The 57671-nt window shown below is 44.1% G+C and carries 54 protein-coding genes and 5 tRNA genes (1 of these 59 running past the window's edge); 26 read left to right on the top strand and 33 right to left on the bottom strand.

The features are described 5' to 3' along the window. A protein-coding gene (locus ACYVGZ_RS07245) for a SulP family inorganic anion transporter (RefSeq protein WP_460753275.1) crosses the window boundary here: on the top strand, window positions 1-286 show its end. The gene continues 1439 nt to the left of window position 1, outside the view; 286 of the gene's 1725 nt are visible here — the last part of the coding sequence; the start codon falls outside the window, past its left edge; it ends in the stop codon at window positions 284-286. A 26-nt stretch (window positions 287-312) separates the two neighbouring features. Here the strand turns inward: ACYVGZ_RS07245 and ACYVGZ_RS07240 are convergent, their stop codons facing one another. From ACYVGZ_RS07240 to ihfB, 5 genes are all read right to left on the bottom strand, one after another. Continuing rightward, the gene (locus ACYVGZ_RS07240; protein ID WP_460753272.1) at window positions 313-609 is read right to left on the bottom strand and encodes a ComEA family DNA-binding protein; all 297 of its coding nucleotides are present in this window, start codon (window positions 607-609) and stop codon (window positions 313-315) included. Window positions 610-764: 155 nt separating this feature from the next. Next, window positions 765-1469, bottom strand: coding sequence for an orotidine-5'-phosphate decarboxylase (gene pyrF / locus ACYVGZ_RS07235; RefSeq protein ID WP_460753270.1), 705 nt, complete (start codon window positions 1467-1469; stop codon window positions 765-767). A 45-nt stretch (window positions 1470-1514) separates the two neighbouring features. After that, window positions 1515-2699, bottom strand: coding sequence for a lipopolysaccharide assembly protein LapB (gene lapB, locus ACYVGZ_RS07230; RefSeq protein ID WP_460753267.1), 1185 nt, complete (start codon window positions 2697-2699; stop codon window positions 1515-1517). A gap of 5 nt (window positions 2700-2704) precedes the next feature. After that, entirely contained in the window at window positions 2705-3028 is a 324-nt protein-coding gene (locus tag ACYVGZ_RS07225) for a lipopolysaccharide assembly protein LapA domain-containing protein (RefSeq protein WP_460753264.1), read from the bottom strand. A gap of 74 nt (window positions 3029-3102) precedes the next feature. Then, complete coding sequence (gene ihfB / locus ACYVGZ_RS07220; protein WP_460753262.1) at window positions 3103-3417, bottom strand: integration host factor subunit beta; 315 nt, start codon at window positions 3415-3417, stop codon at window positions 3103-3105. A 196-nt stretch (window positions 3418-3613) separates the two neighbouring features. On the opposite strand from ihfB, the gene ppa reads away from it, so the two are divergent. Beyond that, window positions 3614-4144: an inorganic diphosphatase gene (ppa, locus tag ACYVGZ_RS07215; protein WP_460753259.1), complete on the top strand. Its 531-nt coding sequence runs from the start codon at window positions 3614-3616 to the stop codon at window positions 4142-4144. 76 nt (window positions 4145-4220) lie between these two features. Here ppa and trxB read toward each other — a convergent pair whose 3' ends face one another. After that, window positions 4221-5174 (bottom strand): thioredoxin-disulfide reductase, encoded by a 954-nt coding sequence (gene trxB, locus ACYVGZ_RS07210; protein WP_460753257.1) that lies wholly within the window; start codon window positions 5172-5174, stop codon window positions 4221-4223. Window positions 5175-5331: 157 nt separating this feature from the next. Beyond that, the gene (locus tag ACYVGZ_RS07205; RefSeq protein ID WP_460753254.1) at window positions 5332-6081 is read right to left on the bottom strand and encodes a HesA/MoeB/ThiF family protein; all 750 of its coding nucleotides are present in this window, start codon (window positions 6079-6081) and stop codon (window positions 5332-5334) included. 86 nt (window positions 6082-6167) lie between these two features. On the opposite strand from ACYVGZ_RS07205, the gene ACYVGZ_RS07200 reads away from it, so the two are divergent. Then, window positions 6168-7466 (top strand): inosine/guanosine kinase, encoded by a 1299-nt coding sequence (locus ACYVGZ_RS07200; RefSeq protein ID WP_460753251.1) that lies wholly within the window; start codon window positions 6168-6170, stop codon window positions 7464-7466. 60 nt (window positions 7467-7526) lie between these two features. On the opposite strand, the gene ACYVGZ_RS07195 is transcribed toward ACYVGZ_RS07200, so the two are convergent. The 7 genes from ACYVGZ_RS07195 to ACYVGZ_RS07165 all read right to left on the bottom strand — a co-directional run bounded on the left by ACYVGZ_RS07195 (window position 7527) and on the right by ACYVGZ_RS07165 (window position 19275). Continuing rightward, window positions 7527-8033: a chemotaxis protein CheW gene (locus ACYVGZ_RS07195; protein WP_460753249.1), complete on the bottom strand. Its 507-nt coding sequence runs from the start codon at window positions 8031-8033 to the stop codon at window positions 7527-7529. Window positions 8034-8126: 93 nt separating this feature from the next. Continuing rightward, window positions 8127-8996 carry a Tim44 domain-containing protein gene (locus ACYVGZ_RS07190; protein ID WP_460753246.1) on the bottom strand — a complete coding sequence of 290 codons (870 nt, stop codon included), beginning with the start codon at window positions 8994-8996 and terminating at the stop codon, window positions 8127-8129. Between the two features lie 16 nt (window positions 8997-9012). Next, window positions 9013-10017, bottom strand: coding sequence for a tryptophan--tRNA ligase (locus ACYVGZ_RS07185; RefSeq protein ID WP_460753243.1), 1005 nt, complete (start codon window positions 10015-10017; stop codon window positions 9013-9015). A gap of 170 nt (window positions 10018-10187) precedes the next feature. Next, complete coding sequence (recD, locus tag ACYVGZ_RS07180; protein ID WP_460753239.1) at window positions 10188-12104, bottom strand: exodeoxyribonuclease V subunit alpha; 1917 nt, start codon at window positions 12102-12104, stop codon at window positions 10188-10190. Further along, a complete protein-coding gene (gene recB, locus ACYVGZ_RS07175; protein WP_460753236.1) occupies window positions 12091-15747 on the bottom strand; it encodes an exodeoxyribonuclease V subunit beta in 3657 nt (1218 codons plus the stop codon). Before recB ends, recD begins: the two co-directional genes overlap by 14 nt. Then, window positions 15737-19099, bottom strand: a complete 3363-nt coding sequence (gene recC / locus ACYVGZ_RS07170) for an exodeoxyribonuclease V subunit gamma (RefSeq protein WP_460753233.1) — start codon at window positions 19097-19099, stop codon at window positions 15737-15739. The genes recB and recC overlap by 11 nt, the downstream gene beginning before the upstream one ends. Window positions 19100-19199: 100 nt before the next feature. Beyond that, a tRNA-Ala gene (locus ACYVGZ_RS07165) sits at window positions 19200-19275 on the bottom strand. Window positions 19276-19442: 167 nt separating this feature from the next. On the opposite strand from ACYVGZ_RS07165, the gene ACYVGZ_RS07160 reads away from it, so the two are divergent. Together ACYVGZ_RS07160 and ACYVGZ_RS07155 are read left to right on the top strand one after the other, a co-directional pair. Next, on the top strand, window positions 19443-20669 hold the full coding sequence (locus ACYVGZ_RS07160; protein ID WP_460753230.1) for an EAL and HDOD domain-containing protein: 1227 nt from the start codon (window positions 19443-19445) through the stop codon (window positions 20667-20669). A gap of 71 nt (window positions 20670-20740) precedes the next feature. Next, window positions 20741-20825 (top strand) — tRNA-Leu (locus ACYVGZ_RS07155). Window positions 20826-20916: 91 nt separating this feature from the next. Here ACYVGZ_RS07155 and ACYVGZ_RS07150 read toward each other — a convergent pair. Then, a complete protein-coding gene (locus ACYVGZ_RS07150; protein WP_460753227.1) occupies window positions 20917-21348 on the bottom strand; it encodes an acyl-CoA thioesterase in 432 nt (143 codons plus the stop codon). 186 nt (window positions 21349-21534) lie between these two features. Between ACYVGZ_RS07150 and ACYVGZ_RS07145 the strand changes: the two genes are divergently transcribed. The 4 genes from ACYVGZ_RS07145 to pdxR all read left to right on the top strand — a co-directional run bounded on the left by ACYVGZ_RS07145 (window position 21535) and on the right by pdxR (window position 26959). Continuing rightward, a complete protein-coding gene (locus ACYVGZ_RS07145) occupies window positions 21535-22293 on the top strand; it encodes a TSUP family transporter (protein WP_460753224.1) in 759 nt (252 codons plus the stop codon). Further along, complete coding sequence (safD, locus tag ACYVGZ_RS07140; RefSeq protein WP_460753221.1) at window positions 22290-23660, top strand: sulfoacetaldehyde dehydrogenase SafD; 1371 nt, start codon at window positions 22290-22292, stop codon at window positions 23658-23660. The genes ACYVGZ_RS07145 and safD overlap by 4 nt, the downstream gene beginning before the upstream one ends. A 304-nt stretch (window positions 23661-23964) precedes the next feature. Then, window positions 23965-25353, top strand: coding sequence for an aminotransferase family protein (locus ACYVGZ_RS07135; RefSeq protein ID WP_460753218.1), 1389 nt, complete (start codon window positions 23965-23967; stop codon window positions 25351-25353). Between the two features lie 127 nt (window positions 25354-25480). Beyond that, window positions 25481-26959: a MocR-like pyridoxine biosynthesis transcription factor PdxR gene (gene pdxR, locus ACYVGZ_RS07130; RefSeq protein WP_460753215.1), complete on the top strand. Its 1479-nt coding sequence runs from the start codon at window positions 25481-25483 to the stop codon at window positions 26957-26959. 198 nt (window positions 26960-27157) lie between these two features. Here pdxR and ACYVGZ_RS07125 read toward each other — a convergent pair. The 8 genes from ACYVGZ_RS07125 to ACYVGZ_RS07090 form a co-directional block, all read right to left on the bottom strand. After that, a tRNA-Leu gene (locus ACYVGZ_RS07125) sits at window positions 27158-27244 on the bottom strand. Between the two features lie 12 nt (window positions 27245-27256). After that, window positions 27257-27330: transfer RNA gene (locus ACYVGZ_RS07120), tRNA-Cys, on the bottom strand. A gap of 24 nt (window positions 27331-27354) precedes the next feature. Next, a tRNA-Gly gene (locus ACYVGZ_RS07115) sits at window positions 27355-27429 on the bottom strand. A gap of 96 nt (window positions 27430-27525) precedes the next feature. Then, window positions 27526-28086, bottom strand: a complete 561-nt coding sequence (pgsA, locus tag ACYVGZ_RS07110; protein ID WP_460753212.1) for a CDP-diacylglycerol--glycerol-3-phosphate 3-phosphatidyltransferase — start codon at window positions 28084-28086, stop codon at window positions 27526-27528. A 43-nt stretch (window positions 28087-28129) separates the two neighbouring features. After that, window positions 28130-29953, bottom strand: coding sequence for an excinuclease ABC subunit UvrC (gene uvrC, locus ACYVGZ_RS07105; protein WP_460753209.1), 1824 nt, complete (start codon window positions 29951-29953; stop codon window positions 28130-28132). 13 nt (window positions 29954-29966) lie between these two features. Further along, window positions 29967-30608 carry a response regulator gene (locus tag ACYVGZ_RS07100; RefSeq protein ID WP_460753207.1) on the bottom strand — a complete coding sequence of 214 codons (642 nt, stop codon included), beginning with the start codon at window positions 30606-30608 and terminating at the stop codon, window positions 29967-29969. Between the two features lie 81 nt (window positions 30609-30689). Further along, window positions 30690-31448, bottom strand: coding sequence for a replication protein P (locus ACYVGZ_RS07095; protein WP_460753204.1), 759 nt, complete (start codon window positions 31446-31448; stop codon window positions 30690-30692). Continuing rightward, on the bottom strand, window positions 31414-32217 hold the full coding sequence (locus ACYVGZ_RS07090; protein WP_460753201.1) for a DnaT-like ssDNA-binding domain-containing protein: 804 nt from the start codon (window positions 32215-32217) through the stop codon (window positions 31414-31416). Before ACYVGZ_RS07090 ends, ACYVGZ_RS07095 begins: the two co-directional genes overlap by 35 nt. Window positions 32218-32442: 225 nt before the next feature. Here ACYVGZ_RS07090 and hpf point away from each other — a divergent pair, with 225 nt between their 5' ends. From hpf to ACYVGZ_RS07060, 6 genes are all read left to right on the top strand, one after another. After that, window positions 32443-32757 (top strand): ribosome hibernation-promoting factor, HPF/YfiA family, encoded by a 315-nt coding sequence (hpf, locus tag ACYVGZ_RS07085; RefSeq protein WP_460753199.1) that lies wholly within the window; start codon window positions 32443-32445, stop codon window positions 32755-32757. A 212-nt stretch (window positions 32758-32969) separates the two neighbouring features. After that, a complete protein-coding gene (locus tag ACYVGZ_RS07080) occupies window positions 32970-33626 on the top strand; it encodes a Bax inhibitor-1/YccA family protein (RefSeq protein WP_460753196.1) in 657 nt (218 codons plus the stop codon). 93 nt (window positions 33627-33719) lie between these two features. After that, on the top strand, window positions 33720-34112 hold the full coding sequence (tusD, locus tag ACYVGZ_RS07075; RefSeq protein ID WP_460753194.1) for a sulfurtransferase complex subunit TusD: 393 nt from the start codon (window positions 33720-33722) through the stop codon (window positions 34110-34112). A 4-nt stretch (window positions 34113-34116) separates the two neighbouring features. Continuing rightward, on the top strand, window positions 34117-34461 hold the full coding sequence (locus ACYVGZ_RS07070) for a DsrE family protein (RefSeq protein WP_460753190.1): 345 nt from the start codon (window positions 34117-34119) through the stop codon (window positions 34459-34461). Between the two features lies 1 nt (window position 34462). Next, window positions 34463-34747, top strand: coding sequence for a sulfurtransferase complex subunit TusB (tusB, locus tag ACYVGZ_RS07065; protein WP_460753187.1), 285 nt, complete (start codon window positions 34463-34465; stop codon window positions 34745-34747). Between the two features lie 5 nt (window positions 34748-34752). Beyond that, a complete protein-coding gene (locus tag ACYVGZ_RS07060; protein ID WP_460753184.1) occupies window positions 34753-35076 on the top strand; it encodes a TusE/DsrC/DsvC family sulfur relay protein in 324 nt (107 codons plus the stop codon). Between the two features lie 45 nt (window positions 35077-35121). Here ACYVGZ_RS07060 and cobA read toward each other — a convergent pair whose 3' ends face one another. From cobA to ACYVGZ_RS07025, 7 genes are all read right to left on the bottom strand, one after another. Further along, entirely contained in the window at window positions 35122-35865 is a 744-nt protein-coding gene (cobA, locus tag ACYVGZ_RS07055; RefSeq protein ID WP_460753182.1) for a uroporphyrinogen-III C-methyltransferase, read from the bottom strand. A 54-nt stretch (window positions 35866-35919) separates the two neighbouring features. Further along, window positions 35920-37221: a serine--tRNA ligase gene (serS, locus tag ACYVGZ_RS07050; RefSeq protein ID WP_460753179.1), complete on the bottom strand. Its 1302-nt coding sequence runs from the start codon at window positions 37219-37221 to the stop codon at window positions 35920-35922. Between the two features lie 61 nt (window positions 37222-37282). Then, entirely contained in the window at window positions 37283-37654 is a 372-nt protein-coding gene (gene crcB / locus ACYVGZ_RS07045) for a fluoride efflux transporter CrcB (RefSeq protein ID WP_460753177.1), read from the bottom strand. Further along, the gene (locus ACYVGZ_RS07040) at window positions 37651-39006 is read right to left on the bottom strand and encodes a replication-associated recombination protein A (RefSeq protein WP_460753174.1); all 1356 of its coding nucleotides are present in this window, start codon (window positions 39004-39006) and stop codon (window positions 37651-37653) included. Before ACYVGZ_RS07040 ends, crcB begins: the two co-directional genes overlap by 4 nt. After that, window positions 39006-39617, bottom strand: a complete 612-nt coding sequence (lolA, locus tag ACYVGZ_RS07035; protein WP_460753172.1) for an outer membrane lipoprotein chaperone LolA — start codon at window positions 39615-39617, stop codon at window positions 39006-39008. The genes ACYVGZ_RS07040 and lolA overlap by 1 nt, the downstream gene beginning before the upstream one ends. Window positions 39618-39646: 29 nt before the next feature. After that, a complete protein-coding gene (locus ACYVGZ_RS07030) occupies window positions 39647-42382 on the bottom strand; it encodes a DNA translocase FtsK (RefSeq protein ID WP_460753169.1) in 2736 nt (911 codons plus the stop codon). Between the two features lie 132 nt (window positions 42383-42514). After that, window positions 42515-43375, bottom strand: coding sequence for a hypothetical protein (locus ACYVGZ_RS07025; RefSeq protein ID WP_460753166.1), 861 nt, complete (start codon window positions 43373-43375; stop codon window positions 42515-42517). Between the two features lie 517 nt (window positions 43376-43892). On the opposite strand from ACYVGZ_RS07025, the gene aat reads away from it, so the two are divergent. Together aat and infA are read left to right on the top strand one after the other, a co-directional pair. Continuing rightward, complete coding sequence (aat, locus tag ACYVGZ_RS07020) at window positions 43893-44633, top strand: leucyl/phenylalanyl-tRNA--protein transferase (protein WP_460753164.1); 741 nt, start codon at window positions 43893-43895, stop codon at window positions 44631-44633. 195 nt (window positions 44634-44828) lie between these two features. Beyond that, window positions 44829-45047, top strand: coding sequence for a translation initiation factor IF-1 (gene infA / locus ACYVGZ_RS07015; protein ID WP_012070936.1), 219 nt, complete (start codon window positions 44829-44831; stop codon window positions 45045-45047). 91 nt (window positions 45048-45138) lie between these two features. On the opposite strand, the gene clpA is transcribed toward infA, so the two are convergent. Further along, window positions 45139-47397, bottom strand: coding sequence for an ATP-dependent Clp protease ATP-binding subunit ClpA (gene clpA, locus ACYVGZ_RS07010; protein WP_460753160.1), 2259 nt, complete (start codon window positions 47395-47397; stop codon window positions 45139-45141). A 20-nt stretch (window positions 47398-47417) separates the two neighbouring features. After that, window positions 47418-47765, bottom strand: a complete 348-nt coding sequence (clpS, locus tag ACYVGZ_RS07005; protein WP_460753157.1) for an ATP-dependent Clp protease adapter ClpS — start codon at window positions 47763-47765, stop codon at window positions 47418-47420. 280 nt (window positions 47766-48045) lie between these two features. Between clpS and ACYVGZ_RS07000 the strand changes: the two genes are divergently transcribed. The 9 genes from ACYVGZ_RS07000 (at window position 48046) to ACYVGZ_RS06960 (ending at window position 56984) form a co-directional block, all read left to right on the top strand. Continuing rightward, entirely contained in the window at window positions 48046-48273 is a 228-nt protein-coding gene (locus ACYVGZ_RS07000; RefSeq protein WP_460753155.1) for a cold shock domain-containing protein, read from the top strand. Between the two features lie 82 nt (window positions 48274-48355). Further along, on the top strand, window positions 48356-49069 hold the full coding sequence (locus ACYVGZ_RS06995; protein ID WP_460753152.1) for a pseudouridine synthase: 714 nt from the start codon (window positions 48356-48358) through the stop codon (window positions 49067-49069). After that, complete coding sequence (locus ACYVGZ_RS06990; protein WP_460753149.1) at window positions 49002-49406, top strand: NUDIX domain-containing protein; 405 nt, start codon at window positions 49002-49004, stop codon at window positions 49404-49406. Before ACYVGZ_RS06995 ends, ACYVGZ_RS06990 begins: the two co-directional genes overlap by 68 nt. Before the next feature lie 70 nt (window positions 49407-49476). Beyond that, window positions 49477-50598: a tRNA 2-thiouridine(34) synthase MnmA gene (gene mnmA, locus ACYVGZ_RS06985; protein ID WP_460753146.1), complete on the top strand. Its 1122-nt coding sequence runs from the start codon at window positions 49477-49479 to the stop codon at window positions 50596-50598. Window positions 50599-50613: 15 nt separating this feature from the next. Then, window positions 50614-51240 carry a high frequency lysogenization protein HflD gene (hflD, locus tag ACYVGZ_RS06980; protein WP_460753143.1) on the top strand — a complete coding sequence of 209 codons (627 nt, stop codon included), beginning with the start codon at window positions 50614-50616 and terminating at the stop codon, window positions 51238-51240. 306 nt (window positions 51241-51546) lie between these two features. Next, the gene (locus ACYVGZ_RS06975) at window positions 51547-53766 is read left to right on the top strand and encodes an NADP-dependent isocitrate dehydrogenase (RefSeq protein WP_460753141.1); all 2220 of its coding nucleotides are present in this window, start codon (window positions 51547-51549) and stop codon (window positions 53764-53766) included. A 147-nt stretch (window positions 53767-53913) separates the two neighbouring features. Further along, complete coding sequence (gene purB / locus ACYVGZ_RS06970; RefSeq protein ID WP_460753138.1) at window positions 53914-55287, top strand: adenylosuccinate lyase; 1374 nt, start codon at window positions 53914-53916, stop codon at window positions 55285-55287. 75 nt (window positions 55288-55362) lie between these two features. Then, window positions 55363-56559, top strand: coding sequence for a JmjC domain-containing protein (locus ACYVGZ_RS06965; RefSeq protein WP_460753135.1), 1197 nt, complete (start codon window positions 55363-55365; stop codon window positions 56557-56559). Between the two features lie 8 nt (window positions 56560-56567). Continuing rightward, window positions 56568-56984 carry a GNAT family N-acetyltransferase gene (locus ACYVGZ_RS06960; RefSeq protein WP_460753132.1) on the top strand — a complete coding sequence of 139 codons (417 nt, stop codon included), beginning with the start codon at window positions 56568-56570 and terminating at the stop codon, window positions 56982-56984. 46 nt (window positions 56985-57030) lie between these two features. Here the strand turns inward: ACYVGZ_RS06960 and ACYVGZ_RS06955 are convergent, their stop codons facing one another. Continuing rightward, window positions 57031-57651: an FKBP-type peptidyl-prolyl cis-trans isomerase gene (locus ACYVGZ_RS06955; RefSeq protein ID WP_460753743.1), complete on the bottom strand. Its 621-nt coding sequence runs from the start codon at window positions 57649-57651 to the stop codon at window positions 57031-57033. Between the last annotated feature and the right edge of the window lie 20 nt (window positions 57652-57671).

Raw genomic sequence — 57671 nt, 5'->3', positions numbered from 1 at the left:
ATTTGAAGAGAGGCTTCAGTATTTGGTCGCAGAAAATAGAGAGCTTAAACATCTGGTTCTCATGTGTACCGCTGTGAATATGATTGATGCCAGTGCCCTGCAAAGCTTAGAAAAAATCATAGAAAGGCTAAAAGATTCTGGAGTAAAGTTGCACCTTTCTGAAGTAAAAGGCCCTGTAATGGACCGCCTGCGAAGCTCAACCTTACTTGAGCAGCTAACTGGGCAGGTTTTCATTTCTCAGCACCAAGCGATGCAAGAGCTTAATCATGAAAAAGCCGATCATTAAGATCGGCTTTTGAGTCTGCTAAAAAGCTATTCTTGTAACACTCGAATCACAGTTTGATTACGTTCAATCAAGGCCGCGCCAATCCCTTTTACTTTTGCCAAATCATTAATACTCGTAAAAGGCCCATTCTCAGACCGGTAAGCCACTATAGCTTGCGCTTTTTTATCACCTACTCCATTCATAACTGCAGCCAACTCTTGCGCACTTGCACCGTTAATATCAAGAGGAGTAGCCGCGAGCAAGCTAACAGGAGACAAACACAAACCAATGAGCAATAAGACCCGAGAAACACCAAGACGAGAAACACGTTTTAAATTCATCATACTAATTCCTTATAGTTGAGCTGGCTTCCAGCCATAAAAAAACCGCTTCGAACAATGCTTTTTTACTCGAAACGGTTTTAGATTAGTTGCCAGCCAACGGCTCTTCAAGGCCACGAATATAATAAATTGTAGCTTTTGTAAAACTTGGTAGAGGCTTAAATCTGCACACCAAGATCTTGATTTGCTTGGCTCAATACCGCAATAGGGTCTGCTGCTTGGGTAATAGGTCGCCCCATAACCAGGTAATGACTCCCTGCGGCCATCGCTTGAGCTGGCGTCATAATGCGCTTTTGATCACCTTGCTCTGCACCAACGGGGCGAATTCCAGGAGTCACAAGAACAAAGTCCTTACCTAATTCTTCTGATAAAACGCTAGATTCTTGCGCCGAACACACTACGCCATCCATACCCGAAGACTGTGCTAATTTAGCAAGGCGTTTTACCTGCTGTTCAGGAGTCAGCTCAATGCCCAGTTCTAATAAGTCACTCTGGTCCATACTCGTTAATACCGTGACTGCAATCAGCAAGGTATTATGATCGAGCTGCTGCAAAGCATTGGCTGAGGCTTCCATCATACGACGACCGCCACTTGCATGTACGTTCACCATCCACACCCCAGCTTTTGCTGCCACCGAAACGGCATTGGCGACAGTGTTCGGAATATCATGAAACTTCAGGTCCAGAAAAATATCGAAACCCAATTTATGTAATTCGTCCAGAATGACAGGACCTGCCGTTGTAAACAGCTCTTTACCCACCTTAACACGACATTGCTTAGGGTCTAAGCGTTTTGCCATTGCCAAGGATTGATCCAAGGTAGGGAAGTCTAAGGCAACCACAATGGGGGATTGGCAACTCATTCAGTATCCTCTTATTCGAACAGTTAACTCTATAGGCCACACTGGCTATTCGCCTTCTAAACCATGAATCGGCTTGACTACTCCCCAAGTCTTACAACTTGGGCATTGCCAATGTAATTGGTGGCCAGAAAAACCACATTGGCGACAGCGGTACTTATGCTTCACTTCAACCAGTTGATTGATTAACTCATATAAAACCACAAGGTGTGGCTGGTCGAATTCGTCTTTTGACACATCAGAAAGCTGCAGATGTATTAGTTCTTTGAAACCTTTAATGGTTGGATGGATTCTTAGCTGTTCAACTAGAAACATTTCAGCGTAATCCCGATCCGTTTCCATATAGTGCTCAACCAAAGCGGCAATTAACGCTGCCGTTGGTTTTTTCTGGTTTTGTTCTTGCAAGAATTTAATATAGCCACTGCCAGCCCATACCTTTTGATAGTTGTCTTTTAACTTAGGTATGATCACGGAAATAAACTCTGCATCTTGTTCCGCTGCATGCTTGAGCTCTTTAATGGCATCCCGGTAGCGCTTTTGTTCGTTCAATACATCCGCAGCGCCAATACTGGCACGAACACAACTAGGGTCCACATCAAGGGCTGATTTAAAGTGTTGGTATGCAAACTTTAGTTGATCTTTCTTTAATGCTTCATCCGCCATTTCACAATGAAAATGAGCCAGACGCTTCACTTCTTTTTTACTCGTAGACTCTTTAAGCAATTCTGGGCCAATTTGAATGGCCTTATCCCAGCTTTGCTCAAACTCATACAAATCAATTAATAGCGTTAGGATTTTCGGGTAAAACTCACTTTTGCGGGAGGTCGAAGCCATGTTTAACAACAAGCGACCAGCACGATCTAATAGTCCGGCAGACATAAAGTCACTGGCCAACTCAAGTTGCACCATGCGAGTTTCTCGTTGTGAAATTTCCGGTCTTGCTAAGAGGCTTTGGTGGATATTAATGGCTTTTTGAATTTCACCCTTTTTGCGAAACAGGTTTCCCAAGGTCAGGTGTATATCAAAGGTGTCGGAATTCACTTCAAGGGAGTCGACAAAGGCGTCAATGGCTTCGGAATGCTGATCGTTTAAAAGGTGATTTAACCCTTTAAAGTAATTAGCAGGCACACTTTTCTTTTCCGCTTTTTGAGGTTTGGTCGGGTTTTTTCTGCCCATCGCCCAGCCGACAAATAGCGCAACAAAAAGGACAACAAATAGACCGACTTCCGCCAACTCTATTACTCCTTCCTGACCGACAACTCTTTAGTCAGAGAGTCCTTGCGCAAGGTTTCTAATTCAATGAAAGCTTTGTCGTATTTTCGTGTGAGTACGCGGATCTGACGCTCCGATCTTAGGTAGGTAATCGAACTGATCATAAAGGCAGCCAATGCGCCAAAGAAGAAAGCCAAAATGACATATAGGGCGATGCTAAGTTCAGGTGCCTGCCAAAAAACAAGGTCAAGATGAATCAGTTGTGGGTTACGTATTGCAAAGAAAATTCCCACAACAAGAAAGAAAATGATCAGTATGGTGAGAACTAGCCTTTTTAACCATTTAAGCATAATACAGCCTACCAACATTAGAATGCAGACATTATGCCGTGATAGCGCAAAAATTTCGAGGCATAAGATGTAAATTAGTTCAGTTCATTTGGCTTATCTTCACCATTCACTAATTCACGAAGCTCTTTACCAGGTTTAAAGTGGGGTACATATTTAGCATTCAATTCTACTGACTCACCCGTTTTAGGATTGCGCCCCATTCTTGGTGCACGGTAGTGCAACGAAAAACTGCCGAATCCACGAATTTCAATACGCTCGCCATTGGCCAAAGAGTCAGACATATGCTCCAACATGGCCTTGATGGAAAGCTCCACATCTTTCACTGGCAAGTGCGATTGCTGATCAATTAACAGCTCTATCAGCTCTGATTTGGTCATTTTTGCCCTCACGACTATATTTTGATCACTTCTTAAGACTAGCTAAATTCAGAAAGAAAGCAATAACTTATGATCAGTTTAGGGTAATTTTAGCCTTTTTAATGGCAAAAAATAGTGAAAATTCACCCTTGATGAGTTTCCTCGCTAGCATCAACCCAAGCTTGCTTTTATAATATCGCCAATATTTAACACATTGGAAGAGATAACAATGAGCTATAGCAAGATACCAGCGGGTAAAGACGCACCTAACGACATTAACGTCATCATCGAAATTCCAGCAGAAGCAAACCCTGTCAAATACGAAATTGATAAAGACATGGATGCCTTGATTGTTGACCGTTTCATGACGGCCCCAATGTTCTACCCTGCTAACTATGGTTATGTAAATAATACCTTGGCTGACGACGGCGACCCAGTTGACGTACTTGTCATCACTCCATACCCTGTTGTACCGGGTTCTGTTATTCGTTGCCGCCCAGTTGGCGTTCTAAACATGTCTGATGAAGCAGGTATGGACGCAAAATTGGTTGCTGTACCTCATGAAAAATTGAGCAAAGAATACGGTCACATTCAAGATGTGAACGACATTCCACAACTTTTGCGTGATCAGATCGAGCATTTCTTCGAAAACTACAAAGCCCTAGAAAAAGGCAAGTGGGTAAAAGTTGAAGGTTGGGCGAACGCTGAGGAAGCTAAAAAAGCAATTGTTGAAGGCGTTGAAGCATACAACGCTCAATAATTACGGCGCTTTTCATAGACATAAAAAAATCGATCCTAGGATCGATTTTTTTATGTCTGCAATTTGCAAGAAGCGGTCACTCTAAAGAGTCTAAATAACGCTCAGCATCCAGTGCGGCCATACAGCCCGTTCCGGCAGAAGTGATAGCTTGACGATAAATATGATCACTCACATCACCCGCAGCAAACACACCTTCGATACTGGTTTGAGTTGCATTGCCTTCTGAACCAGACTGTACTTTTAAGTAACCGTCTTTCATCTCCAATTGGCCAGCAAAAATGTCCGTATTTGGTTTGTGACCAATGGCAACAAACAAACCTGCAATGGAAAGGTCTTTTTTCTCACCCGTCTGGTTGTTTTTGATACGAATGCCGTTTACACCGCCATCATCACCTAACACTTCGTCCAACTCAGAATACCATTCAATGTTAACGTTGCCGTTTTCAGCCTTGTCTAACAGTTTGTCTGCTAGAATTTTCTCTGAGCGGAACTTATCGCGACGATGAATCACGGTAACGGTTTTAGCAATGTTAGATAAATATAGAGCCTCTTCCACGGCAGTATTACCACCACCAATCACAGCAACATCTTGGTTTCTGTAGAAGAATCCATCACAGGTTGCACAGGCAGATACACCCTGCCCCATATACTTACTTTCACTTTCCAAACCAAGGTATTGAGCACTCGCCCCTGTTGAAATAATCAAGGCATCACAAGTGTAAACGCCACTATCACCTTCTAAGCGAAATGGACGATTTTCTAGGTCAACTTTATTAACATGGTCAAAAATAATTTCTGTTTCAAAACGTTCTGCATGTTTACGCATACGGTCCATCAGCTCAGGACCTTGAACACCTTGATCATCACCAGGCCAGTTGTCTACTTCGGTGGTTGTGGTTAGCTGACCACCCATTTGCATACCTGTGATCATGACAGGTTTTAAGTTTGCTCGTGCGGCATATACAGCTGCGGTGTAGCCAGCCGGGCCAGATCCCAAGATCATCAGTTTAGCGTGTTTAACATCGCTCATAAATTACTCCAAAAAGATATACTCTGCTGGCCATCACCAACCAGATTGAAATTTGACAAAGATTCTAACGGAAAAAGCCGTAAACCCTTAGCGAAAATTATTAATAACTAAAATAGGGGTTATCTATTGCCTTTCAAGCCAAATAATCAAATTACTCCTAAGCTTTATGACTACATACGGAACAATTTGGCTCAGCTGATATACCAAGTTGACGCCATTGCCCTGTAAAGCCATCAAATAAGCGCAATATGGCATGCTTAACTTCGCCACATTGACTGGCAATTTTTAAAGCATCTAAAGCTTGTAATACCCCTAAAGTCCCCACTACCGGACCAATTACACCACTTTGGTTGCAACTGAGCTGTTGATCGGACAGGTCAGGGTACAAACATTCGTAGCAAGTGGTAAGGGTTTGATCATAACGAAAGCTGATTAACTGACCTTCCCAGCGAATCGCCGCAGCACTCACCAACGCTGTTTTCTGTTGATAACAAGCTCGATTTATCATTTGCCGAGTGGTGAAGTTATCTGTGCAATCAAGCACTAGGGTGGCCTTATCAACCAGCTCATCTATGTCATCATAGGTTAAGCGCTGTTCGCGAATAAGCACCTCGCAATGAGGGTTCTTTTTCAGCAACTGTTGTTGTGCAGCCTGTACTTTACTCATCCCCAGCTGAGCCTCGTCATAAAGCACCTGCCGGGGTAAGTTGCTCACCTCCACTTGATCATCGTCTATTAGAAGCAACTGACCCACACCAGCACTTGCTAAGTAGGTGGCTGCGATGTTGCCCAAGCCCCCCATTCCAACAATTAAAATACGAGCTTGTGCCAAATTAACTTGGCCTTGCACATCAAAATTAGACAGCAAGAGCTGTCTACTGTATCTGTCTAGTTCTAATTCTGTCATTTTTATCCTAGATGGGCTGGCAAACCTAACGGTCACGCGGATAGTTTGTTAAAATCCCACCCTTAAAATTTTATATGGGTTAGAAGATGAAATTTCCAGGCAGACGCAAACTTAAACATTACTTTCCTGTTTCTCAAGAGAAACCTGCCTTACCTACCTCAGAGGTGCGTCCTGATAAAGACACCTACATAGTGGGATTAGATGAAACTATTGTCGATGTTGTGGCAAATGTAAGCAATGAATTTCTAGAAAAGTATAAAATCCAGAAAGGCTTATCTAACCTAGTTGATACCCAAACTGCCACTGATATTTACCAGCAACTGACCGCTCAAGGCTGTATTTCCGACCATTTTGCTGGCGGCACCATAGGCAATACCATTCATAACTACTCTGTATTGGCTGATGACAAATCCGTTTTACTTGGCGTAATGTCTTCCAACATTGCTCTTGGGTCACCCGCTTATCACTATATTTGTGACACCAGTAGTAAGGTAGACATGAACCATTTACAAGGAGTGCCTGGCGACATTGGTCGCGGTATCACCCTTATTACGCCAGATGGAGAGCGAACCTTTGCAATTGCACCTGGTGATATGGACGACCTAGACAGCAAGCATATTCCGGAGAATATTATTGCAGGAGCCGCGGCACTGGTGACTTGCGCTTACCCTTTACGCCATCAAGATAAGCCAATAAAAGAGGCCATGCTCAAAGCTCTTGAATTAGCCACTAAACACCAAGTCCCTACTATCTTAACCCTTGGCACTCAGCACCTTGTGGAAGAAAATCGTGAAGAATTGCTGGATATCATCAAACGCGATGTCAATATTCTCGCTATGAACGAGCTTGAAGCGCAAGCCTTAACAGGGTTTGAAGACCCTTTACAAGCCGCTGATGCAGTCTTAGAAATGGTTGATGTCGTGCTACTCACTGCTGGCCCAGAGGGTTTGTACCTTTGTGGTTATACAGATGATAGTGTTAAACGAGAGACCTCAAACCCAATCAAGTCAGGTAGCCTAGCAGACTTTAACCGTTGGGAATTTAGCCGCCCAATGCTCAAGGCATCATGTCGCCAGCCACTTAAAGTATTTTCACATATAGACCCTTACATGGGGGGACCAGAGAAAATACGCAACACCAATGGCGCAGGAGACGGCGCCCTTTCAGCCTTGCTACATGACATTTCAGCCAATCATTTTCACAAAGAGGTTGTGCCAAATTCCAGTAAGCATATCGAGCACTTTTTAGCCTATTCTTCTTTTTCGCAGATTTGTAAATATTCAAATCGTGTGAGTTATGAGATTCTGGCTCAAAATGCATCTCGTCTTTCCAAGGGATTGCCAGAAAAAGAAGACAGCCTAGAAGAAAGCTACTGGGAAAGGTAAGCATAAAAAAAGCGCCTAATTTATAATAGTTAGGCGCTTTTTTTTTGATTCGCTACAAGGTTACATGGCTTCTAAACCAAGGACCTCATTTGGTTCAAACATTCGATTAAGTTCCAGCAAGATAACCAGTTCGTCTTCTTTTTGGTAAACCCCTTGAATGAACATTAAGGCTTCATCATTACCCACACTTGGACTTTGCTCTATTTCGCCTTGATACAGGTAGAAAACTTCTTGAACAGCATCGACCAACAAACCAATCTGTTCTCCATCATGTTCAACAATGATAATACGGGTATCGTCCGAGATAGTGCACTCAGGTAAACTAAAGCGCACTCTAGTATCCACTACAGTCACCACATTACCGCGCAGATTCACAATTCCTAAAACGTATGAAGGCGCACCAGGAACAGGGGCGATTTCACTGTATCTTAGTACTTCTTTAATTTGCATCACGTTGATACCGTAGGTTTCATCGATCAGCTTAAAGGTTAAATATTGTAGCAATTCGCCTTTCTTACTTTCAGCAACTGCCTTGCTTGATTCATTTATCGTCGCTAATTCAGACATAGCCTGTATCCACCTTAGAGAGGTTGCTCAATTAATTCCCCATCTTCATTATAGTAGTGAAATCAAGATGGGGATGCGAGCTTAATTAAAAAGTTAATTCAGGTCTTGCTGAATACCTACAATGATCCAGTTAGCATTCGGCTCTGACATGCTTTTCTCAAGGTGCCAGACTTCGTTCGTTTCAGAGGTTTGATCACCTTCTTTAATCCAACCAGAGAATTGCAAAGAAATAGAAGCTGTTGAACCAACAAACTCACCACGAACCAACTCAGCCATTAGCGAAACCACTTCAGTACGTGGTTTGTTGTCGCCGTATGAAGCGCGTTCTTTTACTAGCATGTTGTATAGTTCAGGGCTTACGTAATCGAGTATTTCATCGAAGTTGTTGTCGTCCCATGCTTTTTGCAATGTCACATAGTGGTTTTTCGCTTCAGCCACAAAAGCTTGCTCGTTAAAACCTGGAGGTAGTTGGATCTCAGGCTGTCCACCAAAACCAGACATACCGGCCATTGGTGACGCTTGCACTTGATCTCTAGTGGATTCAGGCATTTCACGGAACATGCCTTGAGTGCCCGCTTGAGCTTGAGCAGCACGGCGTTTCGGTGCCAAGAAGAACTTATAAATCAAGAAGCCAATCAAAGCGAATAATAGAATATCACCAAAAGAAATTCCGTCGAATGCGCCACTACCTAGTAAGGCAGCAAACAAGCCACCAGCCAAAAGACCACCTAGTAGTCCTCCGCCTAAGCCGCCAAGTAAACCGCTTTTCTTGGTTGTGCCGTTAGTCGCACTGTTGGTTGCTTTATTGGATGTTGGGCTGGCACTTTTTGGTTTTGCAATAGAAAAGCTTTTACCAAAGCTTTTGCCACCACCAAACTTCTTGGCATGTATTTCTGCACTATAGCCACCCGCACCAAGTGCTAGGAAAAATGCCATCATTAGGGCAAATACGTTTGTTTTCACAGTTTCTCTCCGATGATTAAAAATTCACAAGGCCAACCGCTTCACGCAGTTTGCCAATAAATTCGCGAGTATGCGCACGAGCTTTCACAGCACCAGCTTGTAATATCTCTTCAACATAAGCTGGATTAGCCATGAGAGCATGATATTTCTCTCTAGGCTCTGCCAATTGACCGTTAATTAAGGCAAATAGTTCCTTTTTAGCTTCACCCCAAGCAATACCGTCTAAGAATTTTTGACGCATTTCTTCTGTTTGCTCAGCGCTAGCAAACGCCTTGTAAATATCAAACACGGTTGAGTCGTTAGGGTCTTTTGGCTCACCAGGCTCTAACAGGTTTGTCTTAATCTTGTTAATGCCTTTTTGAAGTTTCTTCTCAGTTTCAAACAATGGAATCGTATTGTTGTAACTTTTACTCATTTTGCGGCCGTCAAGCCCTTTCAAGATAGAGCCTTCGTCGCCGACTACGGCTTCAGGCAGTACAAAATGCTCACCATACAAATGGTTAAAACGACCCGCGATATCTCGCGCCATTTCAATGTGCTGAATTTGGTCACGGCCAACTGGCACCTTCTGAGCATTAAATGCCAAAATATCTGCAGCCATTAATACGGGGTAACAAAATAGCCCCATGGTAATGCCAAAATCAGAATCTTGTTGGTTCGCAGTATTGTCATCTACCGCCCCTTTATAAGCGTGGGCACGGTTCATTAAACCTTTTGCGGTGACACAGGTAAGCAGCCAGCTTAATTCGGTAATTTCTGGAATGTCTGATTGACGGTAAAAAGTCGTTTTGTCCGTATCTAAGCCACAAGCTAGCCAGGTTGCAGCGATCTCCAAACGGGACTGTTTAACTCGCTCAGGGTCCTGACATTTAATAAGGGCATGATAGTCTGCCATAAAGAAGAAAGATTCAGCATCAGCTTGCTGACTTGCTTCAATTGCTGGGCGAATTGCGCCAGCATAGTTCCCCAAATGCGGAGTGCCTGATGTAGTGATACCGGTTAGAACGATCTCTTTCGCCATTTGTACTTCTCTTTTCCTACTTATTACACAATGAAATGGTGTGCCTACACTAACATAAAAAAATGCCAGTCAGTATCGATTCAACACCTTCATTTACACTTTAAAACGACACAATAAAAACCCTGTAATAACAGCGTTAACTTTCTTATATGGTGATGTTTATAGATTAATCAAGCACCATTAGGCCAAAGGACTTGTGCCAAGCCAGACGACCTTTGCACGCGGTTTTGGCAGGCTTGCTGAATAATGTCTTGACGGCCCCACAAGGTAAAGTGATGTTTCGCTCGGGTCACCCCGGTGTAAATCAACTCTTTTGTTAATACCGCTGAAGGTTGATTTGGCAAAACTAGGGCCACTTTGGAAAACTCAGAACCTTGAGATTTATGCACTGTCATCGCGAACACTGTTTCATAGGCGCTCAAGCGACTTGGTAATAGCCCTTGATATGTGCCATCTGACATTTGAAACCAAACTCTCAAACGTTGCTGGTCATCTGCGAAACACAAACCTATATCACCGTTAAACAGACCAATGTTTTTATCATTTCGTGTCAACATCACGGCTTTCCCCGGATACCAGGTATGCAAGTCTTGAATTTTACCTTGCTGATAAAAATGCTGTTCTAGCTGAGTATTAATTCTTTCCACACCAAACTCACCTTGGCGCACGGCAGTGAGAATTTGGTATTCGGCAAAAGCCTGATGACACTCTTCTACAGAAGCCAAGGCGCGCACTACATTCCAATAGTCGTCATAGCCCTTTGCTAACTCTGCGATATTGGCTTTTGTTTGATCCTCTTTTACAGGCTGCCATGTAACGTCTTTAGCACCACTTGATAATGAGACCATAACGCCTTGCACGTCCCCTTGGTTCATCGCTTTCGCTAACTGGCCAATACCACTGTCAGAAGCAAATCGGTAACTCACTCTTAGTAAGGTAAGCAAACGGCTGATGCTTGGCGCATGGGGGTTAGCAAACTGTGCGACTCCTTCTCCACTCAAGGTTTCCAAAAAGTTCGCCCATTCAGGCCCATAGTAACTAGTGTCTATGCCATGGGTAATGTCGCCAAGAATACTGCCTGCCTCTACCGAGGCGAGCTGGTCCTTGTCTCCCAAAAAGATCAAACGACCATGAGGTGGTAACGCAGCAATCAGCTTTGCCATCATTGGCAGGTCCACCATAGAAACCTCATCGACTAACAGCACATCAATATGTAAAGGGTTATTATGATCGTGTATAAATCGGCTACGCCCAAAGCGACTGCCAAGCAACCTATGCAAGGTGCTGGCTTGCTCTGGGATCATAGCTTTAACTTGATCACTCACCTTAAGTTTGGCTTTAGCTTGTGTTATCGACTCTGTTAGTCGCGCTGCCGCTTTGCCTGTAGGAGCCGCTAAAGCGATACGAATGGGTTGTTGGGCCTGCATCACCAATAACGCCAACAGTTTGGTTACCGTGGTCGTTTTCCCGGTACCTGGCCCGCCACTGATGACAGAAAACGCCAAGCTAGCAGCATTTGCCACCGCTACCTTTTGCCAGTCAACTCCTGTCTCAGAAGGCCCATCAAACAGCATTTGCAGTGCCGCTTTGTCTACAGGATAAGAGGGAGCGCTTAATTTGTTGGTCAGATAATTCAGAACGATTTGTTCGTAACTGTAATAGCGAAATAGGTACAAACGTGAATCCGCTAACACCATAGGCGTTTCTAAAAGTGCCCCACTACTGCTTACTAAAGAGCTATTCGTGAGTTCAGCTTGCCACTGGGACACACCATTGACCCCTGAAGCACGCAAGACTTGTTGTAATGTTTGAGCGGGTAGATACTCCGCTCCAGAACGCCAGACCTGTTCTAAATCCAAACAAATATGCCCATCTCCTAAGGCTCGGCTCAATAAGGCTCCTGCCACTAACACACTCGCACTTTTTTCTTGGCAATGGGCTGCAAGTTGTTCTATCCATTGCTGATCAATGGCGCGTAATATGCCTAATTCTTGCCAAGCAGAGAGCCCGTGTTCTGTAAAACTCAACTCCGCCTTAGCCTCAGGGTTCATCATCACCAGCGCGTTTTCTTGCTTAGAAAAGTCCATACTGCACCACCTCTTCTGCTGCTGGGGTTTCTTTGCCGCTGAACAGCTCGTCTAAAGCTTCAACATGTTGCCGACTTAAACGAGTCTGGAAAATACCACTAGACTCTCCTTGGGTCATGCCTCTTAAGAACAAATAGAAAACACCACCGATGTGTTTATCGTAGTCATAATCCGGTAGTCGTTGTTTTAATAACCGGTGCAATGCCAAGGTATACAGCTGATATTGCAAGTCGTACCTATGCTCTGCGATCGCTTGGGCTAAGGATTCCGTTTGATAGTCGCCAAATTGATGACCTAAAAAATTCGACTTATAGTCCAGCACATAATATTTCCCCTGCCACTCAAATAATAAATCAATAAAGCCTTTTAACATGCCTTTTAGAGCACGCTCTTCAATCTTCGGTGCGTATTTAGACACCTTGTCATAGCGGCGTGCAATACTGTCCAGTTGCAATGCATTCATGCTGGCTACCGGTATAAAGAACTCCAACTCTTTTCGACAAGCTGCAGGCGAGAGATCCACTAAACTCATGCTGGGCATTAATTCTGTTGTGAGCATATCTGGCAACCACTCATTTAATACAGATTGCCATTCTGCAAAACCTTGCTGCTGGTAATATTCGCTTAATTTGACCTGATGTTGTGCTTTTAGAAGCTCTTTAAAGCTGTTTTCTTCTGGGGGTAGGTCTAAGGCTTTGCCTTCTAATGTGTCGTGCAAGAAAGTGCCTGGGGCAGCCCCTTTAGGAAAATGAAAACGGTCTTCATGTTCTACTCCGGCTTGCTCTGACGTTTCTTCATCCGCAGAGCTTGCCTCATTTCCTAACACTAAAGCTTCATCATTCCCTGGCCTAGCTTGATCGTTTTCATGACTCTCAACAACCAAAGACGAGTAACTGCCTAGCCACCAATCACGTTCTATTTTTCCATTGAAAGCTCTAGCCGCCGCCTCAACTTCAGCCTCTTTTTGCATTTTAAATCTTGGTAAATCTGGCGCCTGTTCTGGCATAAGAACAAGCTCAATTTCACCTTCTTGCCCGTGCTGAGATAAGCGCTGCAAACTGGCTTTTAAATCACCAAATTCCAGTGTTTCTCCTTCTGCCACTAGAGAACCCAACCCACTGGCATGCACTTCAGAAATCGCGCCTCTTGATTTGGTCGCCTTACTGCCCACTTCCATCATGCCAATATAACAAGCCTCTTTGGAACGAGTTAATGCCACATAGGACAAACGAATATCAGAAGCAAACGCTTCTTCCTTGTGAGCCTCTAGTTCTTCGTCTGTCGGGTCTGGGGAAATCAACAATGCTTTTTCAGCGTCATGATACAAGGCAAAATCCGCTTTTGACTTTCTAACTTCAAGAGGAAAAGGCAAATACACGATGGGATACTCTAATCCCTTACTTTTGTGCACAGTGACAATCCGAACCAGCTCTGCATCGGTTTCTAAACGAATTTTTTGATCATCACTGTCACCGTTAGGGGTTTGTATAGAGAGTTTTAAGTAACGTACAACCCCTTCTTTTGACTCCAACTCAAGTGATTTTTGCTGTAGCTTTTCACACAGGTGTAAAAAGTCTGTTAAGCGGCGTTGACCATTGGTATGGCGGAGCATTTTAGGCGCTAACTGCACATCTTGCATAAAAGCACGTAGCATCGGCAGTAAACCTTGTTGCTCCCATAATGTGAAATACCCTTGGAACGCTTGTACCCAGTATTCATAAACCAGATCATCGTGATTTAGAGTATCCAACTCAACTAGACTCCAATCCAAGAGCTTAGTCGCTAACGCAGTGCGTAAACTGGCTTCTTCACCATGAGCTAAGATAGCCTGCAAAACAATAAGCAGTTCGGCGGCTTCTGCGGTGGCGAAAACTGAGCCTTTATCACTCAGATACACACTGGCAATGCCTCGCTCGCGCAGTACATCTTTAATCAAACTGGCTTGCTGAAAGTTAGTCACTAGGATGGCAATGTCTTTTGGCCGCACACCTTGACCGTCGATTTCGGCAAGTTGCTGTTGTCCATCCAGTAGTAATTGGTGCAGATGAGCCCCACAGTGTTGAGCCATTTGTTGGCGGTAATCCTTGCTCGTCACGGGCTCTACACTGTCTGCATACAAAAACTGCATGGCTGCTTGTGTTTCTTGGTGGCGCTGGAAGCCGCCTGCAATACCTCTATCCTGCACCTTAACAAAAGGGATACCTGTGACTCGAAAAGGCTCGGCCTGGCCTGCAAATAAATTATTCACAGCGCGAATCATATTCGCTGAGGAGCGATAGTTCGTCGCCAACGAATAAAGGCTATCCACATCTTGCTTTGCCGCCAGATAAGTATATATATCCGCCCCGCGAAAGGCATAAATGGCTTGTTTGGGGTCGCCAATCATAATCAAGCCGAAGGCTTTTTGCTGGGCTGTCGCTGGAGCATACACAGTGGAGAAGATACGATACTGAACGGCATCGGTATCCTGAAACTCATCTATCATGGCAACAGGGTAAAGCTGGCGAATACGTTGTGCCAACTGACCGTCTTGATCCTGTTTTAACGCCACATCTAGGGAAGTAAGAAGGTCTGTAAAAGTTAAAGACTGGGTACTGCGCTTCCAACGCTGCATACGTTCTTGTACTTGCTGCCATACTTGCACCAACAAAACCGCTTTTAATACGCCTGGTGTGGGAAACGCTTCTTTGAGTCGTTGCACTTTTAAGAAAAAATCGTGGTTGGGTGACGCACCACCCTTACGCAGCCGAGTAGTATGTTCACTGGCGTCAAATTTAGTAAGCGCCGCCACCAATCCGGGTTTGTCCGATTGCGCCCACTGAGTCATTTCAGCAATATGTTTTTCGTAGTTATTTGGCCAAAAATTACGTTTAATGCCACTTTGATTTAACGCTTCAACAATGTCGTGCTGGTCGCTGAGCCAAGCCGATTTTACCGCTTGCACTTGTTTGCTGGCCTTTTCTAATTCGGCTTTCCAGTCTAGGTCTTTCCTTACCACCTTGGCATCTGGCTGCTGGTTAAACAGATACAAATCTCTTAACAATGCATCAGGGGATACCCAAATCGGCTTAATAAACTCAGCCTGTAGGTCATTTAATGGATAAAATTCACAGCGCCAGACATCTTTTACGGCCATTGTTAAGGGCAGCATTTCATCCGTTTCAATGGTTTGCTGAAACAACATTCTACTTTCAAAAGCGTTTTGGCTTAACATACGCTGGCAAAAACCATGAATGGTGAAAATAGCCGCTTCATCCATTTGTTTTTCTGCATACAAAAGTTTTTCAATGGCTTGGGCTTTATCTCGCTCATCCATTTGAGCCATCCAATTCGCTAAGAAATCATCTTCTGTTATTGCTTGCATTAAAGCCTTACGAGCCACGCGTATACGTTGTCTAATACGGGCTTTTAGCTCTGCTGTTGCTGCTTCGGTAAAGGTTACGACGAGAATTTGGTCAACCGTGAGCGGCTTGTCTATATCTCCAGTTGCCCTAGTTGGCACCAGCAAACGCAAATAAAGGTTAGCAATAGTATAGGTTTTGCCTGTGCCAGCACTGGCCTCTATTAAGCGCTTACCAAAGAGAGGAAAAGTTTGGGCATCAAGCAATACCGATGTTAATTTATCGTCCATGTCATTTGTCATCGACTTTCTCCAAGTGCTGGAACAATGGTCTCCAAATAAGCTGACACCAAGTCTCAAACGTATCTTGATAGTCTTCCAAGTTAGGAAAGAAGCGTTGCCAGAAGGGGTCTTCTGCTTCACAAGCTTTATTAAACTTAGGCGTTTTATAGTGATTTAACGCTTCTTCCCATGCTGTGGTTTCTTCGTCTTCTTCGGCCCCTTTGGCAAAATGATCACACCACACTTGTGCTGAATCACATGGCAACGGAATTGGCATATCCCGACCAGCGCGGTACATGTGAAGCATGTTAGCCAACAGCTTTCTTGCCTCTTGCTCGGAAATAATGACAAACTGGCGTTCATCTAGCTTGAAAGTCTTGGGATCAAGATTAACGATGTAATGGTTCTTAGGGGTGCCTTGAGCACACAAGGCTAAGTGTTCAATCCACAGCTCTAAAAGTTGGTTTTGAGTCACGCGCCCCACTCGGTAAGAGACTCTGTTGACCTTACTAGGCAGCTCTAACCAAGACTGCAAGTGTACCCCTTCAATTTCAAGGTTTACTTCAATGGGGTCCAGTGTTTCAAACATAAAAGACTCAAGAGCGGATACTAACGCCTTCGCCACCTTTTTATTGGCTTCAAGCTCTAAGCGCCCAAAAGCACCGTAGGGCAAGTCCCCTTGTAACGCTAACCGCTGTAAAAAAACGTCTTCGTTCTTATCTAGCATTGCGCTTAAAAGATTGTTCGATAAATGAAAAGCCGACAAGCCGTCTATCGCAAAAGGCTCGTCTTCTTGCTCCTCTTCTTCATAACGAGTAAAAAAGGCTTTAAACCTATGTTGGGCGAAGTAACGTGCAGGATGCCTTAAAAAGCGCGCTAGTTCTTCCAACGACAAACTTTCTATTGATTGCTCCAAAGAAGGTAAGGGTTCTATATTTGGCTGAGACTCTTTTTCGCCTCGCTCATTTAAAACGGGCAACCACTGTTCGTTGAAACTAAACAGTCGGCTTTGCCTAATGCCATCATAGTAAGCTCTATTAAATGGCTGCAATGGGTGCTCTACAGTGATTGCCTGTAATAATGCTTGTTGGGCTTGCTCTGGCGGCAAGTTTGCGTGTTTTTCAAATACGCAACTTTGCGATGCATATTCAAGCAGCTCATTCACTAGAATAGAGGGATTCTTTTCGCCATTGTCTTGAATGTTTTTCCCAACGTAACTCAAGTAAAAGCATTCTCGAGCCGACATAAGCGCTTCAAGGAAAAGGTATTTGTCATCCTCTCGGCGACTACGATCGCCACTACGGTAATCGCCCACCATGAGATCAAATCCCATCGGCATAACATTACGAGGGTAATCGCCTTCATTTAACCCAAGCACGCAAATCACTTTAAAGGGAACAGAGCGCATGGGCATTAGACTACAGAAATTGACTTTGCCCGCTAAAAAACGCTGGCTACCTTGGCTTTCTTGCAACATAGGAGCCAGCATTTGGCGAACTACCGAGTGCTCTATTGGGTCATCAAAATAAGCTTGTCCCCATTGCTGAGCAAGCACCTCTAGTTGATCTTTGAGTAAGGTTAAAAAGCCATCTGCCAATTGTTGATCAAAGAAGGTTTTAGCAAGCTCATGGAGTGTCTTGAGCCAATCACTCGGCACCTGTTGCTGCAATAGATGTTTTTGAGTCTTCTCAATTTGAGCTAAAAACTGGGCCAGTTTTCCTGCAATACTGGCGTCTAATCCTTCTACATCACCGTAGCTTAGCGTGTCTTGCCAAATATAATCGTGCCCCATTGCATAGCCAAGTAGCATACGGCGCATACCATTAAGCCAAGTATGGGCATGTTGAGCAGGAAGTTCGTGCAGCTTAGCGGTTTGTTCGGACAGCCCCCAGCGGATACCGACTTCCACGGACCACTGCCGGATTCGCTCAAGCTCATCTGGGGTAAGTTCGAACCGAGCCAATACCGCTGGCACTTCAAGTACACTAATGAGCTCAGACAGTGAAAAGCGACTCTCGGCCATCGCCATTAGATATAAATAGGCATCGACTAGCGGATCTTCCATGCCACCAGATTGATCAATCAATGCAAAAGGAATGTGTTTATTACCTTGCGCTTGTGAAAAAACCGCTCGGATAAACGGGCTATAAGCGTTCACATCAGGAAGCATAACAATCACATCTTTAGGGGTAAGATCTGCCTTAGAATGAAATAAATCTAATAGTTGATCATGTAATACTTCCACTTCACGCAGTGGGCTATGACAAATGTGCAAACGCAGGCTTTGATCATGATTTCTGATAACGTGACGATAGCTAGCATCTGCTAAATGAGCCGTTCGCTCTTCATTGCTACCATGATTTTCAAGTGACAGTACATCTTGCTGAATCGTACTCAAGAGCGAATTTTCAGAGCCTTGGTTACAATAGTCATCAAACACTTCTACTTCACTGTCTGCCACTTCTTGTAGCTGGCAAATGTAGTCTCTACCCAATCGCCCCCAACTTGCTAACAGTGGGTTGGCATCTAAATGCAACTTATCAATATCTAAACCCGGTTTCTCAGATTGTCGTTTTATGATTCGTCCAAGATAATGCTTGTCGACCACATCCCCCCAATAAAAACGACAAGGGTTTTGTAAGAACAAATGCACATCTATCCACCCTGAACTGGCTAATACTCGAAGGGATTCAAGGGTGTTTGGAGGCAATGAAGACACGCCAAAAATAAAAATACGTTCCGGCAATGCCGCAGGTTTAGATTTAGAACGAGTTGCCTCTTGCAAGGCCTCGATCAAGTTCCCTCTATGATAAAGAGAACCACCCCGCTCGCTCACATCGGCCACTAAATCTTGCCATAAGATCGCTTGCCAGGGTTGTTGTTCAAACAAGGCTTGCAAGCGCGGGTCATCAACTTGCCCTGACTCCCAAGCCTGAATCCAATCTGGGCGATAAACTAAATACTGATCATATATATCTGCGATGGCACTGCACAGTTGAAAGCGGCGCATTTGGCTATCGTCATTGGCCAAGTACCAACGCAGCGGTGCAAATTCCTCTTGCCCAAGCCTAGCATTAAGCAAACGCATTAATCGCCACACCATAAACGGCTTGTTGAACTCACTTTGGGAGGGTATGTCTTCTAGGGTTTGCGAAAATGTTCGCCACACAAAACTAGAAGGCAAAGGAAAATCCAGCCCTGCTGCAATACTATGAGACTGGGCCACAAACATCTTGAGCCATTGGGCCATACCAGGTGTTTGTACCAATATGTATTCATTATCAAAAGGATTACTAGGAGGGGAAAGCGCTAAGGCTTTAGCCAGTAGCGTCGCTAAGTCCTCTAGACGATTACCGGTATAAAGTTGAAACATTGACAAATCCCATTTGCGAAACAACACAAAAAAACTGATTAGCTATGTGTCTAGCCTAACCTTGGGAATGCAAAAATAGAAGAGGGAAATCAAGAATTTATGGTGGAGCTATGCGGGATCGAACCGCAGACCTCTTGCATGCCATGCAAGCGCTCTCCCAGCTGAGCTATAGCCCCATAAACTGAACGCCGTGCATTTTAGGGAGCTAAAAAGTTGCTGTCAATACTTACGCCCCCTCCAAGTTACTAAAATTAACATTTTAATTTACAAACCTACCTTCATACCCTAGTCTAAATCCTAGTATTTGATATATTCGAGCGACATTAGAAAGAATAAAAAATGCATGACTAGCCTACCAAATTTGTACGATGATTTAATGATGGCCCAACAGCCCATACTGACACACAGTAAGGAAGTGTACGGTTATGAGCTATTGTTTCGCTCTAAAAACGAAATCAGTGCGGATGAATTTGATGGCAATCTGGCCACCAGCCGTGTTCTGGTAAACCTCTGTATTGGTATTAGCCAAATTGAGTCATTACAGGGCAAGCCGTTTTTTATTAACATGACCACCGACTTGTTATTAGACGACACCTTTATTCCTGTTGACCCTAAAACCATTTGCATTGAAATCTTAGAAGACCAAGAACTGTCTCCTGAATTCATTCAAGCAGTAAAAGAATGGCATGATGCTGGTTATCTATTCGCTCTTGATGATTATCAATTCACCGATGAGTACAAAGCATTATTACCTTGGATCTCCATCATTAAAGTGGATGTACTTGCCACAAACCCCATTCGTTATAAAGATCAGTTAAATGAACTCAAAGCAATGGGCATGACTTTACTTGCCGAAAAAGTCGAAAATCAAACCATGTTTGATTTGTGCGAAAAAATGGGCTTTGAGCTTTTTCAGGGGTACTTTCTACAGCGCCCCCAATTGATTAAAGGCAAAACCATAGACTCGGAAACCCAAGGCGCCTTATCTCTTGTTAATGCGCTGCAAGACGAAGAGATCTCCATTGATATTATCAGCGATATGGTGGCCGGCAACCCAACTTTGTCTTTTCAGTTATTACGTATTTTAAACAGCCCTATATGTGGCCTTGGCAAGCAAGTGGAATCTATTAAAGAGGCGGTTGTTTTTATTGGTTTAGCGCAATTAAAACGCTGGGCCCTATTGATTACGTTAACGTCTTCTTCTGATCAACCGCTATCTCTATTTAAGCTGTTGTTAACCCGCGGGCATTGCTGTCGATTGCTTGCTATGGAACAAGCGCCTGAATTACAAGAAACCGCTTTCATGGCCGGTTTATTATCAGGTATTGATGCCATTTTAGGTGTGGATAAACAAACCGCTTTTCAACAGATAGCTTTATCAGATGAAATAAAAGAGGCTATTTTACACGGAAAAGGCCAGCTAGGAGACTTATTAAAGCTCACTTTAAGCTGCGAAGAGCAAAAGTGGTCGAGGCTAAAAAAATTAGACTCCAAAACACTGAACACCCTTAACAATGCCTTTTTAGAAGCCATGATACGGGCTGATGAGGTCATTGCCAGTATTCAATAATTTGTATCTTTTTCATCTAAACAATTGACAGCTAAGTAAAAATACATAGAATACTCATCACCTTTTTCAGGGCCAGTGTGGTGGAATTGGTAGACACGACGGATTCAAAATCCGTTGCCGAAAGGCGTGGCGGTTCGAGTCCGCCTACTGGTACCATATAATCAAATAAAACTTTATTGATATTTGAAGGTTTATTTATCTCGATCAATCCTCATCTTTCTTTTAGGTATCTCACTTGACCTAATAATTAGTCACATTCCAAACTGTGGTTCACGTAGTCTGGTAGGTCTTCTTCTTTAGGGATTGGTGTTGAGCGGCCTTCTTCATCAATGGCAACAAATTTAAACATAGCTTCTGTTACTTTCTCTCTATGGCCTATACGGCCACGGCGCACCCAAGCTTCAACACGAATGTTCATGGAAGTACGGCCCACTGAATCAACACTTGTATACACCCCCAAAATATCCCCTACTTTGACAGGTTTAATAAAACTCATGCTATCAATCGCAACGGTAACCACACGAGCTTGAGCCCTTTGACCTGCGCAAATACCTGCCGCAATGTCCATTTGCGATACCACCCAACCACCAAAAATATCACCCGCTGGGTTAGTGTCGCTTGGCATGGCAACGGTTCTTGTAGTTAATCTGACTTTATTTTTGTCCTGCAACTGTGACATTCGCTCTCTCCTAAGGCATGTTTGACACGGCACTCCCCCATATTAAACACCATGCCTGCTGGATAAAAAACCATTCAATGTTAATAAGCAAAACCCACTGGACTATAAAACATTCCGAACTGGATCTATTTCACTCTTCTAGATTTTTCTACTCTGGTACTACTTTCAATTTATTAGGCGAGCAACGTGGACATTATTGAACTCTCGAACAGCAGTATTTTTTGGTTATCAGCTGCCATCGCTTTGGCTTCTATGATCACCTCAATTACTGGCATGGCGGGTGGCGTTTTAATGTTTGCAGCGATGAGTGTTTACCTCCCCGTTCGGCCACTTGTAGCGATTCATGGCACGGTTCAAGTGTTTAACAATGCGGCTCGAAGCTGGTTTTTGCGCTCTCATATCCGCTGGGCGATGTGTCTGCCATTTGGATTAGGTGCCATAGTTGGTGCAACACTCACAACCCTTTTCATTGTCCAGTACATTGGAGAATTTTTTCCGTTACTCATTTTGCTGTGCTTAATACTTTATATTTTATTTAAACCAAAGCACATGCCCGAGTTAAAAATCCAGGATAAAGATTTTTTCTGGGTTGGCATCGCCACAGGCAGTTTAGGCATTATTGCGGGCGCTATAGATCCACTGTTGGCGGTTTTCTTTATTCGCAAAGACCTTTCAAAAGAAGAAGTGGTTTGCAATAAATCCTTAATGCAGCTGTTTGCCCATTTAACCAAGATCCCCGCTTACTTATTCATTGGTTTCTCATTCATAGATAACGCTTGGCTGATTGCTATTTTAAGCCTAGCGGCTGTTCTAGGAGCCCGACTCGGTGTCGTAGTTCTTAGCTATATCAATACGAAAATCTTCTTTACGCTTATGAAGTTAGCACTCTTTATTGCTGCCGGGCGTATTCTCTTTCAACTCATTCAAATGGGAGCACAGACATGAGCCAAACCTATACTTTAACGAACCCGTTTAATAACGAAGACATTGGCACTTATGAATTCACTTCATGGGCAACCATTGAGGAAAAACTGGCGACCCTAAAAGCTGGACAAAAAATACAAGCCAAAACAGCCGCTTTTGAACGTGCCAATGTACTCTTAAAGCTTTCTGAGCTTTTAAAAGAGCATTCTGAAGAGTTTGCCCAGTTAATCACCAAAGAAACCGGCAAAACCATCTCAGACTCTCGAGTAGAGATGATGCGCGCCATCAATGCGACCATTGCCTGTAGTGAAGAGGCGCGACAGATTTCAGGGGAAGCATTAGATTCAGATGCTTACGCGAATATGGGTAAAAAAATGGGGATTGTTTGCTGGCGACCTCTTGGCACCATTTTTTGCATTACTCCGTTTAACTTTCCCATCAATATCGCCATTCATAAAATTGGCCCTGCTTATGCGGCTGGTAATTCGGTGTTATTTAAACCCAGTCCACAAAATACCGAGTCGTCGTTACTGTTAGTAAAACTTTGCTATGAGGCAGGTTTTAGTAAAGAGATATTGCAGTACTGCATGCCAGAATTAAAAGATTTAGACCAACTTAATGCCCACCCAAGTGTCAATGCCATTAATTTCACAGGTGGCACTGCGGCTGCCAATGCCATTGCTGCGGCAGCGGGCTATAAAAAATTGCTACTCGAACTCGGAGGCAACGACCCGCTCATTATAATGGATGATGCCGATATTCAAGCTGCGGTCAAAGCAGCCATTAACCAACGCTTTGCCACAGCAGGACAACGCTGTACCGCTGCAAAACGCTTATTCGTTCATGAAGCAGTCTACGAGGCGTTCCGTGATTTGCTAGTCGCTGAAAGCCAAAAATTGATTGTGGGTGATCCAACCAAAGAAGACACCTTCATTGGCCCAGTCATTCATCAAGGCGCAGCAAACCAAATTCGTGAATTTATTGAAGACGCCATCAATAAAGGAGCCACAGTTACCATGGGGAACCAATATGATGGAGCGTTTGTTTACCCAACCATCTTAGAGAACGTTTCCCCCGACTGCGAGCTCATGGCAGAAGAAGCCTTTGGGCCTGTGATGCCGCTATATAAATTTAGCAATGTAGACGACATTGTTCCTATCATTAACAACACGGCTTATGGCCTACAAGGCGGGATCTTCACCAACAATTTAGCCCTAGTGAAACGTTTGTTTGAAGAACTCGATGTGGGCACATTAGCAACCAACGACGGCCCAGGCTTTAGAACGGAACACTTCCCATTTGGTGGCGTGAAAGAAAGTGGTTTAGGCCGTGAAGGCATTAAATACGCCATTCGAGAAATGAGTTTTACCAAAACACTTGTACTATAGTATTCATTTTATAAAACCAATTTGCAGTTAAATTTACCTATCTTTTAGGCCCCATGACTCCCTCCCGATCATGGGGCCTTTTTTTATTCTTATGTCCTTAATTGCATGAATTAATTCGCTTTTTCATTCTTAGTGGACTGGCCTCATGGAGGTTCTGTATCTGGTTCTAACTGCATCATTAGGTTAGGAGTAATTTAAATAACAGAAATTGATATTCCCACCTTAATTATGAACTTATTCGATAACGAAAGTCATTCACAAGGATGTTGGGACCCCTTTCAGCGCTAAATAAAACGAGGTAACTATGACCAGCTACAGTGTAAATGACTTTGACTCTCTTGATGTTGTGAGCAACGACAGAAATCACGTATGGCATCATTTAACAAACCACAAAGGATTAGAAAATGCCGACCCAATGGTCATTGTTAAGGGTGAAGGTATGCGCGTTTGGGACGCCAAAGGCAATGAGTACCTGGACGCCGTGTCTGGCGCCGTTTGGACAGTAAATATTGGCTATGGCCGCACCGAAGTTGCCGACGCTGTCCGCGATCAATTAGTGCAGATGAACTTTTTTGGCCACTCAGCGGGTAATGTTCCTGCCGCACAATTCTCCAAACGCTTAATTGAAAAAATGCCAGGCCTAAGCCGCGTGTATTTTTCTAACTCAGGGTCAGAAGCAAACGAAAAAGCCTTTAAAATTGTTCGTCAAATCGCTCATCAAAAATACGGTGGAAAGAAAACCAAAATTCTATATCGTGAACGCGATTACCACGGCACCACCATTGCAGCACTGAGTGCGACTGGTCAGCATGAGCGCCGAGATCAATACGGCCCCTTTGTACCAGACTTCATTGAAGTACCTCATTGCTGCGAATATCGAGCCCAAGAAGGTGCTGATGTTAAAAACTATGGTGTGTGGGCAGCCAACCAGATTGAAAAAGTCATTCTGCAAGAAGGGCCAGAAACCGTTGGCGCTCTGTGTCTTGAACCCATTACTGCTGGTGGCGGAGTGATTGAAGCACCAGAAGGCTATTGGCCTCGGGTTCAAGAAATTTGTAAGCAGTACGACATTCTACTGCATATTGATGAAGTGGTGTGTGGCCTTGGTCGCACTGGCAAATGGTTTGGTTACCAACATTACGGAGTTCAACCTGATATTGTTACTATGGCAAAAGGGGTTGCATCGGGCTACGCGGCGATTTCTTGCACGGTAACAACAGAAGAAGTATTCAACGCTTTTAAAGCAGAAAGCGACCCTAGAATGGGCTATTTTCGTGATATTTCGACTTTCGGTGGCTGTACTGCGGGCCCTGCAGCGGCTCTTGTCAATATGCAAATCATTGAAGACGAGCAGCTACTTGATAATGTAACCACTCAAGGGGAATACTTATTAACTCGCTTGCAAGAACTCATGGACAAGTACCCGATTATAGGTGATGTTCGTGGTAAAGGTTTATTTGCAGGGTTTGAATTAGTGAAAGACCGCCTCACTAAAGAACCGGTCGATGAAAGCGTGATTTTATCTTTAGCGGGGCACTGTATGGCTAATGGCGTCATTATTGGCCGCACCAACCGTAGCTTCAAAGCTTACAACAACACCGTTTGCTTGGCCCCGGCTTTGATTGCCACAAAAGAAGATATTGACGAACTTGTCGAGGCGCTAGATTCAGGGCTAGAACACATTTCTGCTTAATACACCTGCTAAGTGTCACCAAGCTTATGGCTTGGTGACATGCTTTCCTGGTCTTGTGTTATTAGCACTTCACCTAGCATTAGGATTAGAATAGAAAACTCGATGTGTTTTACCTTAAGGTCCTCATATGTTCCACTTGTTTCATCTCGCCCCAGGTAGTGGTAGTAGCCTTCAACAACAGCTTAGGGAGCAAATCGCATCCGCTATTTTAAAAGGTAGCATTCCTTTAGAAGTGCCGTTACCGTCAAGTCGCAAGCTATCCCAACAATTAAATATTGCTCGTAACACGGTTGTATTAGCTTATGAACATTTACTGGACGACGGCTATTTAATTGCCAGGGAAAGACGCGGCTATTTTGTCAATCCAGACATATTAGCTGGTAAGGTGGAAGAACAAGCAGATCATTCAAATGATACATCCCTTGATTGGGAAAAGCGTTTTAAGGTTAAACCCAGCCTACAGAGCAACATAGTAAAAGCCCGTGATTGGCAAAATTACGACTACCCTTTCATTTACGGCCAATACGATGAAAAAATATTCCCCAGTGTCAATTGGCGGGAATGCTGTAAAGACGCCGCCAGTAACGCCGCGGTGAGTCAGTGGGCAGCCGATAGCATGGGGCTTGATGACCCCAAATTGATAGAACAAATTCGAACCCGTTTACTACCAAGGCGCGGTGTTTGGGCTTCGCCGGAGCAAATATTAGTCACAGTAGGTTCTCAGCAGTCTCTATTTTTACTGGTTCAACTTTTGCTCGACAAACACTCCCTATTTGGCCTAGAAGACCCAGGCTATGTAGACGTGCGCAATATTGCTAACTTACACAAATGCCCCACCAAAGCACTGGCTGTGGACTTTGATGGGCTGGTCGTCGATGAGAAACTTGATGACTGCGACCTTATTTACACCACCCCAAGCCACCAGTGCCCTACAACTGTCACCATGCCGCTAGAGCGGCGTAAAGCATTACTTAGCAGAGCTCAACAAAAAGACTTTCTGATCATTGAAGACGATTATGAAATCGAAACAAACTTCGACAGTCAACCAACCCCCGCATTGAAAAGCTTAGATACCAATGACCGCGTTATTTATATTGGTAGCCTTTCCAAAACACTCGCCCCAGGCTTACGGCTGGGCTATGTAGTGGCTTCTAAGCATTTAATTAAGGAAGCGAGAGCCTTACGCCGCTTAATGATCCGCCACCCAGCTTCTAATAACCAACGTGCCGCAGCCCTGTTTTTGGAGCGGGGCTATCATGATGCCCTACTCATGAACATTAATCGTAATTATCAGGCTCGCTGGCGCGCTATGAATGACGCTCTCAATAAACACTTGCCAGGTTGCCATAATGTGCCCAGTTTTGGTGGCTCTAGTTACTGGATAAAGGCCCCCAACGGCATTGATGCCACCGAAATCAAAGCGATTGCCATGCAAAACAGCATCCTCATTGAGCCAGGAAAAATTCACTTTATGGAATCTGAAGATAATACTCGCGGCAACAACTACTTTCGTCTTGGTTTTTCTTCTATTTCATCTGACCGCATCGAACCAGGCATCAAGAAATTAGCCGACATTATCCGCCAAAAATACCCAGACCTATGGTGATGAGCTATTTCTTTTTTTAATTCAGATCAATAACTTAGAATAGGCATCCATTAGAGTTGGCATACTTAGCTGATAAATTTTCAGTTTAGATCTACTAATCAAGAGTGTCACTGAGTATTAAGTGAAGCGCTGAAAGTCTGATATTACAAGGGATAGGAAGGATTAAGAATGGTGCAGAAACAAAAAAGGCACCATAAATGGTGCCCGGGACCGGAATTGAACCGGTACGCTCGTTAAAGCGCAAGATTTTAAGTCTTGTGTGTCTACCAATTTCACCACCCGGGCATTTATCTGATATGGAGGCCGGAGTCGGAATCGAACCGGCGTCCACGGAGTTGCAGTCCGCTGCATAACCACTCTGCCATCCGGCCTTCTGTATCAGAACTCTTTTAAGATGGAGCGGGAAACGAGGCTCGAACTCGCGACCCCAACCTTGGCAAGGTTGTGCTCTACCACTGAGCTATTCCCGCGTCTCAAAAGATGGTGCATATTCTATGAATTTCTGACGCGAGGTCAAGGAAAAAATCCAAATAAATAGCCAACTTAGCTGTTTTTTTTCATTTTGATTACTTTGTGTTCGATTTACTTGGCATTAGCTCTGGCCAAGCTGCTTTTAAGTACACATACATAGACCATAAGGTTAATAAAGCAGCAATCACAAGCACTGCTTCACCGAAGTGTGACCAAAAACTTCCAGGAGGTGTGCTCAATAAAATCAAGATTGCCAGCATTTGCATGGTGGTTTTCAACTTACCCACAAAAGAAACCGCCACACTGGCGCGTTTACCCATTTCTGCCATCCACTCTCGCAAGGCTGAGATCACAATCTCTCGACCAACAATAACTGCACTGGCTAGAGTCATTAAAGGGTTTGCATAACTTGCCACTAACATCACCAAAGCAACTGACACCATCACTTTATCGGCCACTGGGTCAAAAAAAGCTCCAAAGGGACTGGTTTGGTTTAATTTACGTGCCAGGTAGCCATCAAGCCAATCTGTGATCGCGGCTAAACCAAAAATGATGCCACAAGTTAGGTAGCGCCCTTCCCAGGGTAAATAATAAACCGCCACCAAAATGGGGATCATCAAAATACGCACCGAGGTTAAAATATTGGGTATATTCATATTATTCCTACTTTATTACGCCGAGTATGAATCACCCGAACCACTAATTTTTATGCAGATGAAGGTAGATTTCTTCTGCTTTTTTAACGCTAATCCCTTTCACCTTGGCGATCTCTTCTTGGCTTGCTGACATGAGCTCTTGATGTCCGCCAAAGGTTGTTAATAACTCTTTACGACGATTCGGGCCAATACCTGGAATTTCTTCCAAGACCGAGTGTCTGCGTTTCTTATCACGACGCCGGCGATGATTTTTTACCGCAAAACGGTGAGCTTCGTCTCGAATGTGTTGGATCAAGTGTAACGCTGAGGAATCAGGAGGCAACACTACTTCGTCCTCTTTGGAGCCAATATATAAGGTTTCAAGGCCAGGCTTACGAGTATCACCCTTGGCGACCCCTAATAAAAAGATATCCACCAAACCTAACTCTCGCAGCACGTCTTCAGCTTGGCTTAGCTGTCCTTTCCCCCCATCTATTAACAATACATCAGGAGCTGCCAGTTCGCCGTCTTTCACTCTTTGATAGCGGCGAGTTAACGCTTGCCTCATAGCCCCGTAATCGTCGCCCGCTTCCACGCCTTCTATGTTAAATGAACGATAACGTTTTTTATCAGGACCGTCTGGGCCGAATACCACACAAGATGCCACCGTGGCCTCACCACTAGAATGACTAATATCAAAACACTCCATATGAGCTGGAGGCTCTTTAAACCCCAACACTTTTTGCAACGCACTGATCCGGCTAAAGTGGTTACGTTTGTCACTAAGGCGAGCTTGCAAGCCCTGCTCAGCATTTAGCTTAGCCAAGTCTAACCAACGGGCTCTCTGCCCTCTTACATTGGCCACCAGCTCAATGCGCTTTTGTAGTGAGGTGAAAATACCTTCAACCAAAATATCTTTATCTTCTATTTCGTGGCTCACAATCAGACTTTTGGGCAGCTCTTGAGCGCCTGAAAGATAAAATTGAGCAATGAAAGAAGACAACAACTCTGCCTCAGAAATCTCCAACGGCATTTTAGGGTAATAGCTTTTACTACCTACTACTTTTCCTTTACGCACCATCATTAAGTGCACACACAAACCACCAGGCTGTATGATGGCGGCTAAAACATCAGCCTCACCGGATTGGCCATAAACATGCTGCTGCTCTTGAATGTGTTTCAGCTGTACTATTTGATCTCTAAGCTCAGCTGCTCGTTCAAACTCCATTTCCTGAGCAGCATTTTTCATTTGTACAGTAATCTCAGCGGTGAGCTCTTGGTTCTTACCTTGTAAGAACATTTGCGCATGTCGAACGTCAGAGGCGTACTCTTCATCTGTTATCAGATTGACACAAGGAGCAGAACAACGCTTGATTTGATACTGTAAGCAGGGCCTAGAGCGGTTGCTATACACAGAGTCCTCACATTGGCGCACTTTAAACACCTTTTGCATGGTGTTTAAACTCTCTCGTACGGCACTACCACTGGGAAAGGGGCCAAATAAGGTGCCTTTTTCTTGTTTGGTACCGCGCCGGAACAACAAGGCTGGATGTTCATGTTCAGACAATAAAATATAGGGGTAGGACTTGTCGTCTCGCAGCAAGATATTATAAGGAGGTCGATGCTGCTTAATTAGCGTTTGCTCTAAAAGTAATGCCTCGGTTTCACTTTTGGTTACGGTAATGTCAATGTGGTCAATCTTCGCCACCAAGGCCATTGTTTTGGTCGTTAGCCCTGTTGGACGAAAATAACTGGCTACTCGGTTTTTGAGGTTTTTCGCCTTGCCAACGTATAACAGCTCGTCCTTGCTGTCATACATCCGATAAACGCCGGGACGAGTCGTCAAATGCTGTACAAAATGTTTAGGATCAAATACCTGAGTGTCCAAAGATGCCTCTAAACTATTTCATGCCTAAGATTTTATAACGAGTAGCTAAGCGAACCAACGCCACGTCATTATCAATATTTAACTTGCTAAAAATACGTGTTTTAAAGGTGCTCACGGTTTTCGGGCTGACATTAAGTTTGTCGGCAATGTCTCGCATCTTCTCACCATCCACTATCATCTGCGCTACCTGTACTTCGCGAGTTGATAAAGGCTCTAGAATACCACCTTGTTGATCTTCTGATACTTTAGACAAAGCCATGCTACGCGCCACATCATTTGAAATAAAACGCTCTCCAGCCATGACCGTTTTAATGGCTTCAAATAACTCGTCAGGGGGGGTGCCTTTGGTAACATAACCTGACGCCCCTGCTTGCAATAATTGGGTTGGGTACAAGCTGTCGTTTAATGCCGACAGAGCAATAACCTTGGTATTAGGAAATAAGCGTTTTATTTCCTGGGTCGCACCTAAGCCTCCAATTCCTGGCATATGTACATCCATGAAAACCACATCTGGCTGTAAGCTTCTAGTTTGCTCAATGGCTTCTTCACCACTGGCCACCGTACCTACTACGTCCACTCCATCTGCAGTTTGCAAAAAATGGCTAAGGGAGTGGCTAAGCATTTCATGATCATCTACCAGTAAAACTTTTATCATAAATACCTCTAATCACTTAGTGCTAAAAAGCACTTCCAGCCTCATTGACTAACACAAGGCCTTCTTTAAAAACTCAAATCCTTAGTTTGGTAACTCACCTTGAAATCCCATTTCCCGTAACTTCTCTAAACTTATTTTACGATAGCTTTGACGAATTCCAGAACCGTAGGTTTTTTGCGTGTAATAAAGTAAAGGGGCGATATCCTCCTCTACCATGTTTAACTGCGTTGCGATTTCGGCAACTAAACCTTTAATATCAAAGCTTTGCTTATCTTCAATCATAACGATAGCAGGCACCACTAGGCGCTCTCCAGCGATCACTCTATCCACTACTTTTAAATAGTTACTTTCAAATAGTGGCCAAGTAGTGCGCTCTGCTTCTGTTTTAAGTTTGTACCAGCCAGTTTGTGAACCAGCGAAAAATACAGCGGCATGACTCCATTTAAAAACTAAAGGGTCCACACGGCAAGCACAGGCTTCCATATAGGCACTGCGTGGATCTTTTAAACCATAAGCCTTGTAAGCCGTATTGATTAGCTGTAAAAACTCGGAAATAGTTGGCGGCCACGCATAGGTTTCTTTAGTTCGCTCAACAGCATAGGCTAACAGCGGCTCCTGAAAACCTTTTAATGCAACAGCCCATTCTCGCTTAGCCAGTTTCACTTCTTCTGTGGTGCTATAAGCAGAAGCGAATTTATGGGTATATATGGCTTTAAAACGGGCAAAAAGCATATTAACCAGAACCCGCGTTTTTTGCTCACCTTCTTGGTTAGCGTGTTTTTGCTCTACCGACTCAGTTCGCTCATCACCAGTCTGTGTCGTGGATGTTGGAGAGTGCATCGCTAACTTGTTCTCTAGAGGTTTTACCAAATTTTGAACTGACTGAGGTTCCTTCATAAGAAGTTCGATCCGCTTGTTTGTATTGCCACTGGCGTTTTACGTATTTAAAAAATTCACTGTTCCAAGTTCTAACGTTTTTGCGTTGCTCTTTTATACGCAATAAAAACTCTGTTTGTAAGCCTATGGCAAATTCTCGGTTAATGCCTGCTTGGCTAATTTGTTCCAAGGTAGCCTCTTCTGGCTGCCATTGATCTGGTTGCCTAGAACGTTCCTTCTGCTCAAGGTAAAGGTCAAAATCGGTAACACCTCGTCTATCTTTAGCATTATTCACCGAAGCAGGAAACTCATTTGGTGCTTGGCGATATGCAGGTTTGGATGAAACCGGCGCTTCAGGCTGACGTGGTGCACTCTTTTGCGATTCTTTGTGCAACCGTTTCATTTTATTCATAAGGGCATCATCATAGCTATCTTTTTGCCCAGTTCCTGACTTAACTGCAGTTCCCTGCATTGGAAACTCTATTTTTAGTACCTGTTCTTGACGAGCATATTGGATCAATTGGCTAAGCTGTAAATTTTCCAGCAAGCGCAGTAATTGCGGCATTGTCCAAAATGGCAACTTGCTACTCAGCTGACTGGCTTCAAACGTCAGTACTGGGCTGTTTATTAAATAGACCTGCTGCTTTAAAAAAGTCAGTAAAACCGCTTCTTCCAAGCCAATTTTTGCGGCGAGTGAAAAAGACACAGGAACAGAATAGTCGTTATCAAACATAAAGCTCATTTTCGTTAGATTGATGAAGCAGTTTATCAAATGCCATGCCTAGAAGCACGATAAGCCTGCCAAGATTTACTGACAAGATGGGCTTTTATTTTATCAAGACAAGACTGACGAAATATCATTTTCAGTATTGACACTACCAATACGCACTTCTATGCTGAAATGGCGTGACAGAAAGCAGGAATGTACAACCACCTTGGTTTAAAGGAGCAAAATTCTATGCATACAATAAATATTACTGGACACCATGTAGATGTAACACCCGCAGTAAAAAGCCACATTGACGAAAAACTCAATAAAGTCATTAAACTTTCCGATCAAATTACCTCCATTAACATCACTCTATTAAAAGACAGCAAGCAACAAAAAGCCGAAGCCGTTTTACACCTTCCTGGCAAAGAAATTTTTGCTGCTTCAACATCAGAAGATCGTCTTTTTCACGCTATCGATGGCATGGTAGATAAGCTGGCCAGACAAATAGACAAACATAAAACTAAGCAATCATCCCACATACATCGAACACACGTCGCCTAGCTTTAACAAGGTGCGAGCTTCTCTGTTCGCTCGCATCTTTTCCCGTACCCTCTCCCTTAAAGTTAACTTGTCGCATCCTACTCTTTGGAGCGAGCGCTTTTGTTTACTAATTTGTGAATTTTTAGCCAAGTTACACACTAACTCTTGAGTTTTTTACTTTTCGACTCCATATTAGACGTTATATTGCTTTTTAACTAATAGGAGTCAATCCAATGCGTTACACTGAAGCTCTTTCGACACATACGTCTAAAACAGCTAATAAAACGCTACGCAATACTTATGGCCTACTTGCCTTAACTTTATTGTTTAGCGCCTTTACTGCCGGTTTGAGCATGGCTTTACAGTTACCTCATCCTGGTTTGATCATTACCCTAGTTGGTTTCTACGGACTATTGTTTTTAACTCATAAATTCCAAAACAGTGCTGCTGGCATCTTGTGTGTATTTGCCCTCACTGGCTTTATGGGACTCACTCTTGGACCAATTTTAAGTGCTTATTTAAGCCTTTCGAATGGCGCCAGCTTGATCATGAGTGCTTTAGGAATTACAGGGTTATCTTTCCTTGGCCTATCGGCTTATGCCTTAGTTTCTAAAAAGGACTTTAGCTTCTTAAATGGCTTTATCACTGTTGGCTTTTTCGTTTTATTGTTTGCCATGATTGCCGGTTTCTTTGTGCAAATGCCAGCGTTACAAATCTTTATTTCAGCTGGTTTCGCGCTGTTCTCTGCGGCAATTATTTTGTTGCAAACAAGTGAAATCGTTCGTGGCGGTGAAACGAACTACATCATCGCGACAGTGAACCTATATGTATCTTTGTACAATATGTTCCTGAGCATTTTGTCGCTACTTGGCATGGCTCGCGACGAATAATAGGTTTCTTGAACGCAACACGAAAAGGCCGCGACTGCGGCCTTTTTATTAAGTAAAATACACGATTCATCGCTATTTAAATAAGGTAAAACCATGCCTTCTGCTTTGCTTGTTACTGGCTCTCCCTACCAATCTCGTGCTTGCCATACCGCTTTTCGCTTTTTACGGACCGCCTTAAAAAAAGACCCAACCAGTATTAATGGCGTCTTTTTTTATCAGGACGCTGTATTAATCGGCAGTCAGCTTGCTCAGCCACCAAGAGATGAGTTTAACCTTACTCAAGCATGGCAAGCGCTAAGCAAAGAATATGACCTTCCTTTATACCTTTGCATTGCCGCTGCCGTACGCCGCGGCATTATTAATGAGTCTGAAAGCCAACGCTATGAACTAGACCAACATTCAATTGCCTCTGGGTTTCAGCTTGAAGGGCTAGGCACTCTAGTTGAACTTATGAACAGCAGCCAAAAATTGATTCAGTTTAGGTAACAGCATGAAAAGCACCCTGATACATTTAACCAGCGCCCCACTCTCTAATCTAGCCTGCAAAGAAGGCTTAGACTTAGCTTTGGTGCTTGGCACTTTTGAGCAAAAAGTTGATTTATGTTTATCCGGCTCGGCCCTAGCATTATTAAACAGCGAACAACAACCCAAGCCAGAGCAGGGTAAAAACCTTCACAAGCTTTTGGCCGGTTTAGAGTTTTACGACATTGAAAACGTGTATATAAAGCAATCAAATGCACCAACAGAGAATACTATTTGGCCTGGCACAACCCAATTAAGCTCAGCGGATTGGCAAGGCTTGTTTGCTCAGTATCACCAGATATTTAGGTTCTAATATGACATTACACCAACTCAACCAAGCTCATTATTCTGATGATATCGAAAATCTATGGCTGGCAAACTTAAAAACTGGCGATAGCGTGTTATTACTTGAAGAAGCGGTACTAAGATTAACTCAAGAAAAGCGGTGGCCAACCATGATTCTTGATCAACAAGTGACACTTTACTACCTTGAAGAAGACTTAACCGCTTACGGCATTAACTCGTCTCTCGGTAAAAGCTTAAGTGATGAGGCTTGGGTAGAGTTAACCCTCAATGCAGACAAACAAATAAGTTGGTAATCTAGATGACTACAGATACTCAACCGCCATTAGATGAAGAAGGCTACCTATTAAACCTTGTGGATTGGACACCAGAACTTGCCCAACACCTAGCTTTAGAAGAATCACTAAGCTTAACCGATGAACACTGGGAGATTATTTATCTACTAAGAGAGTTCTATCAAGAGTTTGAGGTGTCTCCGGCCATGCGTCCGCTAGTGAAAGCTGTCAGCAAAAAACTGGGCCCCGAAAAGGGCCGTAGCATTTACCTGATGCGCTTATTTCCTGGCAGCCCACCAAAACTCGCCGCCAAAATAGCGGGCTTACCTAAGCCTGCAAATTGCCTTTAAAAGCTATACGATTAAAGGCACACTATGCCTTTAATCGTGAACGCACTAATACTTTCCGTACCACTCTAATTTGCTTTGCAGCTGTACAACTTCACCAATAATCAGCAAAGCGGGAGACTTTACTTCGTTTTCAGTCACCACATCATGAATGTCGGCTATGGTAGAGGTAAACACTCTTTGAGCTTTACTGGTGCCTTTTTCGACGACGGCAACAGGCATACTGGCTGACATACCGAAGCGAATAAGAGACTGACTAATTTCTTCAAGGCCAGTCAAGCCCATATAAATAACAAGGGTCTGAGCAGGATGAACCAACTCATCCCAAGGCAACTCTGTGGTGCCATCTTTCAAGTGCCCTGTTAAAAACCGCACGGATTGCGCGTAATCTCGGTGAGTAAGAGGAATACCTGCATAAGCAGCACACCCAGCCGCTGCGGTTATGCCAGGTACAACTTCAAAGGGAACTTGTTCATCCATTAGCTCTTCAAGCTCTTCCCCACCACGTCCAAAGATGAACGGGTCACCCCCTTTTAAGCGCACCACCATTTTACCTTGCTTAGCTTTACTCGCTAACAAAGCATTTATTTCGTTTTGTGGCAGACTATGCAGGGACTTAGCTTTACCTACATACATTTTTTCTGCCGCTTCTGGAATCAAAGCGATAATCTCTTCGCCTACTAAACGGTCGTATAACACGACCTCAGCTTGAGCCAGCAATTTATGGGCCTTTAAAGTGAGCAGCTCAGGGTCGCCTGGACCTGCTCCAATTAAGTACACCTTACCTGTCATATTTTCTTACCTTATAAAAAAGCCTCTAAAAGAGGCTTTTTAAGCATCTTTTCTCTAGGCTTTCGCCAATACTTTTTTGCCACCCATGTATGGCACTAACACTTCTGGCACCTGCACACTGCCATCTTCGTTTTGGTAATTCTCCAGTACAGCCACCAAAGTACGGCCCACTGCCAAACCAGAACCATTCAAGGTATGTGCCAATTCTGGACGACCTGTCTCAGGGTTACGCCATCTTGCTTGCATACGGCGAGCTTGGAAGTCTCCCATATTTGAACAAGATGAAATTTCACGGTATTTACCCTGACCAGGCAACCAGACTTCAATATCATAGGTTTTGTGAGCAGAGAAGCCTAAGTCTCCACCACAAAGAATAACGGTGCGGTAAGGTAGCTCTAGTTTTTGCAAAATCGTTTCTGCGTGACCCACAAGGTCTTCTAGAATAGCTTCTGAACGATCAGGACGGCATACGTGCACTAATTCCACTTTTTCAAACTGGTGCTGACGAATCATACCGCGCGTATCACGTCCGTAACTGCCGGCCTCACTGCGGAAACATGGGGTGTGAGTAACGAACTTTTTATGCAAATCCGCATCATTTAAAATCTCATCACGTACCAAATTGGTTACAGGTACTTCAGCAGTAGGAATTAGGTATAAATCGTTGTTACCGCTTTCTTTATCTACTGGTACCTTAAACAGATCTTCTTCAAATTTTGGTAATTGGCCTGTACCTTTCAAAGAGTGGGCATTCACCAAATAAGGCACATACACTTCATCATAGCCGTGCTCATCGGTATGTGTATTGATCATAAATTGGGTCAGCGCTCGATGAAGGCGCGCAAGGTCAGACTTCATTACCGCAAAGCGAGAACCTGTTAATTTTACCGCAGCTTCGAAGTCTAGTTGTTCCAGACCTTCACCTAGATCCACATGATCTTTTGCCTCGAAAGAGAACTCCTTCGGAGTTCCCCAACGACGCACTTCAACATTATCGTCCTCGGTTTTACCTTCAGGAACAGAATCGTGAGGAATATTTGGAATACCTTCTAGCAGGCTGTCTAAACTTTGTTGAACAGTAACCAACTGTTCTTTAGCGACACTTAGGTCATCACCTAAAGTAGCAGTTTGCGCTTTCAACTCAGCCGCTTTGTCTTTATCGCCAGCTTTCATGGCTTGGCCAATTTGTTTAGAAACCGCGTTACGGGACTGTTGCAATTGTTCTGTTTCTACCTGAATGGCTTTACGACGCTCTTCTAAGGAAGAAAAGGTCGCAACATCTAACTCATAGCCTTTTTTCTTTAACAGTGTGGCAATAGCTTCTGGGTCAGCACGGAGCGCTTTTATGTCTAACATTTTTGCAACAGTTTCCTATAATGATTTAACCAGAGTTTCATTCTGGCCTTTGAATAAAAATTTACACTAGTCGAGCAAGGCCGATGCCAATCATCAGCGCGACAACACCCAACAAACAGCTTAATAATAAATAGCTCGCCGCACTTAGCCAAGCTTGCATGTTAATTAATGAGACTATTTCCAGAGAAAAAGTCGAAAAAGTGGTAAAAGCCCCTAGAAAACCGACCATAACCAACGGGCGATAGGCTTCTAAGGATGGTATTCTCTCACTTATAAAAACAAACGCTAAGCCCATAAAAAAACAGCCTATAACATTGATTAATAAGGTTGCCAAAGGAAAAGGAAGGGACCAAAAAGAATTTACCAACCGACCTAGTTCAAAACGAGCTAAAGCACCAAGTGCACCGCCCAAGGCGATCATAAAGTACATCATTCGTGCCAACCAGAATCTTTTAAATAGCGTTTAAGAGCACTATTCTCATCCAAACTTTTTAGCCAATTAAGTTTTTCGCCTATCTTACCCTCTAAGCCGCGCTCAGTAGGCTGATAATAGCGAGTTCCAGCCAATTCTTCTGGCAAATACTCTTCACCAGCAGCGTATGCATTAGGCTCGTTATGGGCATAGCGGTACTCATCCCCATGCCCCATACTTTTTGCCAAGGAAGTCGGCGCATTTCGCAAATGAATGGGTACGTCAAAACTGGGCTGTGCTGCCACATCTCTCATAACTTGATTAAGAGCCATATACAAAGCATTGCTCTTTGGGGCGCACGCCATATACACAGCGGCCTGAGCGATGGCCCTATTGCCTTCTTTTGGGCCGACTCGCTCAAATATATCCCAAGCGTTCAAACCTACCTGCAAAGCCCTTGGATCCGCATTACCTATGTCTTCTGAGGCGATCGCCAATAAGCGCCGAGCAATATAAAGCGGGTCGCAACCACCATCTAACATTCGTGCCATCCAATATAAGGCGCCGTCTGGTGAAGAGCCTCTAACCGATTTATGAAAAGCCGATATTTGGTCATAGAACACATCACCTTGACGATCAAAACGGCGCACACTCCCACCCAACACATCTTCTAGGTGCTCAGCGTTAACCGCTTCTCCTGGCTCTACTAGGTCAGACAATATTTCTAAAAAATTTAAGCTGCGGCGTATATCGCCATCTGCCGCCTGAGATAAAATACGCAAAGACTCATCGTCAACCTGTAACCCTGTGCCTCCTAAACCACGCTCTTCGTCTTGTAAGGCATGCGTTAGTACCTGATAAATATCATCTGCACTGGGTGTTTTTAAGCGGTACACTCTAGCCCGAGAGAGCAAGGCTGAGTTAAGTTCAAAAGCGGGGTTTTCGGTAGTAGCACCGATAAATAAGAAAGTACCGTCTTCTATGTAGGGTAAAAAGGCATCCTGCTGGGATTTATTAAATCTATGCACTTCATCGACAAACAAGACTGTTTGCCCACCGTTCATGAGCCTAATTTGCTGCGCCTGCTCCACTGCAGCACGGATTTCTTTCACCCCAGACATAACCGCAGAAAGCTCAATAAACTGAGCACTCAAAGAACGGCTTAACAATTGAGCAAAGGTGGTTTTACCTACCCCTGGCGGCCCCCATAAGATAAAAGAATGGCAATGACCTGTTTCCACCATTTTTCGCAGTGGTTTCCCTTCTGCAACCAAATGTGACTGACCGACATAGTCAGTAAGTTGCTTTGGGCGCATGCGTGCCGCCAAAGGCTCATAGGCTCCTTCTGGGGCTTGTGAAAACAAATCTTGCATTATTGCCCTTCAACAATAAGGTCAACATGATCCGGTAGATCTAGGGAGAAGTTTTCTCTCGCTACCCCTTCATGTTGTTCAACATTTTTAAATTCGATGACCGTCGTTTGCCCTAGGGCATCCGTTATACTCATGGCGGTCACCAGCTCTTGTTTAAACGACAAAACAAGGGATTCAAACAGTTGTTCATCTTGTTTTGGAAGCAACTGAAACTTACCTGGACTTAGCTGGCTAACATCATAATGAGGCAGCACCTGTGCAGCAGGCTGCCCAAGCAAAGCGGCTGGGGAATTGCCGATTTCTCCCGCTAAGGGCTTTTGGGTTGCCTGTTCTAAATCCACATCCCAAACCGTTAACGTAACACCATCGGAAAGAATACGCTGCGGAAAAGGTGATACCGTATCCCAAACAAACTGATTGGGCTTAGCTAGTAAAAAAACGCCCTCACTAGCTTGTATTTGTTTACCTGCCTCGTCATAGGTCACTTGACGAAACTCACCTTCAATGTCGCGGTTATCTTCTAACAAGGCTTCAAGGGCCTGTGAACCTGACGCGAAAGCCATACTTACGCTAAACCAAACGCATAGCACGCCCGCAAGAATTTGTTTCATCTCTTTATTCTCCTACTCACACCCATTATTTATTCTGGGATCAAAATTTCTCTTTGGCCGTTGGTTCCCATTGGACCAACTAAACCTGCAGCCTCCATGGCTTCAACTAGATTTGCTGCTCGGTTATAGCCTATTTTCAAACGTCTTTGGATAGAGGAAATAGAAGCTTTACGGGTTTCTATAACGATCTTTACTGCTTCATCATAAAGGGCGTCTTTGTCTTCACTGTCATCTGAGCCCATTAGGTCCTCAGGATTAACAACCACATCGTCAATGTATTCCGGCTCGCCACGCTGCTTCCATTCTTCCACCACTGCATGTACTTCATCGTCTGAAACAAAAGCTCCATGCACACGTATTGGGGTGGGTAAACCAGCAGGCAAATACAGCATATCCCCCATACCTAGTAATTGATCTGCACCGCCTTGATCCAAAATTGTGCGTGAATCAATTTTTGAAGAAACCTGGAATGCCATCCGGGTCGGAATGTTAGCCTTAATCAAGCCAGTAATGACATCTACCGAAGGACGCTGAGTGGCCAATACTAAGTGTATTCCCGCAGCCCTCGCTTTTTGGGCAATACGAGCGATCAACTCCTCTACTTTTTTACCGACTATCATCATCATGTCGGCAAATTCATCCACCACAATAACAATGTAAGGCAATGGCTCCAAGTAAGGCACAGTACGGGCAACACCGTCTTCTGAAAACATGGCCTGTTCAGGTTGCCATAGGGGATCCTCTATGGGCTGTCCGGCCTCAATGGCATCCCTAACTTTTTTATTAAAACCGGCAATATTCCGCACCCCAAGCTTAGACATTAGCTTGTAGCGACGTTCCATTTCATCTACCGACCAACGCAAGCCGTTCGCTGCGTCTTTCATATCCGTGATCACAGGCGTCAATAGATGAGGAATCCCTTCATAAATTGATAGCTCCAACATTTTCGGATCCACCATGATCAAGCGCACTTCATCTGGGGTCGATTTAAGCAACATACTCAAAATCATGGCGTTCACACCAACGGACTTACCTGAACCTGTAGTACCGGCTACCAGCACATGGGGCATTTTAGCAAGGTCTACCACAACAGGTTCCCCAGATATATCATGACCAAGCGATAATGTGAGCGGTGAAGAAGCGTTATCGTACATGTCACAGTTAATAACTTCTGAGAAGAACACGGTATCGCGAACCTGATTTGGGATTTCTATCCCTATAGTAGATTTACCCGCAATGACTTCTACAACACGTACACTCATTACACTTAAAGACCTTGCCAAGTCTTTTGCAAGGTTGGTGATTCGAGATACTTTCACCCCTGGGGCCGGTTGAATCTCGAAGCGTGTAATAACAGGCCCAGGATTCACCTCTACCACTTCCGCTTTCACACCAAACTCACGAAGGCGCAGTTCCAACAACTCAGATAACGCCAATAGCTCGTCTTCTGAATAGCCACCCTTCTTGGGTTTAGGTTTGGTTAATACCGAACGATCTGGAAGGGTATACGCCTTGTCTTTAGAGTTTGATTTAGTGTCTTCATTGCCGTCCAGCGCATCTAACTGTTTCGCTTCAGACAGGGTTTTAAAAGCGGGTTTATGATCTGGAATCGTTTCAACGATAGGCTGTTTAACGGTAGAGCTCGCAGGTTTAGCTTCGCCACCAAACAGGAGCTGATCGGCCTCTTCTTTTGAAACTCTCTTTGTTGCCTCCTCTTGCTCAACGAGTGGTTGATGATCAGCCACCTTAGTTGGAGACTGCCCCCACTCTTCGTCAATATAAAGGGTATCCCCAACACTGACTTCCTGTTCATTGGAGGAAAAATCATCCACAGATAAACTGTCTAGACCCACAAAGTCCGGTTCAGTGTGTCTATCTTTTGCTTCTAGGGCGAGCTCAGGGTTGGTCTCTTCCTTATTTTTCTTATTAAATAAAGAAAGAAGCTTTAAGCCTTTTGAGGTAACTTGTGGTGACTCTAGTTCTGAGTCTAACGCGCCTTGCTCTTCTGTCGCTTCTGTTTCTTGTTGCTTAGAAAAAAGCGCTCGACGTTTTTTACGAACAATGGCCGGCTCTTCGTCTTCGTCTTCTTCTAAAACAGGCAAGGTATCCGTTTCAGCACTCCCTTCAAGCTGAGTCTTTTGGTTTTCTGCTCGATAAGCCTGCCATTTGCAAGCAATGGCACTGGCTATACGATAGGCCCATTCGCCTAACCTATCCATCAGATCGGCCCAGTGCAGCTGAGTTAATAAAGTAAAAGCCAGTATGACAAAAGCTAAACTCACCAAAGTCGCTCCGTCATAACCAATCACTTCAAACAGCAATACTCCTAGTCCACGACCTAAAATGCCTCCGGCGCCATACTGAAGTTGTGTACTGCCAATGGTGTGCAAATAGCAAAGCACTGAACCAAAAGATAAATATAAAATACACCCTAGTGTAGATAATAGTGCGTTATTAAAAGGCAATAGCTTATGTGGGTTACGCCAAATAATCACAGCAACCCAGATGAATAAGGGGGGCAAGGTGTAAAACAAGGAACCAAAAAAGCTCGATGCCAGGTCTGCCAGTAACGCACCAATAGGGCCCATGGAGTTTTGAATCGGAGTGCCGTTACCAGAGTAAAACCACCCTGCATCCGTAGGTTCATAGGAGTAGGTGGCCAAACCAAGAAAAAACAATAAAAGCAGCGCCACAATAAAAGCCGCTTGTTTGGCAAACATATCCTTAATGGGTGATCTTACTGACTCACTCTGCTCTTGCGCCAAAATACCTGTCCTACATCCAATTTAAATCACGTTTATGGCAAAATAAAAAAAAGGCCATAGCGGCCTTAGCTTAACATAAAAAAAGCCAACCCAAAGGGTTGGCTTTCGTTTTTACTCTAAGAAAGGGAAATCTTAGAAAGAAACTTCAGCACCCACTACAGAGTAGTCAGCAGTTGCGTCATCTTCGTAGTCTACGTAAGTAGCGTAGTAACGGATGTCGCCAACTTGGTAATTAACAGTACCTTCAGTGATGCCTTGATCTTTTAGATCAACACCAGCAGACGCTTCACCGTCAAGAGTGTAGTACTGAACTGCAGCAGAAAGCTCTTCAGTTAGAGCAAGGTCAAGACCTAGACCGTAGTTGCTTACGTCTTTGTCTGTAGTAGCTGTATCAACACGAGAACCAGTTTGGTAGAAAGCAGAGATAGTTGCGATACCAGCAGGAACACTTGCACCTAGAGTTAGGATATGCTCGTCAGAGTTAGCACCACCAGATACACCCAAAGTTACACCAGAAACATCAGTTGCATAGTTAAAAGCAATAGCGCCTTTGTTTTCACCTTCTGCGACTTCAAGAGCAACGGTTAGTTCGTCGCTTACTGCGTAACGAATACCAAGACCAGTACCTAGGTCTTCTTTGGCACCGTCGTTATCTTCTTCAACACCAGCACTGAATGCTGCATCGTCGCCCATAGAGCCGTCGAAATCACCGAATTGTACCGCACCTTGCTTAACGTAGATTTCATCAAGATCGAAACCGCCGTCAGAACCAGTAGTATCACCTTCCATATCAAGGTCAAAGTATACTACACCAGTATCACCGATGATGTTTACTTCGCCTTCAGAACCAGCAGTGTCAGTGCCGTTATCAACAGATTTGTAGCTAAGACCAGCTGTACCTTTGAAAACTGGCTCAGCGGCTAGAGTAGTAGTAGAAACAGCAGCCGCAACAGCAGATACTGCAAAAACAGAAGCAAGTTTAATCGCTTTCATTCAAGATTCCCCTTTAATTATATTATGTGGCCTTAAAAGACCTTTAGTAAGTTTCTTACCACTCAATAAATGTTGGTAAATCAACCATTTCTAGTATCTTAAAACCGATCGATTTCACTTTTATGACAAATGCATGAAAAGCAAAAATCATGTAGTTCCAAACACCGCGTTCGATTGTGTTTTGAATCACTGTTTCGGACTAACCCGATTAAAACCAAGTTTTCCTTTACAGGTCAAGTGCCTCGTGCACTTTTTTTTCTTTTTTTACACTGAATTCCATTATTTTGAGCAAAAAACAATCAAACAAGCTAAAAAACAGGTTTCTTTTGACTTTTGCTTACACTTTGATTTCACACTCATGCGATAACTGTGCAGACAAATCACAAGAAAAATGTCTTTGTTTGCTTAATTGCGTTATCGGTTTCATAATCGGCTTCTTTAATTTTTTTCAACAATATCATCGAATTAATTTTTGATAGCGTTATAAAATGTTTTTTTAGGATTATTTTGTAAGCTTATGTCGAGCCCTGAAAACAATTCTCCCGAACTTCTATTACTTTCGGAGTCCCCTTATGAGACCCCAGACCCTAATAAAGCATTAGCCGATCCAGACGGGCTTGCCGCGGTAGGAGGGGATTTATCCAGCGAACGCCTTATTCACCTCTACAGCAAAGGTTTCTTCCCTTGGTTTAGCGAACCAGATCCGATTTTATGGTGGCACCCCAGTGAGCGCTGCACTCTAAACCCAGCGCTGTTCCATCAATCTCGATCACTATCTAAAGCCATAAAAAAGGCGCCTTGGTGTTATTCTTTCAATCAGGCCTTTGACCAAGTCATTGAACACTGTGCCGATCTTAGAAAGCACCAAGAAGGCACTTGGATATCCCCTGAAATCCAACAAGCCTACCGCCATTTACATACTCAAGGCTATGCTCACTCCATTGAAATTTGGCTAAATGACGAACTCGTGGGCGGCTTTTATGGCGTCGCCATAGGAAAGATGTTCTTCGGCGAATCCATGTTTTCACTCAAAGCGAATGCCTCAAAAGTAGCGCTGAGCACTTTTTGCCGACTGGCACAAAGCTTAGATATCGCTCTTATTGACTGCCAGGTTGAATCTGAGCACCTTATGAGCCTTGGGGCAGAACTGACCCCACGAACTAAGTTTATTCGCTTACTTGAAGAGCTCACTTACCCGTTAGAAAAAAACCGAAAACTAGAGACTCTTGCTCAGGCAGGCAAACAAAAACTGCCTTAACAATCGAAAAGAAAGGCTTTTGACTAAGTAAATTTGCCTTACGGTGTTTTTTTAGGCAAAATACCCGCGACTAATTTTAGGCGTTCTTAAATTCGCTACTGATAGCAATTTAACGTTCGCAGCTCACGCTTCTAACCTGAGTGTCGACCAACGCCTAGCTAAAATGAAAAGTTATCACATCATAGGACACTTATTGTGGCAAAAGAAGAAGGCTTAGAAATGGAAGGCACTATCATTGATACGTTGCCTAATACCATGTTCCGTGTCGAACTAGAAAATGGACACGTTGTAATCGCGCATATTTCTGGAAAAATGCGTAAGAACTACATTCGCATCCTAACGGGCGATAAAGTTAAAGTGGAATTAACACCATACGACCTATCAAAAGGGCGTATTGTTTACCGTGCTCGTTAAGAATCACAGCTGAGCTGGATTCTAGACAAGACACTGTCGACATAAAAAAACCGGGCTCTGAACCCGGTTTTTTTATGTCTGAAGCATCCGTTTAGTGAAGTACGGCTTCTTTTACCACCTCGAAGGTCAGCTCATCTCGCTGCTCATCTAGCAAGACTTTCACTTGCCCCCCATCACTAAGCTCACCAAACAAGATATGATCTGCTAATGGCTTCTTCAAGTATTCTTGAATCACTCGTGCCATAGGCCGAGCTCCCATTTGTCTATCATAACCTTTATTGGCCAACCAACCACGGGCTGTGTCAGTCACCTCTAACTGTACTGCTTTCGGATCAAGTTGAGCTTGTAACTCAACCAAGAATTTATCCACCACGTTAAAGATAATGCGCTCATCCAGTTGTTTAAACTGAATCACAGCATCTAAGCGGTTGCGAAACTCAGGGGTGAAGGTTTTATTAATCACTTCCATACCATCAGAAGAGTGATCCTGACTAGAGAAACCAATAGAGCGCTTAGCCAACTCCTCTGCCCCAGCATTAGAGGTCATGATTAAAATGACGTTTCTAAAATCCGCTTTACGACCATTGTTGTCGGTCAAGGTGCCGTGATCCATTACCTGCAATAATAGATTGAAGACTTCTGGATGGGCTTTCTCAATTTCATCCAGCAACACCACACTGTGAGGGTTCTTAGTGACCGCTTCAGTCAACAAGCCTCCTTGATCAAAGCCAACATAACCCGGTGGTGCACCAATTAAACGCGAAACAGCGTGGCGCTCCATATATTCGGACATGTCAAAACGAATGAGCTCCAAGCCAAGCTGTTGCGCCAACTGCTTAGTTACTTCCGTTTTACCCACCCCGGTGGGGCCAGCCATTAAGAAAGAACCAATGGGCTTTTGCTCAGCTTTCAAACCAGCTCGTGACAGCTTGATGGCCGCAGAAAGGGAGTCAATGGCTTCATCTTGCCCAAACACCACCATTTTCAGGTTTCGCTCTAAGTTCGATAACACCTGTTTATCATCGGCATTGACTGAGCGCACTGGCACACGCGCAATCTTGGAGACGATATCCTCGATTTCCGCAACCCCAATAACCTCTTTGCGCTTGCCTTCCGGTTGCAAGCGCTGATATGCCCCTGCTTCATCAACCACATCAATGGCTTTGTCTGGCATATGACGGTCGGTAACATAACGTTGCGCCAACTCAGCTGCAGCCAACAAGGCTGGCTCTTCATATTTAATCTGATGGTGCTCTTCAAAAGAGCCAATAATCCCTTTCAGAATTTGGTAGGTGTCATCCACACTCGGCTCGTTGACATCTATCTTTTGGAAACGGCGAGCTAAAGCATGATCTTTTTCAAAGACTCCACGAAACTCTTGAAAAGTGGTCGAGCCGATACAACGCAAACCACCAGAACTTAGTACAGGTTTTAGTAGATTAGAGGCATCCATTACCCCACCAGAAGCCGCTCCTGCGCCTATGATGGTATGGATTTCATCAATAAACAGTATCGCATTTGGTAGTTTTTTAAGCTCGCCTAGCAATTGCTTCAAGCGTTTCTCAAAGTCACCGCGATACTTAGTGCCAGCCAGTAAGGAGCCTAAATCAAGGGAATAAACCACACCATCCGCAATCACATCAGGCACTTGCCCATCGACTATGCGTTTAGCCAAACCTTCAGCAATGGCGGTTTTACCAACACCAGACTCTCCCACCAATAAAGGATTGTTCTTTCGACGACGAGAAAGAGTCTGAATAACACGTTCGATCTCATACTCACGACCAATCAGCCGATCAATCTTACCCTCTTTGGCTTCTTCATTGAGGTTGGTAGCGAATTTTTGCAATGGCGCGGTGTTAGTATCCTCTGTTTCTTCCTCTTCTGCCTGAGCACCGTCCGATGACTCATCATCTAATTTTGAGATTCCATGGGCCACATAATTCACCACGTCAATGCGTTTCACACCATGGCGTTTTAATAAATACACAGCCTGACTTTCTTGTTCGCTGAAAATCGCCACCAGCACATTGGCGCCAGTGACTTCACGTTTACCAGATGACTGCACATGAAACACGGCTCGTTGCAAAACACGTTGAAAACCCAACGTTGGTTGCACTTCACGTTCGTCATCTTCCTCTGGAATTAAAGGGGTTGTACTGTCGACAAACTCTTCGAGTTCTTTGGTTAAGGTATCTAGGCTGATGCCGCAGGCGGTTAACACACCAGAGGCCGCATCATTTTCTATCAGAGCTAATAACAAATGCTCCACAGTCATAAATTCATGGCGTTTGTCACGCGCCGCTTTAAAGGCAGTATTTAGGGTTTGCTCTAGTTCTTTATCTAACATTGCTATTCCCTCACTCCGAATTAATCGACTTTCTGCAGATCACACAACAAGGGGTGCTCATTCTGCTCTACAAACTGTTGTACCATTGCTACTTTCGTTTCTGCAATATCAAAAGGGTAAACACCGCACACCCCTTTTCCTTTTTGGTGTACTTCTAACATGACTTGATTGGCTTTCTCAGTATCCATTGAGAAAAACCGTTGTAATACAAACACTACAAAATCCATGGGGGTAAAGTCGTCATTAAACAGCACCACCTGATACATAGAAGGGGGTTGTAGCTCTGTTTCATCTGGCGCCAGTAAAATACTAGACTGACCATGGTGTTCTTCATCAGACGACATTTTTATAGTTTGGTTCATTATCATTATTTGGTTCTCTGAAACTCTTTATCCAATCTGCACTCAGTCATCCTGCTTCGGCAAAGTGAATTGGGTAATTTGATGACTCTTAGATTTTACAAAACCCCAATCGACTTCTACTCTCATTATTGAAGGGATTAAATGTGCAATCAATGCTTGTAGCAAATATTAACATTGATTCACACAAAAGACTTTGCAGGTATTTCGCAATTTCGCTCTGTCTTTCCCTCAAAAAACACTAACAGTGCAATTACGCAATTAGTAGCGGAGTCAATAGGAGTAACTCATGCATCGTGGATCTGTAAAGTGGTTTAATAACGCGAAAGGCTATGGCTTTATCGTTTCGGAAGATTTCAACGAAGATTTATTTATTCATTATTCAGCCATTAACGTGGAAGGCTATAAAACATTAAAAGCCGGACAAACTGTGAGCTTTAATGTTGAACCCGGCAACCGCGGCTTACATGCCATCGACATTACTCCCGAAGTAAAGGACACCGATACCCCTCATTAAGGCAATCGATCTTTTAGTACGTATTTGTTAATCTACTCACTAAAGCTAGCCTCTTTAGTGAGTTTTTTTATAACGGTACAACATGTCATCTCAGCTTATATTGCTCAACAAACCCTTTCGAGTCATCAGTCAGTTTTCCCCTTCTGGTGATAAAACTACCCTTGCTGACTTCATTAAAGAAACCGATGTGTATCCTGCAGGTAGGCTCGATTACGATTCTGAAGGGCTTTTATTGCTTACTAATAATGGCGCACTGCAGCACATTATTGCATCGCCTAACTTTAAACAGCCTAAGACTTATTGGGTTCAAGTAGAAGGCGAAATAAGCGACGAGGCACTTAAGGCTTTATCTAAAGGGGTTATGTTAAAAGATGGACTAACAAAGCCAGCCATTGCTCAGCGCATACCAGAACCTGACGTATGGCAACGAACACCACCTGTGAGACAAAGGCAAAACATTCCGACTAGCTGGCTTAGCCTGCAAATAAAAGAAGGCAAGAACCGTCAAGTAAGAAGAATGACCGCCGCAGTCGGCTTTCCGACACTAAGGCTCATTCGTTATGCCATCGGCCCTTTTTCAATCGACCAACTTAATCACGGCGAATGGTGTTACGCCTCAATCCCCCCCTCACTCGAACAAGAGGTCAGCCAATTTGAACAACGAAAACAAACAAGGACAACCCCACCTCACCGTCGCCGCAGTCATTCAAAAAAACCACCAATACCTCATGGTAAAAGAATGGCAAGAGGGAAAACTGGTCATCAACCAGCCGGCGGGACACGTGGAAAACGGTGAAAGCCTAACTCAAGCGGTTATCCGTGAAGTACTTGAAGAAACCGGCTGGAAGGTGAGCCCCATTGCTTTGCTAGGCAGCTACAGCTTCACGCCTTATGTTGGGAGCGACACTTACCATAGGGTTTGCTTTCTTTGTGACCCCATAGAGCAAGTTTCTACTCAATTGGATGAAGACATAGACTCTTGTGTTTGGCTGAGCGAGCAAGACATCAAGCAAACCGCGCATCGCAGCCCTTTAGTGGCAGAGTGTATTGAAGATGCCAAAACCGCCCCCATGATAAAACTTGAATTTATTAAGGATCATTTTTTGCTGCCTGAATCAGGTAAAATAAGCTGATACAATAGGCAACTTTATAAAATTAATCTGAGGCTTGCCCCTCCATTCTAAATGAGAACTCATACAGGTCATGAAAGAACCCCTTAACACTAGCAATAACCAAAGCAAAAAAGTCATCGTTGGCATGTCAGGTGGTGTCGACTCGTCTGTGTCCGCACTGATTTTGATGCAACAAGGGTATCAGGTTGAAGGCCTTTTCATGAAAAACTGGGATGAGGATGATGGCACTGAGTACTGTACCGCCAAAGAAGACCTTGCTGATGCTCAAGCCGTTAGTGACACCTTGGGAATCAAGCTACACACAGCAAACTTTGCTGCTGAATATTGGGATAATGTGTTTGAGCATTTTTTAGCCGAATACAAAGCAGGACGAACACCTAACCCTGACATACTGTGCAATAAAGAAATTAAATTTAAAGCTTTTCTTGAATACGCTCTTGCCTTAGGTGCCGACTACATCGCGACTGGTCACTATGTACGACGTGGCGAAGAAAACGGCAAACCTTTGTTACTCAAAGGTTTAGATGGCAATAAAGATCAAAGTTACTTCTTATATGCTGTTGGCAAAGATGAAATTGCCAAAACTCTGTTTCCTGTCGGAGAGTTAGAAAAACCTGAGGTAAGGCGTTTAGCGGAAGAATACAACCTCGTTACTCATAACAAGAAAGATAGCACCGGCATTTGTTTTATCGGTGAAAGACGCTTTAAAGACTTTTTAGAGCAATACCTACCAGCACAACCGGGCGACATCGAAACCTTGACGGGTGATAAAATTGGCCGCCACCATGGTTTGATGTACCACACCATTGGCCAGCGCCAAGGCCTAGGAATTGGAGGCTTAGCCAACTATTCGGACGACCCTTGGTATGTGGTCGAGAAAAATCTCGAACGTAATGTTCTTGTGGTGACTCAAGGGGGGCAAGACGACGCTCTATATAAGAGTCACTTGATAGCCGATAATTTTGATTGGGTAGCAAGGGAGAAGCCAAACTTGCCTTTAACCTGTAAAGCCAAATGTCGTTACCGCCAACCCGATCAAGATTGCACAATCTACGAGCTACCTGATGGCCGAGTTGAAGTGGCCTTTGCTGAGCCGCAAAGAGCCATTACACCAGGCCAATCAGTGGTCTTCTATGTGGATCAAGTTTGCCTGGGTGGCGGTATTATCAACCAAGCTTTTAATAAATCCTAAACAAGAGTGTTTTCTGTGAGTAGTAAAGAAAAACAACAAAGCATTGCTTTAGCCGCTATTTTTCAAGCCGCAGATCTAGTTAGCCAACTAGCGAAAACCGGGCAAGCAGAAAAAGAGCCCATGACACCACTCATTGAAAGCATTCTAATGCTCAACGCAGAGAGTACAGAAGACATTTATGGGGGCTCTTGGGATTGCCAAAGCAATCTTGCCTTGGGCCGCCGCATTACCCGCTTAGCATTAGGCAAAGACCGTAATAGCATTAACCCAGACACCATCCGCTATGCCTTGAGCTTAATACACCTTGAAGGGAAACTCGCAAAAGCCCCCGAGTTGCTTGAAAAAATTGGCCTTACCATAAAACAAATTGAGCAGAAGAAGGGTCTCTACGACACCGTTTTGCATGACAATCTTTTAGCGTCTATTTCAGGTATGTATCAGGACACCTTAAGCACCTTACCTTTTCGTATACAAGTACAGGGAGATAGCCGACACTTACAACAACCTCATGTTGCCAACCCAGTAAGAAGTGTATTAATGGCTGGAATTCGAGCTGCTATGCTATGGCGTCAGCTAGGTGGAAAACGGTGGCACTTGATCTTCAAGCGCAAGCGCATTTTAGCCGCCCTAGACGAGCGCTAAGAACACAAGGTAAGCAATCAAACCAAGCTTATTTAGCCTTATTGATATTTTGTCATCAAATCGTCGCCTAGCTATGCATAATTAACAGCTAAGCTAGGCCTGACGTTACCTTCTAAACCCACAAATAAATCACAATCACTGGCATCAATCTTGAGTATATTCACAAGCGATGTCACTTTGATGCTTTTTTAGGTACTATACTGGGCAAAATTTTTAACCTGATCAGTCAGTTTAATAAAAAGGAACGGCGGCCAAAAGTCACCTTCATAGCAAATGGCTAATAGCCTAACAAGTTAGGGGAATTACATGTCGAAACAAACCATCTATTACACTCTTACCGACGAAGCACCAGCATTAGCAACCTCTTCGCTATTGCCTATTTTTGGCGCATTCGCCAAAGAAGCTGATATCGAACTTAAACTTACTGATATTTCACTTGCTGGTCGTATTCTTGCTGCATTTTCGGACCGTTTACCTGCCGATAAGCAAGTTGAAGATGGCCTGAAATTTTTAGGCGAATTAACGGCTGACCCTAAAGCGAACATTGTTAAGCTACCAAACATCAGTGCTTCTCTTCCTCAGCTAAACGCTGCAATTAAAGAACTTCAAGGCCAAGGCTACGACATTCCTAGCTACCCTGAAAGCGCTCAAACAGACGAAGAAAAAGACGCTCAAGCTCGCTACTCTAAAATTTTAGGCAGTGCAGTAAACCCAGTATTGCGCCAAGGTAACTCTGACCGTCGTGCGCCTGCTGCCGTAAAAGGTTTCGCTCGCAAGAACCCACACTCTATGGGAGCTTGGAAGAAGACATCTGCTAGCCACGCTGACTATATGCGCGGCGGCGACTTCTTCTCTTCTGAACAGTCCGTAACAATGGACAAAGATCAAACTGTCAGCATTGAATTCGTCGGTAAAGACGGTTCTGTAGAATTGAAAAAGTCTTTACCTCTTATTAAAGGTGAAGTACTAGACAGCATGAACATGAGCTGCAAACAGCTGCGTGCTTTCTTCGAAGAAACTCTTCAAGACGCAAAAGAAAACAACATCATGTGGTCACTACACGTGAAAGCGACAATGATGAAAGTTTCTCACCCAATCGTATTCGGCCATGCCGTTACAGTTTTCTTCAAAGACGTTTGGGAAAAATACGGTGAGCTGTTTGACGAAATCGGTGTTAATCCAAACAACGGTCTAGGCAGTGTTTACGACAAGATCAAATCTCTTCCTGAAGCACAACAAGAAGAGATCAAACAAGCGATTGAAGCTTGTTACGAAACACGCCCTGAGCTTGCTATGGTTGATTCCGACAAAGGTATCACTAACCTACACGTACCAAGTGACGTAATCGTTGATGCTTCTATGCCTGCAATGATCCGTAACTCTGGCCAAATGTGGGGCCGTGATGGCAAGTCTAAAGACACGAAAGCAGTTATGCCTGAAAGTACTTACGCGCGCATTTACCAAGAAACCATCAACTTCTGTAAAACCAATGGTGCGTTTGACCCAGTGACTATGGGTACGGTACCAAACGTTGGTTTGATGGCTCAAAAAGCACAAGAATACGGTTCTCATGACAAAACTTTCGAAATGAAAGAAGACGGTGTTATGCGCATCCTTGACGAAAACGGCCAAGTATTGATGCAACACGAGGTTGAAAAAGGCGACATCTGGCGTGCTTGTCAAACTAAAGATGCTCCAATTCGCGACTGGGTAAAACTTGGTGTAACCCGTGCTCGTCAATCTGACACACCTGCTGTCTTCTGGTTAGAAGAAGAGCGCGCTCACGACATCCAGCTTCGTAAGAAAGTAGAACTGTACCTACAAGAGCATGACACAACGGGTCTAGACATTCGCATTATGCCTTACAGCGAAGCGATTCGTTTCTCTATGGAGCGCATTGTGCGAGGCTTAGACACTATCTCTGTAACAGGTAACGTACTACGTGATTACCTAACTGACTTATTCCCAATCATGGAACTTGGCACTTCAGCTAAAATGCTATCTATCGTACCTATGCTTTTAGGTGGTGGTATGTACGAAACAGGCGCAGGCGGTTCTGCACCAAAACACGTACAACAACTAATGGAAGAAAACCACTTACGTTGGGACTCACTAGGTGAATTCCTTGCGGTAGCCGTTTCATTCGAAGAGTTAGGCATTAAGAACGACAATCAAAAAGCCATTGTTCTTGCCAATGCTCTAGATAAAGCGACAGGTCGTCTGCTCGACACCAACAAATCACCTTCTCGTAAAGCGGGTGAATTGGATAACCGTGGCAGCCACTTCTACCTAGCGATGTACTGGGCACAAGAGCTAGCTGCACAAACTGAAGATGCAGCCCTTGCAGAGAAGTTTGCTCCATTGGCTAAAGAGCTGACTGAAAAAGAATCAGCAATTGTTGCTGAGTTGGCTCAGGTTCAGGGTTCTCCTGCCGGTATCGATGGTTACTACCATGCAGACCTTGCAGAAGTTGAAAAAGTCATGCGCCCAAGCGCAACGTTCAACCAAGCTTTAAGCTCTTTATAAGCGAGCAACGCGTTACCCTTTAGTAAAAAGCCCAGAATTCAGTTCTGGGCTTTTTTTATGCTTTAACCTACCGTATACCCTGTATTACCTAGCCTCTTTTGCCTATAATAGCGACTCCCTGAAAACCTTGCTCGAGGCCTTATCTCAATGGAATTAACTAGCTTAAACGCAATTTCCCCTATCGACGGTCGTTACGGATCAAAAACACATGTTTTACGCCGCTCTGTAAGTGAGTACGGCCTGTTACGTATGCGCGTCATAGTCGAAGTGCGTTGGTTACAAGCACTTGCCAACCACCCTCAAATCACTGAAGTACCGGCACTAAGTCAAGAAGCGAACAACATCTTAGACCAATTGGCTGCTAATTTTAGTGAAGCTGATGCGCAAGCCATCAAGGACATTGAGAAAACAACCAATCATGATGTAAAAGCGGTTGAGTACTTCATCAAGAGCAAAATGACAGACAACGCTGAGTTGGCTAACGTCTCTGAGTTTGTTCACTTTGCCTGTACCTCTGAGGACATTAACAACCTATCCCACGCTTTAATGCTAAAAGAAGCCCTAGCAGAAGGCATCACTCCTGAGCTAGAAAACGTTGTCAGCGCGGTTGAAGAACTTGCCCTTGAGCATGCAGAACAACCTATGCTATCTCGTACTCACGGCCAAACTGCTTCCCCTTCTACGGTTGGTAAAGAGATGGCCAACGTAGCGGCTCGCCTTAAACGCCAACTTAAGCAAATCAACCAAGTTGAATTCTTAGGTAAGATCAACGGCGCTGTAGGTAACTATAATGCTCACCTTTCTGCCTACCCAGATGTTGATTGGCAAGCCCATGCTGAACAATTTGTTAGCTCTCTAGGCCTAACCTGGAACCCTTACACCACTCAAATTGAACCCCACGATTACATTGCTGAGTTGTACGATGCAATCAGCCGTTTTAACACGATTCTAATCGACTTTGACCGGGATGTTTGGGGCTATATTTCCATGGGCTTCTTCAAACAAAAAACCATTGCCGGTGAAATTGGTTCTTCCACCATGCCTCATAAAGTCAACCCAATCGACTTTGAAAACTCAGAAGGCAACCTAGGCATCGCCAATGCGATCATGAATCACCTAAGTGCTAAGTTGCCGATTTCTCGCTGGCAACGTGACTTAACAGACTCGACAGTGCTGCGTAACCTTGGTGTTGGTCTTGCACACAGTTTGATCGCCTATCAAGCAACGTTAAAAGGCATCAGCAAACTTGAAATCAATGCCCCACGTTTAGCAGAAGATTTAGATGCGGCTTGGGAAGTTCTTGCAGAACCCATTCAAACGGTAATGCGCCGTTATGGCATTGAATCTCCTTATGAAAAGCTGAAGGAACTGACTCGCGGTCGTACCATTGATCAAGCGACCATTGAAGCCTTCGTTGAGACTCTTGAGCTGCCTGACAGCGCTAAGGCTGAGCTAAAGGCGTTAACCCCAGCCAGCTATATTGGTAATGCCGTTGCTCAAGCTAAAGCCATTCGCGGTTAACTAGCTCTTTAAATGGTTTAAAAAAGAGCCGATTTATCGGCTCTTTTTCGTTTCTTTTCTCTTACGGTATTCAATATGATGGATTTAGACTCCCCCCTTTCATTACTTGGCGGCATGACAGCCAGAACTTTTTTATCAGAATATTGGCAAAAAAAACCCCTTCTCATTCGCCAGGCCCTAGCCGACTTCACACCGCCTTTAGACGCTGATGAACTAGCAGGCCTTGCAATGGAAGAGGAAGTAGAAGCACGTATTGTGATTGAAAAAGGTGAAAAGCCTTGGCAATTATTACAAGGGCCATTTGACGAAGACACTTTCGCCACTTTACCAGAAAAAGAATGGAGCTTATTAGTTCAAGCCGTTGATCACTGGGTTCCAGACATTCAATCTCTTAAAGAACAATTTCAATTTTTACCCAGTTGGCGTCTCGATGATGTAATGGTTAGCTATGCCACTGAAGGCGGTAGTGTTGGCCCCCACTACGATCAATACGATGTTTTCTTATTACAAGCTGCGGGTCAACGACGCTGGCAAGTTCTAGCACCAGAACAGTACCAAGACCATCCTATGCAGGGCGTGGATTTACATATTTTGCAGAACTTTGAGGCAGACCCAAAGCAAGACTGGCTCTTGGACGCTGGTGATATGCTCTATTTGCCTCCTAACTTTGCTCATAATGGACGCGCGCTGGACAATGAGTGCATGACCTACTCAATCGGGTTTAGGGCACCAAGTATGCAAGATGCACTCACTGGCATTCGCGATAAACTGTGTGAAGAGATCAATGCTAAACATCGTTTTTCTGCACCAGAAAGTTTGACCCGGGAACACTCCGCGCAAATCCACCCTAGCGATATTGATTACCTGCAAACTGAGCTAAGTGACATGCTCGCTCAGCCTGAAAATTTAGCCCAATGGCTTGGTACAACCATGAGTGAAAGCAAGTATCCTGAGTACCAGTCGGCATTAACTCAGCAAGAGACCTTACAGGCTTTTGAACAAGCAGTAGCAGGACAAACCTTCTTCCGCCCAGGGGATGCGAGAATTTGCTATTACGAACATGAAACGCAATCAAGCTTAAGTGTTTTCTGCAATGGGGAATCCATTAAAGTGAGCCACACTCTTACAGGTTTCGTACAAGCATTGTGTGAACAGAGTGAATTTGATTTTTCGCAGTTAGATTTATCTCTAGAGGAAGACTTAAAACCCTTACTGTTTTTTATTATTAACCAGCAAGGTTTAGTGGCTCTTAGCACGAATGAAGAGGAGTAAGCGCCTAAATGAAAGCATTAACTTCAGACTGGTCAAGCTCTCAAGAGCAAATTAAGTTTGTTCGCACTCAGGTATTTATTATCGAACAGGGCATTAGCCCAAGTGACGAATGGGACGAACAAGACAAAACCGCCATTCACTTCATTACCTTTGGTAATACAGCTGTACCCACTGGTACTTGCCGCCTTACCGAACAAGGACAAATAGGTCGCTTAGCCGTATTAGAACATTATCGTCAACAAGGCTATGGACAGCTTTTATTAAATAAAGCGATACAAGTCGCAAGAGAAATGCAGATGAGCGACGTTTTCTTACACGCCCAAGTGGAATCTCAAGCCTTTTATCAGCAACAGGGCTTCTTAACCGATGGAAAGGTGTTCCTTTCTGCCGGCAAACTGCATGTAAAGATGACACGTAGAATATAAAAAAAGCGAGCTAAATTAGCTCGCTTTTTTTGCATCAATGAAGTGCTTATACGATTGCAATTAGCTCAACATCAAATTGCAATACAGAATAAGGCTGAATCATAGCACCAGCACCTTGCGCGCCGTAAGCAAGCTCTGCAGGAATAGTAAGACGGTATTTAGCACCCTCTTTCATTAGTTGCAGGCCTTCTGTCCAACCAGCAATAACACCCGTTAGAGGGAACTCAATTGGCTCGCCACGAGCGATAGAGCTATCAAAAACCTGACCATCGATCAAACGACCTTCGTAATGAACACGAACGGTAGATTCACGGCTTGGATTCGCACCAGTACCTTCTTCAAGTACTTCGTACTGTAAGCCAGACTCAGTAGTCTGAACACCTTCTTTAGCTTTGTTTTCAGCTAAGAAGGCTTCGCCAGCTTTCACATTACCTTCAGAAGCGGCTTTTGTTTTCTCTTCCATTTTAGCTTGCAACTCAGCAAACGCAGCTTCAAGCTCTGCACCTGGAACACGCATTTCCGCTTGATTTAGGGCATCTTCAATCGCAGCAAAAAGGTGAGTTAGAGATAATTCTCCTAGGTCACTTCCACGTAATTGATCACCGATTTGACGGCCGATACCGTATGCAATTTTTGCTTCATTCGAGTCGAACGACAGTTCAGACATGTTAAAACTCTCTTTTATTC

The sequence above is a fragment of the Marinomonas epiphytica genome (genome assembly GCF_054780655.1).
Note: the sequence above shows the minus strand (reverse complement) of the source record. Positions and strands in the feature narration are given on the sequence as shown.

What these genes read in the sequence shown, in the direction of transcription:
- ACYVGZ_RS07240 (WP_460753272.1), bottom strand. Translation starts at nt 609, where the DNA reads ATGATGAATTTAAAACGTGTTTCTCGTCTTGGTGTTTCTCGGGTCTTA.
- pyrF (WP_460753270.1), bottom strand. Translation starts at nt 1,469, where the DNA reads ATGAGTTGCCAATCCCCCATTGTGGTTGCCTTAGACTTCCCTACCTTG.
- ACYVGZ_RS07225 (WP_460753264.1), bottom strand. Translation starts at nt 3,028, where the DNA reads ATGCTTAAATGGTTAAAAAGGCTAGTTCTCACCATACTGATCATTTTC.
- ppa (WP_460753259.1), top strand. Translation starts at nt 3,614, where the DNA reads ATGAGCTATAGCAAGATACCAGCGGGTAAAGACGCACCTAACGACATT.
- trxB (WP_460753257.1), bottom strand. Translation starts at nt 5,174, where the DNA reads ATGAGCGATGTTAAACACGCTAAACTGATGATCTTGGGATCTGGCCCG.
- ACYVGZ_RS07205 (WP_460753254.1), bottom strand. Translation starts at nt 6,081, where the DNA reads ATGACAGAATTAGAACTAGACAGATACAGTAGACAGCTCTTGCTGTCT.
- ACYVGZ_RS07200 (WP_460753251.1), top strand. Translation starts at nt 6,168, where the DNA reads ATGAAATTTCCAGGCAGACGCAAACTTAAACATTACTTTCCTGTTTCT.
- ACYVGZ_RS07195 (WP_460753249.1), bottom strand. Translation starts at nt 8,033, where the DNA reads ATGTCTGAATTAGCGACGATAAATGAATCAAGCAAGGCAGTTGCTGAA.
- ACYVGZ_RS07185 (WP_460753243.1), bottom strand. Translation starts at nt 10,017, where the DNA reads ATGGCGAAAGAGATCGTTCTAACCGGTATCACTACATCAGGCACTCCG.
- recD (WP_460753239.1), bottom strand. Translation starts at nt 12,104, where the DNA reads ATGGACTTTTCTAAGCAAGAAAACGCGCTGGTGATGATGAACCCTGAG.
- recB (WP_460753236.1), bottom strand. Translation starts at nt 15,747, where the DNA reads ATGACAAATGACATGGACGATAAATTAACATCGGTATTGCTTGATGCC.
- recC (WP_460753233.1), bottom strand. Translation starts at nt 19,099, where the DNA reads ATGTTTCAACTTTATACCGGTAATCGTCTAGAGGACTTAGCGACGCTA.
- ACYVGZ_RS07160 (WP_460753230.1), top strand. Translation starts at nt 19,443, where the DNA reads ATGACTAGCCTACCAAATTTGTACGATGATTTAATGATGGCCCAACAG.
- ACYVGZ_RS07150 (WP_460753227.1), bottom strand. Translation starts at nt 21,348, where the DNA reads ATGTCACAGTTGCAGGACAAAAATAAAGTCAGATTAACTACAAGAACC.
- safD (WP_460753221.1), top strand. Translation starts at nt 22,290, where the DNA reads ATGAGCCAAACCTATACTTTAACGAACCCGTTTAATAACGAAGACATT.
- ACYVGZ_RS07135 (WP_460753218.1), top strand. Translation starts at nt 23,965, where the DNA reads ATGACCAGCTACAGTGTAAATGACTTTGACTCTCTTGATGTTGTGAGC.
- pdxR (WP_460753215.1), top strand. Translation starts at nt 25,481, where the DNA reads ATGTTCCACTTGTTTCATCTCGCCCCAGGTAGTGGTAGTAGCCTTCAA.
- pgsA (WP_460753212.1), bottom strand. Translation starts at nt 28,086, where the DNA reads ATGAATATACCCAATATTTTAACCTCGGTGCGTATTTTGATGATCCCC.
- ACYVGZ_RS07100 (WP_460753207.1), bottom strand. Translation starts at nt 30,608, where the DNA reads ATGATAAAAGTTTTACTGGTAGATGATCATGAAATGCTTAGCCACTCC.
- ACYVGZ_RS07095 (WP_460753204.1), bottom strand. Translation starts at nt 31,448, where the DNA reads ATGCACTCTCCAACATCCACGACACAGACTGGTGATGAGCGAACTGAG.
- ACYVGZ_RS07090 (WP_460753201.1), bottom strand. Translation starts at nt 32,217, where the DNA reads ATGTTTGATAACGACTATTCTGTTCCTGTGTCTTTTTCACTCGCCGCA.
- hpf (WP_460753199.1), top strand. Translation starts at nt 32,443, where the DNA reads ATGCATACAATAAATATTACTGGACACCATGTAGATGTAACACCCGCA.
- ACYVGZ_RS07080 (WP_460753196.1), top strand. Translation starts at nt 32,970, where the DNA reads ATGCGTTACACTGAAGCTCTTTCGACACATACGTCTAAAACAGCTAAT.
- tusD (WP_460753194.1), top strand. Translation starts at nt 33,720, where the DNA reads ATGCCTTCTGCTTTGCTTGTTACTGGCTCTCCCTACCAATCTCGTGCT.
- ACYVGZ_RS07070 (WP_460753190.1), top strand. Translation starts at nt 34,117, where the DNA reads ATGAAAAGCACCCTGATACATTTAACCAGCGCCCCACTCTCTAATCTA.
- tusB (WP_460753187.1), top strand. Translation starts at nt 34,463, where the DNA reads ATGACATTACACCAACTCAACCAAGCTCATTATTCTGATGATATCGAA.
- ACYVGZ_RS07060 (WP_460753184.1), top strand. Translation starts at nt 34,753, where the DNA reads ATGACTACAGATACTCAACCGCCATTAGATGAAGAAGGCTACCTATTA.
- cobA (WP_460753182.1), bottom strand. Translation starts at nt 35,865, where the DNA reads ATGACAGGTAAGGTGTACTTAATTGGAGCAGGTCCAGGCGACCCTGAG.
- serS (WP_460753179.1), bottom strand. Translation starts at nt 37,221, where the DNA reads ATGTTAGACATAAAAGCGCTCCGTGCTGACCCAGAAGCTATTGCCACA.
- crcB (WP_460753177.1), bottom strand. Translation starts at nt 37,654, where the DNA reads ATGATGTACTTTATGATCGCCTTGGGCGGTGCACTTGGTGCTTTAGCT.
- ACYVGZ_RS07040 (WP_460753174.1), bottom strand. Translation starts at nt 39,006, where the DNA reads ATGCAAGATTTGTTTTCACAAGCCCCAGAAGGAGCCTATGAGCCTTTG.
- lolA (WP_460753172.1), bottom strand. Translation starts at nt 39,617, where the DNA reads ATGAAACAAATTCTTGCGGGCGTGCTATGCGTTTGGTTTAGCGTAAGT.
- ACYVGZ_RS07025 (WP_460753166.1), bottom strand. Translation starts at nt 43,375, where the DNA reads ATGAAAGCGATTAAACTTGCTTCTGTTTTTGCAGTATCTGCTGTTGCG.
- aat (WP_460753164.1), top strand. Translation starts at nt 43,893, where the DNA reads ATGTCGAGCCCTGAAAACAATTCTCCCGAACTTCTATTACTTTCGGAG.
- clpA (WP_460753160.1), bottom strand. Translation starts at nt 47,397, where the DNA reads ATGTTAGATAAAGAACTAGAGCAAACCCTAAATACTGCCTTTAAAGCG.
- clpS (WP_460753157.1), bottom strand. Translation starts at nt 47,765, where the DNA reads ATGATAATGAACCAAACTATAAAAATGTCGTCTGATGAAGAACACCAT.
- ACYVGZ_RS07000 (WP_460753155.1), top strand. Translation starts at nt 48,046, where the DNA reads ATGCATCGTGGATCTGTAAAGTGGTTTAATAACGCGAAAGGCTATGGC.
- ACYVGZ_RS06995 (WP_460753152.1), top strand. Translation starts at nt 48,356, where the DNA reads ATGTCATCTCAGCTTATATTGCTCAACAAACCCTTTCGAGTCATCAGT.
- ACYVGZ_RS06990 (WP_460753149.1), top strand. Translation starts at nt 49,002, where the DNA reads ATGGTAAAAGAATGGCAAGAGGGAAAACTGGTCATCAACCAGCCGGCG.
- mnmA (WP_460753146.1), top strand. Translation starts at nt 49,477, where the DNA reads ATGAAAGAACCCCTTAACACTAGCAATAACCAAAGCAAAAAAGTCATC.
- ACYVGZ_RS06975 (WP_460753141.1), top strand. Translation starts at nt 51,547, where the DNA reads ATGTCGAAACAAACCATCTATTACACTCTTACCGACGAAGCACCAGCA.
- purB (WP_460753138.1), top strand. Translation starts at nt 53,914, where the DNA reads ATGGAATTAACTAGCTTAAACGCAATTTCCCCTATCGACGGTCGTTAC.
- ACYVGZ_RS06965 (WP_460753135.1), top strand. Translation starts at nt 55,363, where the DNA reads ATGATGGATTTAGACTCCCCCCTTTCATTACTTGGCGGCATGACAGCC.
- ACYVGZ_RS06960 (WP_460753132.1), top strand. Translation starts at nt 56,568, where the DNA reads ATGAAAGCATTAACTTCAGACTGGTCAAGCTCTCAAGAGCAAATTAAG.
- ACYVGZ_RS06955 (WP_460753743.1), bottom strand. Translation starts at nt 57,651, where the DNA reads ATGTCTGAACTGTCGTTCGACTCGAATGAAGCAAAAATTGCATACGGT.